The 57,671-nt window shown below is 72.5% G+C and carries 42 protein-coding genes and 1 pseudogene (1 of these 43 running past the window's edge); 22 read left to right on the top strand and 21 right to left on the bottom strand.

Going from position 1 to position 57,671, the window contains the following annotated elements; all coding sequences use genetic code 11:
• The first annotated feature begins 73 nt into the window (after positions 1 to 73).
• A complete protein-coding gene (gene holA / locus ACZ45Q_RS07650) occupies positions 74 to 1,063 on the top strand; it encodes a DNA polymerase III subunit delta (RefSeq protein WP_468256378.1) in 990 nt (329 codons plus the stop codon).
• 59 nt (positions 1,064 to 1,122) lie between these two features.
• Complete coding sequence (locus ACZ45Q_RS07645) at positions 1,123 to 1,518, top strand: nuclear transport factor 2 family protein (protein WP_468256375.1); 396 nt, start codon at positions 1,123 to 1,125, stop codon at positions 1,516 to 1,518.
• A gap of 256 nt (positions 1,519 to 1,774) precedes the next feature.
• Here the strand turns inward: ACZ45Q_RS07645 and rpsT are convergent, their stop codons facing one another.
• A complete protein-coding gene (gene rpsT, locus ACZ45Q_RS07640) occupies positions 1,775 to 2,041 on the bottom strand; it encodes a 30S ribosomal protein S20 (RefSeq protein ID WP_468256372.1) in 267 nt (88 codons plus the stop codon).
• A 269-nt stretch (positions 2,042 to 2,310) separates the two neighbouring features.
• Here rpsT and lepA point away from each other — a divergent pair, with 269 nt between their 5' ends.
• From lepA to hemW, 4 genes are all read left to right on the top strand, one after another.
• Positions 2,311 to 4,179, top strand: coding sequence for a translation elongation factor 4 (lepA, locus tag ACZ45Q_RS07635; protein ID WP_468256369.1), 1,869 nt, complete (start codon positions 2,311 to 2,313; stop codon positions 4,177 to 4,179).
• A gap of 270 nt (positions 4,180 to 4,449) precedes the next feature.
• Positions 4,450 to 6,327 (top strand): AMP-dependent synthetase/ligase, encoded by a 1,878-nt coding sequence (locus ACZ45Q_RS07630; RefSeq protein ID WP_468256367.1) that lies wholly within the window; start codon positions 4,450 to 4,452, stop codon positions 6,325 to 6,327.
• A gap of 206 nt (positions 6,328 to 6,533) precedes the next feature.
• Positions 6,534 to 8,591, top strand: coding sequence for a SpoIIE family protein phosphatase (locus ACZ45Q_RS07625; RefSeq protein ID WP_468256364.1), 2,058 nt, complete (start codon positions 6,534 to 6,536; stop codon positions 8,589 to 8,591).
• Between the two features lie 95 nt (positions 8,592 to 8,686).
• Positions 8,687 to 9,919, top strand: coding sequence for a radical SAM family heme chaperone HemW (gene hemW / locus ACZ45Q_RS07620; protein WP_468256362.1), 1,233 nt, complete (start codon positions 8,687 to 8,689; stop codon positions 9,917 to 9,919).
• 225 nt (positions 9,920 to 10,144) lie between these two features.
• On the opposite strand, the gene ACZ45Q_RS07615 is transcribed toward hemW, so the two are convergent.
• Positions 10,145 to 10,942, bottom strand: coding sequence for a DUF3097 domain-containing protein (locus ACZ45Q_RS07615; protein WP_468256359.1), 798 nt, complete (start codon positions 10,940 to 10,942; stop codon positions 10,145 to 10,147).
• Positions 10,943 to 10,976: 34 nt separating this feature from the next.
• A complete protein-coding gene (locus ACZ45Q_RS07610) occupies positions 10,977 to 11,708 on the bottom strand; it encodes an MBL fold metallo-hydrolase (protein ID WP_468256356.1) in 732 nt (243 codons plus the stop codon).
• A 164-nt stretch (positions 11,709 to 11,872) separates the two neighbouring features.
• On the opposite strand from ACZ45Q_RS07610, the gene hrcA reads away from it, so the two are divergent.
• The 9 genes from hrcA to ACZ45Q_RS07565 all read left to right on the top strand — a co-directional run bounded on the left by hrcA (position 11,873) and on the right by ACZ45Q_RS07565 (position 22,470).
• Positions 11,873 to 12,889, top strand: a complete 1,017-nt coding sequence (hrcA, locus tag ACZ45Q_RS07605) for a heat-inducible transcriptional repressor HrcA (RefSeq protein WP_468256353.1) — start codon at positions 11,873 to 11,875, stop codon at positions 12,887 to 12,889.
• A complete protein-coding gene (gene dnaJ / locus ACZ45Q_RS07600) occupies positions 12,890 to 14,029 on the top strand; it encodes a molecular chaperone DnaJ (RefSeq protein WP_468256351.1) in 1,140 nt (379 codons plus the stop codon).
• Between the two features lie 350 nt (positions 14,030 to 14,379).
• Entirely contained in the window at positions 14,380 to 15,465 is a 1,086-nt protein-coding gene (locus ACZ45Q_RS07595; protein ID WP_468256349.1) for a nitronate monooxygenase, read from the top strand.
• Complete coding sequence (locus tag ACZ45Q_RS07590; protein WP_468256347.1) at positions 15,462 to 16,202, top strand: 16S rRNA (uracil(1498)-N(3))-methyltransferase; 741 nt, start codon at positions 15,462 to 15,464, stop codon at positions 16,200 to 16,202. The genes ACZ45Q_RS07595 and ACZ45Q_RS07590 overlap by 4 nt, the downstream gene beginning before the upstream one ends.
• A gap of 103 nt (positions 16,203 to 16,305) precedes the next feature.
• Entirely contained in the window at positions 16,306 to 16,824 is a 519-nt protein-coding gene (locus ACZ45Q_RS07585) for a hypothetical protein (RefSeq protein WP_468256344.1), read from the top strand.
• Positions 16,825 to 16,879: 55 nt separating this feature from the next.
• Positions 16,880 to 20,077 carry a S41 family peptidase gene (locus ACZ45Q_RS07580; RefSeq protein WP_468256342.1) on the top strand — a complete coding sequence of 1,066 codons (3,198 nt, stop codon included), beginning with the start codon at positions 16,880 to 16,882 and terminating at the stop codon, positions 20,075 to 20,077.
• A 111-nt stretch (positions 20,078 to 20,188) separates the two neighbouring features.
• Complete coding sequence (locus ACZ45Q_RS07575) at positions 20,189 to 20,542, top strand: histidine triad nucleotide-binding protein (RefSeq protein WP_468256340.1); 354 nt, start codon at positions 20,189 to 20,191, stop codon at positions 20,540 to 20,542.
• Positions 20,543 to 20,548: 6 nt separating this feature from the next.
• Positions 20,549 to 21,454 carry a ribonuclease Z gene (locus ACZ45Q_RS07570; RefSeq protein WP_468256338.1) on the top strand — a complete coding sequence of 302 codons (906 nt, stop codon included), beginning with the start codon at positions 20,549 to 20,551 and terminating at the stop codon, positions 21,452 to 21,454.
• A gap of 20 nt (positions 21,455 to 21,474) precedes the next feature.
• Positions 21,475 to 22,470, top strand: coding sequence for an adenosine deaminase (locus tag ACZ45Q_RS07565; protein WP_468256336.1), 996 nt, complete (start codon positions 21,475 to 21,477; stop codon positions 22,468 to 22,470).
• A gap of 7 nt (positions 22,471 to 22,477) precedes the next feature.
• Here ACZ45Q_RS07565 and ACZ45Q_RS07560 read toward each other — a convergent pair whose 3' ends face one another.
• A complete protein-coding gene (locus ACZ45Q_RS07560; RefSeq protein ID WP_468256334.1) occupies positions 22,478 to 23,851 on the bottom strand; it encodes an MFS transporter in 1,374 nt (457 codons plus the stop codon).
• Positions 23,852 to 24,229: 378 nt separating this feature from the next.
• Here ACZ45Q_RS07560 and ACZ45Q_RS07555 point away from each other — a divergent pair, with 378 nt between their 5' ends.
• Positions 24,230 to 25,393: a carbohydrate kinase family protein gene (locus ACZ45Q_RS07555; protein ID WP_468256332.1), complete on the top strand. Its 1,164-nt coding sequence runs from the start codon at positions 24,230 to 24,232 to the stop codon at positions 25,391 to 25,393.
• Positions 25,394 to 25,471: 78 nt separating this feature from the next.
• Here ACZ45Q_RS07555 and era read toward each other — a convergent pair whose 3' ends face one another.
• Together era and ACZ45Q_RS07545 are read right to left on the bottom strand one after the other, a co-directional pair.
• Positions 25,472 to 26,425 (bottom strand): GTPase Era, encoded by a 954-nt coding sequence (gene era, locus ACZ45Q_RS07550; protein ID WP_468256330.1) that lies wholly within the window; start codon positions 26,423 to 26,425, stop codon positions 25,472 to 25,474.
• Positions 26,426 to 26,571: 146 nt separating this feature from the next.
• Complete coding sequence (locus ACZ45Q_RS07545) at positions 26,572 to 29,739, bottom strand: FG-GAP-like repeat-containing protein (protein ID WP_468256328.1); 3,168 nt, start codon at positions 29,737 to 29,739, stop codon at positions 26,572 to 26,574.
• 515 nt (positions 29,740 to 30,254) lie between these two features.
• Here ACZ45Q_RS07545 and ACZ45Q_RS07540 point away from each other — a divergent pair.
• Both ACZ45Q_RS07540 and ACZ45Q_RS07535 read left to right on the top strand, forming a co-directional pair.
• Positions 30,255 to 38,099 (top strand): ricin-type beta-trefoil lectin domain protein, encoded by a 7,845-nt coding sequence (locus ACZ45Q_RS07540; protein WP_468256325.1) that lies wholly within the window; start codon positions 30,255 to 30,257, stop codon positions 38,097 to 38,099.
• Positions 38,100 to 38,345: 246 nt separating this feature from the next.
• Entirely contained in the window at positions 38,346 to 39,002 is a 657-nt protein-coding gene (locus tag ACZ45Q_RS07535) for a hypothetical protein (RefSeq protein WP_468256324.1), read from the top strand.
• 141 nt (positions 39,003 to 39,143) lie between these two features.
• On the opposite strand, the gene ACZ45Q_RS07530 is transcribed toward ACZ45Q_RS07535, so the two are convergent.
• From ACZ45Q_RS07530 to ACZ45Q_RS07520, 3 genes are all read right to left on the bottom strand, one after another.
• Positions 39,144 to 39,623 (bottom strand): hypothetical protein, encoded by a 480-nt coding sequence (locus tag ACZ45Q_RS07530; protein ID WP_468256321.1) that lies wholly within the window; start codon positions 39,621 to 39,623, stop codon positions 39,144 to 39,146.
• Between the two features lie 286 nt (positions 39,624 to 39,909).
• Positions 39,910 to 40,263 (bottom strand): cytidine deaminase, encoded by a 354-nt coding sequence (locus tag ACZ45Q_RS07525; protein WP_468256318.1) that lies wholly within the window; start codon positions 40,261 to 40,263, stop codon positions 39,910 to 39,912.
• Between the two features lie 125 nt (positions 40,264 to 40,388).
• Positions 40,389 to 41,267 carry a helix-turn-helix transcriptional regulator gene (locus ACZ45Q_RS07520; protein ID WP_468256497.1) on the bottom strand — a complete coding sequence of 293 codons (879 nt, stop codon included), beginning with the start codon at positions 41,265 to 41,267 and terminating at the stop codon, positions 40,389 to 40,391.
• Between the two features lie 112 nt (positions 41,268 to 41,379).
• On the opposite strand from ACZ45Q_RS07520, the gene ACZ45Q_RS07515 reads away from it, so the two are divergent.
• Complete coding sequence (locus tag ACZ45Q_RS07515; protein WP_468256314.1) at positions 41,380 to 42,852, top strand: MFS transporter; 1,473 nt, start codon at positions 41,380 to 41,382, stop codon at positions 42,850 to 42,852.
• Here the strand turns inward: ACZ45Q_RS07515 and ACZ45Q_RS07510 are convergent.
• The 8 genes from ACZ45Q_RS07510 to ACZ45Q_RS07475 all read right to left on the bottom strand — a co-directional run bounded on the left by ACZ45Q_RS07510 (position 42,814) and on the right by ACZ45Q_RS07475 (position 51,398).
• The gene (locus ACZ45Q_RS07510; RefSeq protein ID WP_468256312.1) at positions 42,814 to 43,173 is read right to left on the bottom strand and encodes an MmcQ/YjbR family DNA-binding protein; all 360 of its coding nucleotides are present in this window, start codon (positions 43,171 to 43,173) and stop codon (positions 42,814 to 42,816) included. The genes ACZ45Q_RS07515 and ACZ45Q_RS07510 overlap by 39 nt on opposite strands.
• Positions 43,170 to 44,474 carry a hemolysin family protein gene (locus ACZ45Q_RS07505; RefSeq protein ID WP_468256309.1) on the bottom strand — a complete coding sequence of 435 codons (1,305 nt, stop codon included), beginning with the start codon at positions 44,472 to 44,474 and terminating at the stop codon, positions 43,170 to 43,172. Before ACZ45Q_RS07505 ends, ACZ45Q_RS07510 begins: the two co-directional genes overlap by 4 nt.
• Complete coding sequence (gene ybeY, locus ACZ45Q_RS07500; RefSeq protein ID WP_468256306.1) at positions 44,471 to 44,968, bottom strand: rRNA maturation RNase YbeY; 498 nt, start codon at positions 44,966 to 44,968, stop codon at positions 44,471 to 44,473. The genes ACZ45Q_RS07505 and ybeY overlap by 4 nt, the downstream gene beginning before the upstream one ends.
• Positions 44,969 to 44,980: 12 nt before the next feature.
• Positions 44,981 to 47,146, bottom strand: coding sequence for a PhoH family protein (locus ACZ45Q_RS07495; RefSeq protein ID WP_468256303.1), 2,166 nt, complete (start codon positions 47,144 to 47,146; stop codon positions 44,981 to 44,983).
• A 136-nt stretch (positions 47,147 to 47,282) separates the two neighbouring features.
• Positions 47,283 to 48,638 (bottom strand): MFS transporter, encoded by a 1,356-nt coding sequence (locus tag ACZ45Q_RS07490; protein WP_468256300.1) that lies wholly within the window; start codon positions 48,636 to 48,638, stop codon positions 47,283 to 47,285.
• On the bottom strand, positions 48,635 to 49,957 hold the full coding sequence (locus tag ACZ45Q_RS07485) for a GH1 family beta-glucosidase (protein WP_468256297.1): 1,323 nt from the start codon (positions 49,955 to 49,957) through the stop codon (positions 48,635 to 48,637). The genes ACZ45Q_RS07490 and ACZ45Q_RS07485 overlap by 4 nt, the downstream gene beginning before the upstream one ends.
• Before the next feature lie 57 nt (positions 49,958 to 50,014).
• On the bottom strand, positions 50,015 to 50,281 hold the full coding sequence (locus ACZ45Q_RS07480) for a protealysin inhibitor emfourin (protein ID WP_468256294.1): 267 nt from the start codon (positions 50,279 to 50,281) through the stop codon (positions 50,015 to 50,017).
• A gap of 46 nt (positions 50,282 to 50,327) precedes the next feature.
• Positions 50,328 to 51,398, bottom strand: coding sequence for a M4 family metallopeptidase (locus tag ACZ45Q_RS07475; protein ID WP_468256292.1), 1,071 nt, complete (start codon positions 51,396 to 51,398; stop codon positions 50,328 to 50,330).
• A gap of 338 nt (positions 51,399 to 51,736) precedes the next feature.
• Here ACZ45Q_RS07475 and leuA point away from each other — a divergent pair, with 338 nt between their 5' ends.
• Together leuA and ACZ45Q_RS07465 are read left to right on the top strand one after the other, a co-directional pair.
• Positions 51,737 to 53,458, top strand: a complete 1,722-nt coding sequence (leuA, locus tag ACZ45Q_RS07470) for a 2-isopropylmalate synthase (RefSeq protein WP_468256290.1) — start codon at positions 51,737 to 51,739, stop codon at positions 53,456 to 53,458.
• 185 nt (positions 53,459 to 53,643) lie between these two features.
• Positions 53,644 to 54,339 (top strand): tellurite resistance TerB family protein, encoded by a 696-nt coding sequence (locus ACZ45Q_RS07465; protein ID WP_468256287.1) that lies wholly within the window; start codon positions 53,644 to 53,646, stop codon positions 54,337 to 54,339.
• Between the two features lie 43 nt (positions 54,340 to 54,382).
• Here the strand turns inward: ACZ45Q_RS07465 and ACZ45Q_RS07460 are convergent, their stop codons facing one another.
• A complete protein-coding gene (locus ACZ45Q_RS07460) occupies positions 54,383 to 54,994 on the bottom strand; it encodes a DJ-1/PfpI family protein (RefSeq protein WP_468256284.1) in 612 nt (203 codons plus the stop codon).
• A gap of 2 nt (positions 54,995 to 54,996) precedes the next feature.
• Complete coding sequence (locus ACZ45Q_RS07455; RefSeq protein ID WP_468256282.1) at positions 54,997 to 55,650, bottom strand: HD domain-containing protein; 654 nt, start codon at positions 55,648 to 55,650, stop codon at positions 54,997 to 54,999.
• Between the two features lie 53 nt (positions 55,651 to 55,703).
• On the opposite strand from ACZ45Q_RS07455, the pseudogene ACZ45Q_RS07450 reads away from it, so the two are divergent.
• A pseudogene (locus ACZ45Q_RS07450) lies at positions 55,704 to 56,600 on the top strand (GlxA family transcriptional regulator); the annotation flags it as partial.
• A gap of 47 nt (positions 56,601 to 56,647) precedes the next feature.
• Here ACZ45Q_RS07450 and ACZ45Q_RS07445 read toward each other — a convergent pair.
• Together ACZ45Q_RS07445 and ACZ45Q_RS07440 are read right to left on the bottom strand one after the other, a co-directional pair.
• Positions 56,648 to 56,875, bottom strand: a complete 228-nt coding sequence (locus ACZ45Q_RS07445) for a DUF397 domain-containing protein (RefSeq protein WP_468256279.1) — start codon at positions 56,873 to 56,875, stop codon at positions 56,648 to 56,650.
• Positions 56,857 to 57,671, bottom strand: the 3' portion of a protein-coding gene (locus ACZ45Q_RS07440; RefSeq protein ID WP_468256495.1) for a helix-turn-helix domain-containing protein. Its footprint extends 19 nt past the window's final position; 815 of the gene's 834 nt are visible here — the last part of the coding sequence; the start codon falls outside the window, past its right edge; its stop codon occupies positions 56,857 to 56,859. The genes ACZ45Q_RS07445 and ACZ45Q_RS07440 overlap by 19 nt, the downstream gene beginning before the upstream one ends.

The following is a 57,671-nucleotide window of genomic DNA, read 5'->3' as shown; positions in this document are numbered from 1 at the left end:
GCCCGAGCCCAGGCCCCCGGCCCCCCCGGCACCGCCGCCCCCACTGTCAGTGCCCCGTGCCATCCTTGTCGCAATGGCCAGGAAGACTGCGAACGACGACCCTCTCGCCCCGGTGACACTCGCCGTGGGCCAGGAGGACCTCCTGCTCGACCGTGCCGTGCAGGAGGTGGTGGCCGCCGCCAGGGCCGCCGACGCCGACACGGACGTACGCGACCTCACCCCGGACCAGTTGCAGCCCGGCACCCTCGCCGAGCTGACCAGCCCCTCGCTCTTCGCCGAGCGCAAAGTCGTGGTCGTACGCAATGCGCAGGACCTGGCCGCCGACACGGTCAAGGACGTGAAGGCCTATCTCGGCGCCCCCGCCGAGGAGATCACCCTCGTGCTGCTGCACGCGGGCGGAGCAAAGGGCAAGGGCCTGCTGGACGCCGCGCGCAAGGCGGGCGCGCGCGAGGTGGCGTGCCCGAAGATGACCAAGCCGGCGGACCGGCTGGCCTTCGTCCGGGCGGAGTTCCGCACCGCCGGGCGGTCGGCCACCCCGGAGGCCTGCCAGGCGCTGGTCGACGCGATCGGCAGCGATCTGCGGGAGCTGGCGTCCGCGGTGGCCCAGCTGTCCGCCGACGTCGAGGGCACCATCGACGAGGCGGTCGTCGGGCGGTACTACACCGGCCGGGCCGAGGCCTCCAGCTTCACGGTCGCCGACCGGGCGGTCGAGGGCCGGGCGGCGGAGGCGCTGGAGGCGCTGAGATGGTCCCTGGCCACGGGCGTGGCACCGGTGCTGATCACCAGCGCCCTCGCGCAGGGCGTGCGGGCGATCGGCAAGCTGTCGTCGGCGCGCGGCGGACGGCCCGCCGACCTCGCCCGGGAGCTGGGGATGCCGCCGTGGAAGGTCGACCGGGTGCGTCAGCAGATGCGGGGCTGGACCCCGGACGGCGTCGCGGTGGCGCTGCGGGCGGTCGCCGAGGCGGACGCCGGGGTGAAGGGCGGCGGCGACGACCCCGAGTACGCGCTGGAGAAGGCGGTCGTCACCATCGCCCGTGCGGCGCGGTCGAGGGGCAGGGCGTAGAGGAGGAGAATCGGGTTGTCAGCCGTACGTCGCCGAGCAAGGGAAAGGTGGCGAGGGCCATGGCTGAACACCCTCACGCCGCGTTGGTACGCAGAGGCTTCGAGGCCTTCTCACGCGGTGACATGGAGACCCTGCGGGAACTGATCGCGTCGGACGCCACGCACCACGTACCCGGAGAGCACCCGTTGTCGGGTGACTTCAAGGGTGTGGACGCGATCATCGAGATGTACGAGCGGCTCGGCGCGGAGACCGGCGGGACGATGCAGGGCGAACTGATCGGCACCTGCGTCGACGGCCGGGGCCACGCGGTCGGGATGATGCGTTTCACGGCCGAGCGCAACGGCAAGCGCCTCGACGACACCGGGTGCATCGTCTTCCGGATCGTCGGGGACAAGATCACCGACCTCGACGAGTGCGTCGAGGACATCGACGCCAACAACGAGTTCTGGTCGTAGCCGGGAACCGGTCCCGCGCCCGGGCGACACCACACCGACGAGAACGAGGACGGCGAGCACACCGACTGAGGAGGGCAACGCCGAAGGCCCCGCCCGCCGCCCTGGGGAAGGGCGGAAGGCGAGGCCTTCGGTTCACGCTCGTGGACCCGTGCCCGCGTGGCGAACGCAGGCCGCGCACGGGTCCGGGGTGCCGGTCGGGAGCGGATGAGAGAGGGCCCGCCCTGGGTCCTTCCGGCGATCAGACCAGATGGGTGGTTCAGCCCTTGAGAGCGGCGACCTTCTGAGCCAGCGCCGACTTCTTGTTGGCGGCCTGGTTCTTGTGGATGACGCCCTTGGAGACGGCCTTGTCGAGCTGACGCGCGGCGACGCGCTGGTACTCGACGGCCTTCTCGACGTCACCCGCGGCGACGGCCTCGCGGGTCCGGCGGATCGCGGTCTTCAGGGAGGACTTGACGGCCTTGTTGCGCAGCCGGGCCTTCTCGTTGGTCTTGATCCGCTTGATCTGGGACTTGATGTTCGCCACGAATGAGCCTTTTCAGGTTCTGGCACAAGGCCGCACGGAAGACCGCGACGATCCTGTACCGGTGATTTCCAGAGGACGTGCCTCGCGCTGAGAGGGCATGAGACACAGCCCCCCACACTACCAGCGGCCCATTCCACGGCCCAAACCCGTCTCCTCCGCGGCCCACACCCGTCTCCGGTCTCCACCCGTGGGACGATGGAAGCTACGTATCGATCCGATCCGACCCGAGACCGCAGACACTGCGGACGCCTCAAGAATCAGGACCCTGCGTGCCCGCGATCCCTAGCCATGTGCCCGAGCCGAGCCGAACCGACCCGGCTCTGATCCGCAACTTCTGCATCATCGCGCACATCGACCACGGCAAGTCCACGCTCGCCGACCGGATGCTCCAGCTGACCGGTGTGGTCGAGCAGCGGCAGATGCGCGCCCAGTACCTCGACCGCATGGACATCGAGCGAGAGCGCGGCATCACGATCAAGTCCCAGGCGGTGCGATTGCCGTGGGCGCCGACCCACGACAAGGGCGACACGCACATCCTCAACATGATCGACACCCCGGGACACGTCGACTTCACGTACGAGGTCTCGCGGTCGCTCGCCGCCTGCGAGGGGACCATCCTGCTGGTCGACGCGGCCCAGGGCATCGAGGCGCAGACCCTCGCCAACCTCTACCTGGCGATGGAGAACGACCTCACGATCATCCCCGTGCTGAACAAGATCGACCTGCCGGCCGCGCAGCCCGAGAAGTTCGCCGAGGAACTGGCCAACCTGGTCGGCTGCGAGCCGGACGACGTGCTCAAGGTCTCCGCCAAGACCGGGCTCGGCGTCGAGGCGCTGCTGGACAAGGTCGTCGCCGAGATCCCGCCCCCGGTCGGCGTCGCGGACGCCCCCGCCCGCGCGATGATCTTCGACTCCGTCTACGACTCCTACCGCGGTGTCGTGACGTACGTCCGTGTCATCGACGGCCAGCTCAACAAGCGTGAGCGCATCCGGATGATGTCCACCGGCGCCACCCACGAACTGCTGGAGATCGGCACCAACTCCCCGGAGATGCTGGCCGCCGACGGTCTCGGCGTCGGCGAGGTGGGCTACCTGATCACCGGGGTGAAGGACGTCCGCCAGTCCAAGGTCGGTGACACCGTCACCAGCCAGCAGAAGGGCGCCGAGGAGCCGCTCGGCGGCTACAAGGACCCCAAGCCGATGGTCTTCTCCGGCCTGTATCCGCTGGACGGCTCGGACTACCCCGAGCTGCGCGAGGCCCTGGACAAGCTCCAGCTCAACGACGCCGCCCTCGTCTACGAGCCCGAGACCTCCGCCGCCCTCGGCTTCGGCTTCCGCGTCGGCTTCCTGGGCCTGCTGCACCTCGACGTGATCCGCGAGCGGCTGGAGCGCGAGTTCGGGCTCGACCTGATCGCCACCGCGCCCAACGTGGTCTACCGCGTGATCATGGAGGACGGCACCGAGCACACGGTCACCAACCCGAGCGAGTTCCCCGAGGGCAAGATCAGCGAGGTGTACGAGCCGGTCGTGCGCGCCACCCTGCTGGCGCCGACGGAGTTCATCGGCTCGATCATGGAGCTGTGCCAGAACCGGCGCGGCACCCTGCTGGGCATGGACTACCTGTCCGAGGACCGGGTGGAGATCCGCTACACCCTCCCGCTCGCCGAGATCGTCTTCGACTTCTTCGACCAGCTGAAGTCCAAGACGCGCGGCTACGCCTCCCTGGACTACGAGCCCACCGGCGAGCAGACCTCCAGCCTGGTCAAGGTCGACATCCTGCTGCACGGCGACAAGGTCGACGCCTTCTCGGCGATCACCCACAAGGACCAGGCGTACGCCTACGGTGTCCGGCTCGTCGCCAAGCTCAAGGAGCTGATCCCGCGGCAGGCCTTCGAGGTCCCGGTGCAGGCCGCCATCGGCTCCCGGGTGATCGCCCGCGAGACCATCCGCGCCATCCGCAAGGACGTCCTCGCCAAGTGCTACGGCGGTGACATCTCCCGTAAGCGGAAGCTGCTGGAGAAGCAGAAGGAAGGCAAGAAGCGGATGAAGATGGTGGGTTCGGTGGAGGTTCCGCAGGAGGCCTTCATCGCGGTCCTCTCCAGCGACGAGAGCGCCGGATCGGGCAAGGGCAAGAAGTAGCCGCCCGCAAATGGGGTGTATCGGGGCCCGTCGCGCGACAGTGCGGCGGGCCCCTTCGCGTGCGCACGGCCGCTGTCTGTAGGAAGTGACAGGGTGCGGACCCTTACGTACCGGCCGACCTGCCTCTACTCTGTCCCTGCCCGATAGTTACTCATGAGTTAAACAACTGCGCGAGAGCCGAACCCGAGAGCTGAACCAGCCCCCACCTGAGACAGCCGCAACGAGCCAACCGCACGAGCCAGCCGCACCGTCGCGGGCCCGGAGGATGTCGTGAGCGACACACAGACACTGATCGAGAACCGTCCGCCCTCCGTGGCGGGCCTCTTCCTGGAGCGCGTGGCGGCCACGCCGGACGCCGAGGCGTACCGCTACCCCGTGCCGCCGGCCTCGGGCGAGGGCCCGGACGACTGGAAGTCGCTGAGCTGGGCGCAGGCCGCCGAACGCGTGTACGCGATCGCCGCCGGTCTCGTCGAGCTGGGCGTGCAGCCGGAGCAGCGGGTGGCGCTGGCCTCGGCGACCCGGATCGAGTGGATCCTGACCGACCTCGGCATCATGTGCGCGGGCGCGGCGACCACCACGATCTACCCGCAGACCAACGCCGACGAGTCGGCGTACATCCTGTCCGACTCCGAGAGCCGCGTCCTCGTCGCCGAGAACGCCGAGCAGCTCGCCAAGGCCCGGGAGAAGCGGGCGGAGCTGCCGGAACTCACCCACGTGGTGGTGATCGACCCGGCCGGCGCCGACACGTCCGAGGACTGGGTGCTGACCCTGGAGGAGTTGCAGGACCGGGGCAGGGCCCGGCTGGAGAAGGACCCCGAGGTGATCAGGGAGCGGGTCGGCGCGCTCACCAAGGACCAGCTCGCCACCCTCATCTACACCTCCGGCACCACCGGCCGCCCCAAGGGCGTCCGCCTCCCGCACGACAACTGGTCGTACATGGCGAAGGCGATCGCCGCGACCGGCCTGGTCGGAGCGGACGACGTGCAGTACCTGTGGCTGCCGCTCGCGCACGTCTTCGGCAAGGTGCTCACCTCCGGCCAGATCGAGGTCGGGCACGTCACCGCCGTCGACGGCCGGGTCGACAAGATCATCGAGAATCTGCCGGTCGTCCAGCCGACCTACATGGCGGCCGTGCCGCGCATCTTCGAGAAGGTCTACAACGGCGTCGCGGCCAAGGCGAAGGCCGGCGGCGGAGCCAAGTACAAGATCTTCCAGTGGGCGGCCGGCGTCGCCCGCGAGTACGCCAAGGTCACCCAGGACAACTTCCGCCGCACCGGCACCGCGAGCGCGCCCCTCGGACTGCGCTCCAAGCACGCCGTCGCCGACAAGCTCGTCTACGCCAAGATCCGCGAGGCCTTCGGCGGCAACCTGCGCGCCTGCGTCTCCGGCTCGGCGGCCCTCGCGCCCGACATCGGCTACTTCTTCTCCGGAGCCGGCATCCACATCCTGGAGGGCTACGGCCTCACCGAGTCCTCCGCCGCGTCCTTCGTCAACCCCGGCGAGGCCTACCGCACCGGCACCGTCGGCAAGCCGCTGCCCGGCACCGAGGTGCGCATCGCCGACGACGGCGAGATCCTGCTGCGCGGCCCCGGCATCATGGAGGGCTACCACAAGCTGCCCGAGAAGACCGCCGAGGTGCTGGAGTCCGACGGCTGGTTCCACACCGGCGACATCGGCGAGCTGTCGGCCGACGGCTATCTGCGCATCACCGACCGCAAGAAGGACCTCATCAAGACCTCGGGCGGCAAGTACATCGCGCCCGCCGAGGTCGAGGGCCAGTTCAAGGCGGTGTGCCCGTACGTCTCCAACATCCTCGTGCACGGCGCCGACCGGAACTTCTGCACCGCGCTCATCGCCCTCGACGAGGCCGCCCTCGCCGGGTGGGCCAAGGAGAACGGTCTGGAGGGCAGGCCGTACGCCGAGATCGTCGCCGCGCCGGCCACGGTCGAGATGGTCCAGGGCTACGTCGACCAGCTCAACGCCGGGCTCCAGCGCTGGCAGACGATCAAGAAGTTCCGGCTGCTGCCGCGCGACCTCGACGTGGAGCACGGCGAGATCACGCCGAGCCTGAAGCTGAAGCGGCCGGTGGTCGAGCGGGAGTACAAGCACCTGATCGACGAGATGTACGAGGGCGCGCGCGAGGCCTGAGCCGCGCGCCGGTCCGGATCGGCGCGCACGGCGCACGCGATGTCGTCGGGATCGGTCCGTTCCGGACCGGTCCCGACCGCGTCTGTAGCACGCTTGTCACCCATGGCGGCCCACTTCGGTAACTCGGTGCGTACGCCCGTGGCCGGTCTGTCACTCTGTCGGCAGCGACCGCGGCGTATTCGTACGAAATTCCCAGGGGGCCGTCCATGGGGGCCATTCCGACACAACGGGAGACCGTCTTCCGTTCCGGTGGGGTGCCCGCGCACCCAGCGACGTCCGGGCGGACGAGCGCGATCCTGCCGGGAAGCTCCCTCGCGCCGGGAGCCGCCCGCGCGCTGCTGCGGTCGGCGCGCGCCGAGTGGACCGGGCAGGGCCTGCCCGGCGTGGAGCATCTGACCGACCGCCGCCTCGAGGACGCCCTCGTCGTCGTCAGCGAACTCGTCACCAACGCCGTCGTCCACGCCGGCACGGACGTGGAGGTGACCTGTCTGCTGGAGGAGGGCGGCGCCCTGACCGTGGAGGCGTGCGACCGGCACCCCGCCCGCGCCCCGCGTACCGACGACGCGCGCTCGCCCTACGACGCGCCCGAGTACGGCCGCGGGCTGCGCCTGGTCGCCGCGCTCTGCGAGACCTGGGGGATCACCTACCACGCGGGCGCCAAGACCGTCTGGGCCCGCCTGTCCCCGCCGGCGGGCCGCCCGGCCGCCACCGGGACGGAGGGGGCGGCGGCCGGCGCACGGAGGGAGGGCCCGGGCGCCGCGTGGGCGGAGGCGGCGGGTGCGGCGTGGGGCGAGGCGGCGGGCGCCGTGTGGGAGGAGGGACCGTCCTCCGCCCCGTCCGAGGGCACCGCCGGGGCCGGGGCCGGCGGTGCGGTCGCCGCCCGGGACGGTGCGCCCGGTGCGCCGGGGTCCCGGTGTGCCGGGGCGGCGGTCGCCGAGCCGCCGGAGGCCGGCCCGGGGCCGGACCACGACCGGGAGTGGCTGGGCCGCGCGGCGCTGTCCTTCCTCGCCGAGGCCTCCGACCTGCTCGCCGGACAGCTCGACGAGGATCTCGTCACCTCCCTCACCGGCCAGCTGATCGTGCCGCGGCTCGCCGACTGGTGCGCGGTGTGGCTGGAGGACGAGTCCCTGGGCCGTTCCGCCACCGCCGCCCGCCTCGCCCGCGTCTGGCACGCCAGCGAGAGCCGCGTCGAGGAACTGCACCGGGTCCTGGAGAAGAGCCCGCCGTGCCCGTCCGACGCCGTGGACGCCGGGCCGGTCGCCCACCCCTGGCCCGGCGAGGCGCTCGGCCCGCACGAGACCCGCGGTGCCGCCCTCGCCTACCGGCTGGCCGCCGGCGGACGGCCGCTGGGCACGCTGGTCATCGGCCGGGCCGGCCCGCCCCGCTTCCCCGAGGAGATCACCGGCCTCGTGGAGGACCTCAGCCGCCGGGTGGCGCTCGCCATCGGCGCCGCCCGCCAGTACGCCCGGCAGGCCGCCATCAGCGCCGTACTCCAGCGCGGACTGCTGCCCGGCGCGGTCGCCGAGATCCCCGGGGTGCGCACCGCCCTCGTGCACGAGCCGTGCGTCAAGGGCGGCCCCAGCGGCGACTTCTACGACCTCTTCCCGGCCGGCGACGGCCGCTGGTGCTTCGCCGTCGGCGACGTCCAGGGCAAGGGCCCCGAGGCCGCCGTCGTCATCGGGCTGGCCCGGCCCTGGCTGCGGCTGCTGGCCCGCGAGGGCTACGGCGTCCCCGGCGTCCTGGACCGGCTCAACCAGCTCCTCCTGGACGACGCCACCGAGGCCGCCGACGCCGCCGCCCGTGCGCTGGTGGCCGCCGGTGCCCGCCCGGCCGTGCCCGGCGACGGCCCCCAGACCCGCTTCCTCTCCCTCCTCTACGGCGAACTGGTCCCCTTCGCCGGCGGCGTCCGCTGCACCCTCGCCTCCGCCGGTCACCCCCTGCCCCTGCTGCTGGCGCCCGACGGCATCGTCCGCACGGCGGCGCAGCCGCAGACCCTCCTCGGGGTGATAGAGGACACGGCGTACACCAGCGACACCGTCGAACTGCGCTCCGGCGACACGCTGCTGTGCGTCACGGACGGGATCACCGAGCGGCGCGACGGCTCCCGGCAGTTCGACGACGGCGACGGGCTCGCGGCGGCCCTGGCCGGGTGCGCGGGGCTGGCGGCCGAGCCGATCGCCGAGCGCATCCGGCGGCTGGTGCACGACTTCGGGGACCGGCCGCCGGACGACGATCTCGCACTGCTGGTGCTCCAGGCGGAGTAGCCGGCGCTTCGGGCGGAGCGGGCGGGGCAGGCGGGGCAGGCAGACCAGGCAGAGCGGGGAAGGAGCAACGGGGCGGGTGCGGGACAATGGAGGGCATGCCCTCCGCACTCCCCGACGGCGAACCCGTCCCGGCCGACGGTGCGCTCCCCGCCTCCGCGCTCGCCGGGGCCGCGGACCGCCCGCTCGGCTTCTACCTGCACGTCCCCTACTGCGCGACCCGCTGCGGCTACTGCGACTTCAACACCTACACCGCGACCGAGCTGCGCGGCACCGGCGGCGTGCTCGCCTCCCGCGACAACTACGCCGACACCCTGATCGACGAGATCCGACTCGCCCGCAAGGTGCTCGGCGACGACCCGCGCGCCGTCCGCACGGTGTTCGTCGGCGGCGGTACGCCCACCCTGCTGGCCGCCGGCGACCTGGTACGGATGCTGCGCGCGCTCCGGGACGAGTTCGGACTGGCGCCGGACGCCGAGATCACCACGGAGGCGAACCCGGAATCGGTCGACCCGGCCTATCTGGCGGCCCTGCGGCAGGGCGGCTTCAACCGGATCTCCTTCGGCATGCAGAGCGCCCGGCAGCACGTGCTGAAGGTGCTCGACCGCACCCACACCCCCGGGCGCCCCGAGGCGTGCGTCGCGGAGGCCCGCGCGGCCGGCTTCGACCACGTCAACCTCGACCTGATCTACGGCACGCCCGGCGAGTCCGACGACGACTGGCGGGCGTCGCTGGACGCCGCGCTCGGCGCCGGGCCCGACCACGTCTCGGCGTACGCGCTGATCGTCGAGGAGGGCACGCAGCTCGCCCGGCGCGTCCGGCGCGGCGAGATCCCGATGACCGACGACGACGTGCACGCCGACCGGTACCTGATCGCCGAGGAGCGGCTGTCGGCGGCGGGCTACGACTGGTACGAGGTGTCCAACTGGGCCACCTCGGACGCGGGACGCTGCCTGCACAACGAGCTGTACTGGCGGGGCGCCGACTGGTGGGGTGCCGGGCCGGGCGCGCACAGCCACGTGGGCGGGGTGCGGTGGTGGAACGCCAAGCACCCGGGGGCGTACGCCGCCGCGCTGGCCGGCGGGCGGTCACCGGGGGCCGGGCGGGAGGTCCTGACGGAGGAGGACCGGCGCGTGGAGCGGGTGCTGCTGGAGCTGAGGCTGCGGGAGGGGGTGCCGTTGTCGCTGCTGCGGGAGCGGGGGGTGGCCGCCTCGCGGCGGGCGCTGTCGGAGGGGCTGCTGGAGGGGGCGCCGTACGAGGAGGGGCGGGCCGTGCTGACGTTGCGGGGGCGGTTGCTGGCGGACGCGGTGGTCCGGGACCTGGTGGACTGACCTCCCCGTTTTCCTCGCCCCCGCCGCCCCTACCCGTCCCGTCCTTCTGGGGGCTGCGCCCCCAGGCCCCCGCTTCGGCCGGAACGGCCTCGTCCTCGAACGCCGGACGGGCTGGTAAGTCAGCCCCTCTGGGGGTGCCCCCTCCGGGGGAGTTTGAGGAGCGGGGGTCCGGGGGCGGAGCCCCCGGGGGACGGGAATGGGTAGGGGCGGCGGGGGCGGAGGGCGTCAGGTCGTCACGAAGTCGATCAGTTCCTCCACGCGGCCCAGCAGCTCCGGCTCCAGGTCCTTGTACGAGCGCACCCGGGACAGGATCCGCTGCCACGCCGCCCCCGTGTTCTCCGGCCAGCCCAGCGCCCGGCACACCCCCGTCTTCCAGTCCTGGCCGCGCGGCACCCGCGGCCAGCCCTCGATGCCCAGGGACGACGGCTTCACCGCCTCCCAGACGTCGATGTACGGATGGCCCACCACCAGCGCGTGCTCGCCGGTGACCGACTCCGCGATGCGCCACTCCTTCGAGCCCGGCACGAGATGGTCCACCAGGACGCCCAGACGCGCGTCGGGGCCCGGCCCGAACTCGGCGACGATCGACGGCAGGTCGTCCACGCCCTCCAGGTACTCCACCACCACGCCCTCGATGCGCAGGTCGTCGCCCCAGACCTTCTCGACCAGCTCGGCGTCGTGCCGCCCCTCGACGTAGATGCGGCCGGCGCGGGCCACGCGCGCGCGTGCGCCGGGCACGGCGACCGAGCCCGACGCCGTCCGCGCGGGGCGCACGGGACCCGAGGAGGGCCGCACCAGGGTCACCACCCGCCCCTCCAGCAGGAAGCCCCGCGGCTGGAGCGGGAACACCCGGCGCTTGCCGAACCGGTCCTCCAGCGTCACCGTGCCCGCCTCGCAGCCGGTCACCGCGCCGCAGAAACCGGTCCCCGGCTCCTCCACCACCAGTCCCGGCTCGGCCGGAACCTCCGGCACCGGCTGCGGCTTCTTCCACGGCGGGGTCAGATCGGGGGAGTACTGGCGCATTCTCCCGACGATAGGAGAATCCCGCCGGCCGTGATCAGCGCGACACGCCGTGCCGGGCGGCCAGCGCGTCCCGCTGGGCCCGCACGAACTCCGCGTCCACCACCGCCCCGTGACCGGGTACGTACAGCGCGTCGTCGCCGCCCAGGTCGAGGAGCCGGTCGAGGGCGGCCGGCCAGTGCGCCGGTACGGCGTCGGGGCCCGCCTGAGGTGCGCCGGACTCCTCGACCAGGTCGCCGCAGAAGACGACCTCCGGGTCGCCCGGCACCAGCACCGCCAGGTCGTGCGCGGTGTGCCCGGGCCCCAGGTTGGCCAGCAGGACCTGCCGGCCGCCGCCGAGGTCGAGGGTCCACTCGCCGCACACCTGATGGCGCACCGGCACCAGGGCGTCCGCCGCCTCCTCCGCCCGGCGCGCGTCCAAACCGTGGGCGACCGCGTCGGCCCGCAGCTCCTCCCGCCCGGAGACGGTGCCCAGGGCCGTGTCCACGCCCACCGCGCCGTACACCTCCGCGCCCGCGAAGGCCGCCGCGCCGAAGACGTGGTCGAAGTGGGGATGGGTCAGCGCGAGATGCGTCACACGGTGACCCGTGAGCGCCTGCGCCTCGGCGCGCAGCCGGGCGCCCTCGCCCAGACTCGCCCCGGCGTCGATCAGCAGCGCCGCGCCCCGGCCGACGACGAGCCCCGCCGTGCAGTCCCACACCGGCAGCCGGCACCGCCCGACACCGGCCGCCACCCTCTCCCACCCCAGCTCTTCCCAAGTCACCGTCATACCGCGACGCTAACGGGGACGACGGATCCGGGCACGACGGGCGCGGGCCCGGCCTTGCCCGGGGAGTACCCCACGGCCGTACACTGGCCGGGGAAGTTTGGCACTCACCCGCGCCGAGTGCCAGGAGGGGCGTCCGGGCGAAGGACTTCTGGAGGTGTTGCGCGATGCTCAGTGAACGAAGGCTTCAGGTGCTGCGCGCCATCGTCCAGGACTACGTCGGCACCGAGGAGCCCGTCGGCTCCAAGGCCCTCACCGAGCGGCACAACCTCGGCGTCTCCCCGGCCACCGTGCGCAACGACATGGCGGCCCTGGAGGAGGAGGGGTTCATCGCCCAGCCGCACACCAGCGCCGGGCGCATCCCCACCGACAAGGGCTACCGTCTCTTCGTCGACAAGCTGGCCGGCGTCAAGCCGATGACGGCCCCCGAGCGGCGCGCCATCCAGAACTTCCTGGAGGGCGCCGTCGACCTCGACGACGTGGTGGCGCGCACGGTGCGGCTGCTGGCGCAGCTGACCCGGCAGGTCGCCGTCGTCCAGTACCCGTCCCTGACCCGCTCGACCGTGCGGCACGTGGAGCTGCTCTCGCTCGCGCCCGCGCGCCTGATGCTGGTGCTGATCACGGACACCGGCCGGGTGGAGCAGCGGATGGTCGACTGCCCGGTGCCGTTCGGCGAGAGTTCGCTCGCGGACCTGCGCGCGCGGCTCAACAGCCGGGTCGCGGGCCGCCGTTTCACGGACGTGCCGACGCTGGTGGAGGACCTGCCGGACGCCTTCGACCCGGAGGACCGCGGTACGGTCTCGACGGTGCTCTCCACTCTCCTGGAGACGCTGGTCGAGGAGAACGAGGAGCGGCTGATGATCGGCGGCACCGCCAATCTCACCCGCTTCGGGCACGACTTCCCCCTCACGATCCGGCCGGTGCTGGAGGCGCTGGAGGAGCAGATGGTGCTCCTCAAGCTGCTCGGCGAGGCCAAGGATCCGGGCGTGACCGTCCGTATCGGTCATGAGAACGCCCACGAAGGACTCAACTCCACGTCCGTCGTGTCGGTGGGCTACGGTTCGGGCGGCGAGGCGGTTGCCAAGCTCGGCGTGGTCGGACCGACCCGCATGGACTACCCGGGAACGATGGGAGCGGTACGCGCAGTGGCACGGTACGTCGGACAGATCCTGGCGGAGTCGTAGGTGGCCACGGACTATTACGCCGTTCTCGGCGTGCGCCGCGACGCGTCGCAGGAAGAGATCAAGAAGGCCTTCCGGCGGCTCGCGCGCGAGCTGCACCCGGACGTCAATCCGGACCCGAAGACCCAGGAGCGGTTCAAGGAGATCAACGCCGCTTACGAGGTGCTGTCGGACCCGCAGAAGAAGCAGGTCTACGACCTCGGCGGCGACCCGCTCTCCCAGGCCGCCGGCGGTGGCGGGGCCGGTGGCTTCGGCGCGGGCGGCTTCGGCAACTTCTCCGACATCATGGACGCGTTCTTCGGCACGGCGTCGCAGCGCGGGCCGCGCTCGCGCACCCGCCGGGGCCAGGACGCCATGATCCGGATCGAGGTCGAGCTGGACGAGGCCGCGTTCGGCACGACGAAGGACATCCAGGTCGACACGGCCGTCGTCTGCACCACCTGCAACGGTGAGGGCGCGGCGCCGGGCACGAGTGCCCAGACGTGTGACATGTGCCGCGGCCGCGGTGAGGTCTCCCAGGTCACCCGGTCCTTCCTCGGCCAGGTCATGACCTCCCGGCCCTGCCCCCAGTGCCAGGGCTTCGGCACGGTGGTGCCGACGCCGTGCCCCGAGTGCGCCGGTGACGGACGCATCCGCTCGCGCCGCACGCTGACCGTGAAGATCCCGGCCGGTGTCGACAACGGCACGCGGATCCAGCTGGCCGGTGAGGGCGAGGTCGGTCCCGGCGGCGGTCCGGCCGGTGACCTGTACGTCGAGATCCACGAGCTGCCGCACCCGGTGTTCCAGCGCCGCGGTGACGACCTGCACTGCACGGTCACGATTCCCATGACCGCGGCGGCCCTCGGCACCAAGGTGCCGCTGGAGACGCTCGACGGCATGGAGGAGGTCGACATCCGGCCCGGCACGCAGTCCGGGCAGTCGATTCCGCTGCACGGCCGGGGTGTCACGCATCTGCGGGGCGGGGGCCGGGGCGACCTCATCGTGCATGTCGAGGTCACCACGCCGACGAAGCTCGATCCCGAGCAGGAGCGGCTGCTGCGGGAGCTGGCGAAGCTGCGGGGTGAGGAGCGGCCGCAGGGGCAGTTCCAGCCCGGGCAGCAGGGGTTGTTCTCGCGGTTGAAGGACGCGTTCAACGGCCGCTGAGCTCCTGCCGGACGCTCAGCCCGGTTTTTCGCCCCCGCCGCCCCTACCCTCCCCCACTCTCGGCTTCGCTCGAGCGGGGGGACCCCCATCGTCCCCTGGGGGCTGCCGCCCCCAGACCCCCGCTTCGGCCTGAACGGCCTCGTCCTCAAACGCCGGACGGGCTGGTACGTCAGCCCCTCTGGGGGTGCCCCCTCCGGGGGAGTTTGAGGAGCGGGGGTCCGGGGGCGGAGCCCCCGGGGACGGGACGGGTAGGGGCGGCGGGGGCGGAGGAAAAAGCGGGGGATGCTTCTGGCGTATGCCGACGGAAGGCCGGATTCGGACTTGTTCGGAGGTCGTGAAAACATGCCGTCATGTCCTCCGCACTGACCGATCTCTTCCCCTACCCGATCGTGCAGGCTCCCATGGCGGGCGGCGTCTCCGTGCCGCGGCTCGCCGCCGCCGTCTGCGAGGCCGGAGGGCTCGGGTTCCTGGCCGCCGGGTACAAGACCGCCGACGGGATGTACCAGGAGATCAAGCAGGTGCGGGGCCTGACCGGCCGCCCCTTCGGCGTCAACCTCTTCCTTCCGCAGCCGGAGACGTCCGACCCCGCCGCGGTCGACGTCTACGCCCACCAGCTCGCCGGAGAGGCCGGCTGGTACGAGACCGAGCTCGGCGACCGGGACAGCGGCCGGGACGACGGCTACGACACCAAGCTCGCGGTGCTGCTGGACAACCCGGTGCCGGTCGTCTCCTTCCACTTCGGCGTGCCCAGCCGCGACGTCGTCGACTCCCTGCACCGCGTCGGCACCTTCGTCCTGGTCACCGCCACCACGGCGGAGGAGGCCCGGGCCGTGGAGCGGTCCGGCGCGGACGCGGTGATCGCGCAGGGCGTGGAGGCCGGCGGCCACCAGGGCACCCACCGGGACCTGCCGGAGACCGACGGCGGCGGCATGGGCCTGCTGGCGCTGGTCGCCGAGGTCCGCGAGGCGGTGAGCCTGCCCGTCGTCGCCGCCGGCGGCATCATGCGCGGGGCGCAGATCGCCGCGGTGCTCGCGGCCGGGGCGAGCGCCGCCCAGCTCGGCACCGCCTTCCTCGCCACCCCCGAGTCCGGCGCCCACGCCCTGCACAAGCAGGCGCTGACCAACCCCCTCTTCGTCCGCACCGAGCTGACCCGCGCCTTCTCCGGCCGCCCGGCGCGCGGCCTGGTCAACCGCTTCCTGCGCGAGCACGGCCCGTACGCGCCGGCCGCCTACCCGGAGGTGCACCACCTCACCGCGCCGCTGCGGAAGGCGGCGGCGAAGGCCGACGACGCGCAGGGCATGGCGCTGTGGGCGGGGCAGGGCCACCGCATGGCACGCGAGCTGCCCGCCGGTCAGCTGGTGGAGGTCCTCGTCGCCGAACTCGCCGCCGCCGGGACAGCGTTGTCGGCGTACACCGCGGGAGGCGGGAACCGATGACGGCACCGGTGTTCGTGGTGGAGCGCCTCGAGGCGGCCGGCGGCGGCCGGTACGTGCTCGACGGCCCCGAGGGGCGGCACGCCGTCTCCGTGAAGCGGCTGCGGCCCGGCGAGAGCGTGGTCCTCACGGACGGGGCCGGGCGCTGGGCCGAGGGCGAGGTGCTGGCCGCCGAGGGCAAGGACCGGCTCCTCGTCCGGCTCGACCCGGTGACCGAGGAGCCGCCGGAAGAGCCCCGCATCACCGTCGTCCAGGCCCTCCCCAAGGGCGATCGCGGCGAACTGGCCGTCGAGACCATGACCGAGGTCGGCGTGGACGCGATCGTGCCCTGGGCGGCGTCCCGCTGCATCACCCAGTGGAAGGGCGAGCGGGGCCTGAAGGCGCTCGGCAAGTGGCGGGCGACGGCCCGCGAGGCCGGCAAGCAGTCCCGCAGGGTCCGCTTCCCCGAGGTCGCGGACCTCGCCTCCACCAAGCGGGTCGCGGCACTCCTGGCCGCCGCCGACTTCGCCGCCGTACTGCACGAGACCGGCGAGGAGCCGCTGGCCACCGCCGAACTCCCCGGCACCGGCGACATCGTGCTGGTCGTCGGGCCCGAAGGCGGGGTGTCCCCCGAGGAGTTGGCGCTCTTCGCGGACGCCGGGGCGACGCCGTACGTCCTCGGCCGCACCGTGCTGCGGACCTCCACCGCGGGCACCGCGGCTACGGCCCTGCTGCTGGGGCGCACCGGCCGCTGGGGCTGACGGGCGGTCACCGCGGGGTGGTGACCGGATGCGCGCCCGGGGTGGTGCGAAGTGGCCGTATGCGCCCTACCGTCCCGGACCCGCCGGTGGCAGGCTGCCCGGTATGGGGGCATGGAGGCGGATGCTGGGCGCCGGGATCGCCGTGCTCGCCGCAGGCGGGGCCGTCGTCGCCTGCGAGCCGGGCGGGCCGGGTTCCGCGTCCGTGGCGTACACCACCGACGAGACCGTGACGCGGGAGCTGGAGCGGCGCAAGGCCGAGGTGCGGTGGCTCAGTTGCACGGCCGACTACGGCGACGCGTCGCCCTCCGGGGCCTCCGCGCCGGCCGGCGCGGAGACCGTCGCCTCCGTCGACTGCGACGGAGAGACGAAGGACGGCAAGGAGATCACCGTCGACGGGAAGGTGACCCGGGTCGTCGACGGCAGCTGTGTGCGCGGCGAGCTGACCGCGAAGGTGGACGGCAGGCGGTGGTTCCGCGTCGACGGGCTGGGCGACTGCGACGCCACCCCCACCCCGCCCCCGGACGACCCCGGACACAACGGGCCCCGGCCCACCGTCACGGTGACGGTGACCAAGACGGTGTGGTGCCAGGAACGCCCCGGCTGCTGGCCCGAGGGCAAGTGATCCGAACTGATCCAAACCCCTGTCCGGGGCCGTCGCCGCTGCATAGGGTGAGGGCGTGACACAGTCCGCAGCGCCTGCCTACCTCCGGTTTCCGCACCCGCACGGCGAGTTGGTCGCCTTCACCGCCGAGGACGACGTCTGGCTCGCCCCGCTCGACGGCGGACGGGCCTGGCGGGTCAGTGCCGACAACGTGCCGGTGACCCAGCCCCGCATCTCGCCCGACGGCACCACCGTCGCCTGGACCTCCACCCGCGACGGAGCCCCCGAGGTGCACGTCGCGCCCGTGGACGGCGGACCCTCCACGCGCCTGACGTACTGGGGGAGCCCGAAGACCCAGGTCCGCGGCTGGACCCCGGACGGGCAGGTCCTGGCCATCAGCTCCTACGGCCAGGCCAGCCTGCGCCGCACCTGGGCCCGCGCCGTCCCGCTCGACGGGGGACCGGCCACCACACTGCCGTACGGGCCCGTCGGCGACGTCGTCCACGGGCCGCGCACCGTGCTGCTGTCCGCGCCCATGGGCCGCGAGGCCGCCTGGTGGAAGCGGTACCGGGGCGGCACGGCGGGCAAGCTGTGGATCGACCCCGAGGACGACGGGGAGTTCGTCCGGCTCCACGCCGGCCTCGACGGCAACATCGAGTACCCGATGTGGGTGGGGGACAGGCTCGCCTTCCTCTGCGACCACGAGGGCACCGGAGCGCTGTACTCCTCCCTCGCCGACGGCTCCGACCTGCGCCGGCACACCCCGCTCGGTGGTTTCTACGCCCGGCACGCCGCCACCGACGGCACCCGCGTCGTCTACTCCAGCGCCGGCGAGCTGTGGGCGCTGGACGACCTGGACGGCGCCGAGCCGCGCCGGCTCGACGTCCGGCTCGGCGGGCCGCGCGTCGACCTCCAGCCCTACCCGCTGAACGTCTCCCGCTTCTACGGTGCCGCCTCCCCCGACCACACCGCCCGCGGCAGCGCCGTCTGCGTGCGCGGCGGCGTCCACTGGGTGACCCACCGCTCCGGCCCCGCCCGCGCGCTGGCCGCGACGCCCGGCGTCCGGGCCCGGCTGCCGCGCACCTTCCGCGCCGAGGGCGAGGAGTGGGTGGTGTGGGTGACCGACGCCGAGGGCGACGACGCCCTGGAGTTCGCCCCCGCCACCGGCCCGGCGCCCGGCACGACCCCGCGCCGGCTCGCCGCCGGGCGGCTCGGCCGGGTCCTGGAACTGGCCGTGGCGCCCGACGGCGGCCGCGCCGCCGTCGCCTCCCACGACGGGCGGCTGCTGCTCGTCGAACGCGAGACCGGCGAGGTCCGCGAGGTCGACCGCAGCGAGGACGGCGACGTCTGCGGACTGGTCTTCTCGCCCGACTCGGCCTGGCTCGCCTGGTCCCACCCGGGCCCGCGCCCCCTGTGCCAGCTCAAACTGGCCAACACCACCGACCTGACGGTCACCGAGGCGACCCCGCTGCGCTTCCAGGACTACGCCCCCGCCTTCACCCTCGACGGCAAGCACCTGGCGTTCCTGTCGGCCCGCTCCTTCGACCCGGTCTACGACGAGCACGTCTTCGACCTGGCGTTCGTCGAGGGCGTCCGCCCCTACCTGATCACGCTCGCCGCGACCACCCCCTCGCCCTTCGGCCCGCAGCGGCACGGCCGCCCCTTCGAGACCCCGGACCGCGACGAGACCCCCGACAGCGAGGGCACCCCCGCCACCCGCGTCGACCTGGAGGGCCTCGCCGACCGGATCGTGCCGTTCCCCGTCGAGGCCGCCCGCTACTCCGGGCTGCGGGCCGCCAAGGACGGCGTGCTGTGGCTCAGGCACCCCGTCGCCGGTGTGCTCGGCGCCTCCCGGGCCACCCCGGACGACCCCGAACCCAAGACCGAGCTGGAGCGCTACGACCTCGCCCAGCAGCGCGTCGAGCACCTCGCCGCCGACGCCGACGACTTCGAGGTCAGCGGTGACGGCAAGCGGGTGCTGCTGTGGACCGACGGGCGGCTCAAGGTCGTTCCCAGCGATCGGCGCGCCTCGGGCGACGAGGACAGCGACACCAACATCACCGTGGACCTCACCCGGGTGCGCCAGCGGGTCGACCCGGCGGCCGAGTGGCGGCAGATGTACGAGGAGACCGGCCGCCTGATGCGGGACCACTTCTGGCGGCCGGACATGAGCGGCGTCGACTGGGAGGCCGTACGGGACCGCTACCGCCCCGTCCTCGACCGGCTCGCCACCCACGACGACCTGGTCGACCTGCTGTGGGAGGTGCAGGGCGAACTCGGCACCTCGCACGCCTACGTCATGCCGCGCGGCGGACACGGCGGCGGCGCCCGGCAGGGGCTGCTCGGCGCCGACATCTCCCGGCACGAGGACGGCACCTGGCGCGTCGACCGCGTCCTGCCCTCGGAGACCTCCGACCCCGAGGCCCGCTCCCCGCTCGCCGCGCCCGGTGTCGCCGTGCGGGCCGGGGACGCGATCGTCGCCGTCGCCGGGCAGCCCGTCGACCCGGTCACCGGGCCCGGACCGCTGCTGGTCGGCACGGCGGGCAAGCCCGTGGAACTGACCGTCCTGCCCGCCGGCGGCGGCGACCCCCGGCACCCCGTCGTGATCCCCCTCGCCGACGAGGAGGCCCTGCGCTACCACGCCTGGGTCGCCGACCGGCGCGCCTACGTCCACGAGCGCTCCGGCGGCCGGCTCGGCTACCTCCACGTCCCCGACATGCAGGCCCCCGGCTGGGCGCAGATCCACCGCGACCTGCGGGTGGAGGTCGCCCGCGAGGGGCTCGTCGTGGACGTCCGGGAGAACCGCGGCGGCCACACCTCGCAGCTCGTCGTCGAGAAGCTGGCCCGGCGGATCGTCGGCTGGGACCTGCCGCGCGGCATGCGCGCCGAGAGTTACCCCCGGGACGCGCCGCGCGGGCCGGTGGTCGCCGTCGCCAACGAGTTCTCCGGTTCGGACGGCGACATCGTCAACGCGGCGATCAAGGCGCTCGGGCTCGGCCCGGTCGTCGGCACCCGCACCTGGGGCGGCGTCGTCGGCATCGACAGCCGCTACCGGCTGGTCGACGGCACGCTCGTCACCCAGCCCAAGTACGCCTTCTGGCTCCAGGGGTACGGGTGGGGCGTGGAGAACCACGGCGTCGATCCGGACGTGGAGGTGCCGCAGCGTCCGCAGGACCACGCCGCGGGCCGCGACCCCCAGCTGGACGAGGCGGTCCGGATCGCCCTGGAGGCCCTGGAGCGGACCCCGGCGAAGACCCCGCCGAGCCTGCCGTAGAGCCCGGCCCCGGCTCCCGCCGTTCCGCCGAGGCCCGCGGCCACGGCGGGGCGGCGGCCACGGCGGGGCGGCTACGATGCCCGTAGAAGATCACCGGTGTGAGGAGGCCCCATGGCAGGGGAACCGCAGGACGACTGTCTGTTCTGCAAGATCGTCGCGGGGACGATCCCGGCGACGATCGTCCGCGAGACGGAGACCACCGTCGCCTTCCGCGACATCAACCCGCAGGCGCCCACCCACGTCCTGGTGATCCCCAAGGCGCACTACCGGGACGCCGCCGCGCTCGCCGCGGGCGCCCCGGAGCTGGCCGCGGACGTGCTGCGCGAGACGCAGGCCGTCGCCGACGACGAGAAGCTGGACAGCTACCGCATCGTCTTCAACACCGGCACCGGCGCCGGACAGACCGTGTGGCACACCCACGCCCACGTCCTCGGCGGCCGCGGCCTGGAATGGCCCCCGGGGTAAGCCGCCTTGTCCGTACGCGAACTGGTGGTCCTCGGCACCGCCAGCCAGGTCCCCACCCGGCACCGCAACCACAACGGCTACCTGCTGCGCTGGGACGGCGAGGGCATCCTGTTCGACCCCGGCGAGGGCACCCAGCGGCAGATGCTGCGCGCCGGGGTCGCCGCCCACGACCTGAACCGGATCTGTGTCACCCATTTCCACGGCGACCACAGCCTCGGCCTGGCCGGCGTCATCCAGCGCATCAACCTGGACCGGGTCCCGCACGAGATCACCGCCCACTACCCCCGCTCCGGGCAGCGCTTCTTCGACCGCCTGCGGTACGCCACCGCCTACCGGGAGACCGTCGAGCTGACCGAGGCCCCGGTCGACGCCGACGGGCCCCTCGCGGTCACCCCCGGCTACACCCTCCAGGCCCGCCGGCTCTCCCACCCCGTGGAGTCCTACGGCTACCGGCTCACCGAGCCCGACGGCCGCCGCATGCTCCCCGAGCGCCTCGCCGCGCACGGCGTCCGGGGCCCCGACGTCGGCCGGATCCAGCGCGAGGGCGAGCTGAACGGCGTGCGGCTGGAGGACGTCAGCGAGGTGCGACGCGGCCAGCGGTTCGCGTTCGTCATGGACACCCGGCTGTGCGAGGGGGTGCACGCGCTCGCCGACGGCTGCGACCTGCTCGTCATCGAGTCCACGTTCCTCGACGAGGACGAGGAACTGGCCGTCGAGCACGGCCATCTGACCGCCGGGCAGGCGGCCCGGGTGGCCAGGGACGCGGGCGTGCGGCACCTGGTCCTCACCCACTTCAGCCAGCGCTACTCGGACCCCGGGGAGTTCGAGCGGCAGGCACGGGCCGCCGGCTACGACGGCGAGCTGACCGTCGCGCACGACCTGCTGCGGGTGGCCGTTCCGAAACGTCGGTGAGACCGCCGTACGATGCACTGATGCCCCTGCCCAAAGCCGAACTGCACCTGCACATCGAAGGCACCCTGGAACCGGAGCTGGCGTTCGAGCTGGCCGCGCGCAACGGCGTCGCCCTGCCCTACGCCGACACCGACGCCCTCCGCGAGGCCTACCGCTTCACCGACCTCCAGTCCTTCCTGAACCTGTACTACGAACTGATGGCCGTCCTGCGCACCGAGCGGGACTTCACCGACCTCGCCGACGCCTACCTGGCCCGCGCCGCCGCCCAGGGCGTGCGGCACGCGGAGATCTTCTTCGACCCGCAGGCCCACCTGTCCCGGGGCGTCGGGATGAGCACCGTGGTCGAAGGACTCGGGCGGGCGCTGGACCGCGGCGAGGAGAGGCACGGCGTCTCCACCCGGCTGATCCTGTGCTTCCTGCGGGACGAGTCCGCCGAGTCGGCCCTCGAGACACTGCACCTGGCCAAGCCCCACCTCGACCGGATCACCGGTGTCGGCCTGGACTCCGCGGCGGTCGGGTACCCGCCGGCGAAGTTCCGCGAGGTCTACGAGGCCGCCGCCGCGCTCGGGCTGCGGCGGGTCGCGCACGCCGGCGAGGAGGGGCCGCCGGAGTACATCACCGAGGCCCTGGACGTCCTCGGCGTCGAACGCGTCGACCACGGCCTGCGCTGCGTGGAGGACCCGGCGCTGGTGGAGCGGCTGGTGCGCGAGCGGGTCCCGCTGACCCTGTGCCCGCTGTCCAACGTCCGGCTGCGCACCGTCGACACCCTCGCCGGCCACCCGCTGCCCGCCATGCTGGACGCCGGCCTGATGTGCACCGTCAACTCCGACGACCCCGCCTACTTCGGCGGCTACGCCGGCGACAACTTCGACGCCGTGCGCGACACCCTCGGCCTGCCGCCGGAGCGGCTGCGCGAACTGGCCCGGAACTCCTTCCTCGCCGCCTTCCTCGACGACGACGAGGAACGACGGGCGCGGTACCTCGCGGAGGTGGAGGCGTACACCTTCCCGGCGTAGCGCGGGATCAGTGCCCGGTCCCCGGTGTGGCCGCCGACTGCCGGGGCCCCGCCGTGCCGTAGGCCCGCTGCACGGGGACGGCCGGGGCGTCCACGGAGATCTCCACGACCGGTTGCTCGGGGGCACCGACCTCGGGGACCGCGCCGCCGGCCGTGCCCGTGGTGGCGGCGACCACGGCCGCCGGGTGGCCGCCGCGGCGGCGGACCGCGCCGGGCAGCAGCGGGCGCCCGCCGGTGTGCAGGGCGACCGCGGTCATCGGCACGGCGATCAGCAGCAGCCCGGCGGCCAGGACCAGGCCCATGACCGGGTAGCCGGCCTGCGCGGAGAGCGCACTGCCGGTCAGCGGCCCGGCCGCCGTGCCGAGCGCGGAGGCCGACCCGACGAGCACCGCCCACCGGCCGCGCGGGTCGAGCGAGGCGGCGAGGCCGATCAGGTACGACAGCACCACCGGGTAGCAGGTGTTCCAGGCGATCTCGCCGATCGCGAAGGCCGCCGGACCGGTCGCGGACGCGGTCAGCGCGATGCAGCCGCCGATCAGGACGGTCCCGGCGCCGATCGGCACCGCGCGCCCGAGCCGGGCCCCCAGCGCGCCGGCCGCCAGCACTCCGACCAGTCCGGCGCCGAGGGCCGCCGCGAAGACGGCACCGAGGGCGGCGTCACCGAGGCCGGCCTGGGTCAGCCCTATCCGGCCGCTGACGCCCCACAGGGAGTTCTGCGCCAGCGACCAGAGGACCATCGCGCCGGCCAGCACCAGGCCGGAGCGGCGGCGGGGGAGCGGGGCGGCGGCCTCGGCGGCCCGCGATGCCACGGAAGCCGTGGCGCGGCCTGCCCCGGCGGCCGTGGCCCGCTCACCGCCCGGCAGCCGGCCGGTGAGCGGACACACCGCGAGCGCGGTCAGCGCGATGGCGGCCAGCGGCAGCCCGTGCGCCCGGCCCAGGTGCGGCACCGTCAGATACACGGCGCCGGCCAGCGCGGACACGGTCAGCAGACCGAGCGTGGAGGCCCGGTGCGGGTCCTTCTGCGCGGCGATCCCGGTCGCGGCGACCGTGGTGGCGGTGCCGGAGCCGAACCCGCCCACCACCGCGCCGGCGACGACGACCGGGACGTCGGTGGTGAGGGCGGCGGTGCCGTAGCCGAGGGCGGCCAGGACGAGGCCGAGACGGGCCAGCGAGCGCGCGCCGAGGCGCTCGACGCGGGAGGCGAGCAGGAAGCCCGCCGTCGCCGAACTCAGCAGCAGGGCACTGCCGACGGCCCCGGCCTGGGTGGCCGTCAGGGGCAGCCCGGTGTCGAGCCTGCCGACGGTGGTGGGCAGCAGATACGGGGCGAGGTACCCGGCCGTGAAGAGGGCGACGAGGGGCCAGGAGGTGGTGCGGGCGAACACGGGCGTTCCCTGGGCATGCGAAAGGAAGGGGTATCGAGGGGGAGGAGCGACGACCGTCGACGGACAGGAACGCGCGGGCAATTTGTATCAAGCACTCAGTCGCGCGAGCGAAGCGAAAGAGTGTGATGTGGACCACTTTTGCGTTTGGGGTCCGAGAGGTGGGGTAGCAGAGTGCGTCACCCCTGGTGGGAAGGCGACTCACCGGTCGTTTCCCGGCCGGCGACGGACCGGCCCCGCACCGGGGCGCACAGGCCGTGGCGCCGGGGCGCACAGGCCGTGCCGCTCCGCCGGCCCGGCGCCGATGCCGTCCGGGTTGTCGGTGCCGTGGTGCACACTGGCTGGATCCGCACCACGTCAGTCCGTGTCAGGGAGCGCACCGTGACAGCGTTCACCGTGTCCACCGCGTCCGCGTCCGCGGTCACCGGCAGGCCCGCCCACCGCGCCGACGGGCAGTCGCACCACCACTCCCACGTCGACCCCCTGGCCGCCGTGCGCGCACCGGGTGACCCGTCCTGCGACGTGTACCTCACGGGCACCGTCTTCCTCGACATCGTCTTCACCGGGCTCGACTCCGCCCCGGTGCGCGGTACGGAGTCCTGGGCGCGCGGCATGGGGTCGAGCCCGGGCGGTGTGGCCAACATGGCGACCGCCCTGGCCCGCCTCGGCCTGCACACCTCGCTCGCCGCGGCCTTCGGCGACGACCACTACGGCGACTACTGCCGGGACGCCCTGGAGCAGGGCGAGGGCATCGACCTGGCCTTCTCCCGCACCGTGCCCGGCTGGCACTCACCGGTGACGGTCTCCATGGCGTACGAGGGGGAGCGCACCATGGTCTCCCACGGGCACGAGCCGCCCCCGGAGGAACCGGCCCCCGACTGCCCGCCCCGGGCGCGCGCCGCCATCGCCTCGCTCACCCCCGGCCACCGCGCCGCCTGGATCGCGCAGGCCGCCGCGAAGGGCACCCGCGTCTTCGCCGACGTCGGCTGGGACGACACCGGTGCCTGGGACCTGGCGGGCCTGCCGGACCTCGCGCACTGCGAGGCCTTCCTGCCGAACGCCGAGGAGGCCATGCGCTACACCGGCACCGACTGCCCGCGCGCCGCCGCCCACGCCCTGACCCGGCACGTGCCGCTCGCCGTGGTCACCCTCGGCTCGGAGGGCGCCTACGCGGTGGACCGGCGCACGGGGGAGACCGCCGAGGTCCCGGCCATCGAGGTCGAGGCGCTGGACCCGACGGGCGCCGGTGACGTCTTCGTCGCCGGGTTCGTCACCGGCACGCTGGCCGGCTGGCCGCTGGCCGACCGGCTGGCCTTCGCGGGACTGACCGCCGCCCTGTCCGTCCAGGAGTTCGGCGGCTCGCTGTCGGCGCCGGGCTGGTGCGAGGTCGCGACGTGGTGGCGCAGGGTGCAGTCGGTCGAGGGCCAGGACCCGGCGGCGCTGCGCCGCTACGCGTTCCTCGCCGGTCTGGTCCCCGACGAGCCGGTCCGGCCCTGGCCGCTGCGCAGGGCGGTCCCGACCATCGGCTTCCGCCGCCCGGCGTGAGCCACGGCCAGGCGATGCCCGTCGGCGGCCGGCTCGGCGGAGCCGGTTCGGCGGGGACCTGCTTGGCGGGGGGCCGGCTCAGAAACCGAGCCGGCGCAGCTGCTTGGGGTCGCGCTGCCAGTCCTTGGCGACCTTCACGTGCAGGTCCAGGAAGACGGGCGTGCCCAGCAGGGCCTCGATCTGCTTGCGGGACTTGATGCCGACGTCCTTCAGGCGCTTGCCCTTGGGACCGATGATGATCCCCTTCTGGCTGGGGCGCTCGATGAAGACGTTGGCGTGGATGTCGAGCAGTGGCTTGTCGGCGGGGCGATCCTCGCGCGGCAGCATCTCCTCGACGACCACCGCGATGGAGTGCGGCAGCTCGTCCCGTACGCCCTCCAGCGCGGCCTCGCGGATCAGCTCGGCGACCATGACCTGCTCGGGCTCGTCGGTGAGATCGCCCTCCGGGTAGAGCGCGGGGCCCTCGGGCAGCAGCGGGATCAGCAGGTCGGCGAGGAGGTCCACCTGCTTGTTCGCGGTGGCCGACACCGGCACGATCTCGGCCCAGGTGATCCCCAGCTCCTTGCCGAGCTGGTCGACGGCGATGAGCTGCTCGGCCAGGGCCTTGGAGTCGACCAGGTCGGTCTTGGTGACGACGGCGACCTTCGGGGTCTTCCTGATCCCGGCCAGCTCCTTGGCGATGAACCGGTCGCCGGGGCCGATCTTCTCGTTGGCCGGCAGACAGAAGCCGATCACGTCGACCTCGGCCCACGTGGTGCGCACCACGTCGTTGAGCCGCTCGCCGAGCAGCGTGCGCGGCTTGTGCAGGCCCGGGGTGTCCACCAGGATCAGCTGGGAGTCCGGCCGGTGCACGATGCCGCGCACGGTGTGCCGGGTGGTCTGCGGCCGGTTCGAGGTGATCGCCACCTTCTGCCCGACCAGAGCGTTCGTGAGGGTGGACTTGCCCGCGTTGGGGCGGCCCACGAAGCAGGCGAAACCGGCCCTGTGGACAGCCTCGGCCGGCTCTTCGGATGACTGGGTACGAACGCTCATGGCGCCCATTCTCCCTGATCCCCGGAGCCGCGCCGTACCATCCGCGGCCCCGGCCCGCCGGACCGCCCGGGGAGCGGGACGGCGACGGGCCCCGGCCGTCCCGTGGGGGAGCGGCCGGGGCCCGTCGCCGGCGCCGTGCGGCGAGGTCAGCCGAGGGCCTTGTGCTGCCGCCAGTCCGAACTCAGGACGATCTTGACCGGGGCATTGGTGTTCGTCCTGGACGGGTGGTAGATCCGCATCTGGCCGTCCGCGGCGAACCGGGCCCAGATGTCCGGGATGCCGTCACCGCTGACGTCCGGGATGCCGATCGCCGTCGAGACGTTGGCCTCGGTCCAGCTCGTGCCGTAGGCCACGTCGCCGTTGAGCGAGTTGGCGGCCAGCTTGAGCGAGACCAGGTCGACGCTGCCGCCGACGGGGCCGGGCTTGCCGTGGCGGACGTACATGTTGCCGTTGTCCAGGTTCCGCCACAGCAGGTCGGGCGTCTTGTCGCCGTTGATGTCGGCGACGTTGACGATGTCGCGGCGGGCCCAGGCGTCGCCGTTCATCAGGGTGGCCGTCTTGAAGGTGGCCCCGGAGTACCCGGACAGCGTCCAGAATGCCGGACCGGCCCGCAGGACCAGGTCGTCGTGCCCGTCACCGGTGATGTCGCCCACGGCCCGGATCTGCGTCCAGGTCGAGGGTGCCGGGGTGCCCGACGGCAGCCGGATCTCCAGCCGCTCGCCGACGTCGAAACTGCCGTAGCCGTCGCCGGGGTAGAGCCAGAACCTGCCGTCCGGGGTGACGGCGAACAGGTCGGTGGCGCCGTCACCGGGATAGGCGTCCTGGAAGTGGGTGATCAGCGCCGCCTTGCCCGTGGCCGGGTCGTACCAGTGATCGGCCGGGTGCAGCTTCTTGTCCGAGGTGTAGGCGCCGCCCAGACAGCTGTACAGCTCGCCCCCGGGCGCCCCGACGCAGTTGAACAGGTTGCCGTGCTGGTTCAGCACCAGCAGGTCGGGGATGCCGTCGCCGCCCGTGTCCCAGGGGCCGTCGGCCTTGTCCCGCGGCGGGACGTAGAAGTTGTAGTCCGAGCGGACGCTCTTGTTGCCGTAGGAGTCGAGGGCGTAGACGTTCAGCCAGTTGGGGCCCGCGTGCGGCGGCTTCAGGGCGGTCACGGTGGCCTCGCCGGAGGCGTTCGCGGTGACGTAGACCCAGTCCAGACCCTCGATCGCGTACTGGAACCTGGCCGCCCCCGGCGAGCGGAAGGTCACCGCGCCGGTCGAGCCGAACTTGACCTTCGCCCAGGTCTGGCCGTCGGAGGTGGCCTCCGGGAACGCCTCGCTCTCGATCTCGGGCTGCGGCGGCGCGGAGGCGTCCACGGTGATCCGGCAGGGTTCGGTGCCCGGCGGGAAGTTGGTGGAGACCAGACCGCCGGAGTCCTCGGCGCGCACGTCCCACGAGTAGGTGGTCTTGTCCTCCAGCGGGAACGTGGTGGGGATGGTCACCCTGGCGGTGCCGGCCGAGTCGGGGGTGGCCAGGGTGCCGGCCGGCACGGTGCCGCCGGTCTTCCAGAACCGGAAGCGGAGCTTGCTGAGGTTGCCGTCGGGGTCCTTGGCGTTGGCCGACAGGGTGATGTTGGTCTTGCCGACGGTGACGCCGGCGCCCGGTCCGACCGCGCAGCTGCCGCCGGGCGAGGACTTGCCCCCGGTCGGCTCGTACGGCTTGCGGTTGTAGACCACTTCCAGCGTCGCCGAGGTCGCCCGGAACTTCCTCCAGGTCTGGGTGTCGGACTCGCTCGTGGCGCGCATGCCGAAGGTGATGTTCGACCAGCCGCTGTCCGCGCCCTTCTGGGCGGCCGTCTTCACGTTGAACGCCTCGTAGGCGTCCGGGCAGGAGCTGGAGGACCAGCCGTGCGCGAACGACTGCGCGTCCAGCTTGGTGGCCCAGCTCGGCTGCTTGTTCCACGTCGTACCGGAGGAGATCGCCCCGGTCAGCCAGAACTGGAACTCGCGCTTGGTGCAGGACCAGGAGTGGTTGTTGAGCACCTTGAAGGTGGCGGAGGAGACCGTCGCACCCTTCAGCGAGCTGCTGTAGTTCATGCGCCAGAAGGAGCGGGCGGTGCCGTTGGTGTCGTCCTCGTGGCCGACCCGGGCGTCGGAGGTGCCGGAGCTGAAGTTGGTGCCGTTCCAGAAGCTGCTGTTCGGGTACGGCTTGTACGCCACCGTCCAGGCCAGCCAGCCGCCGTTGAGGGTCGGGTCGACGAACACCGGGAAGCGGGCGTCCTCGTCGGTGAGCAGGCCCAGTTCGCCGAGGTTCAGGTCCAGCCGGGCCTGCCCGGTCCGCTCGCCCTCCAGCCGGAGCGGCAGCGCGTCCTGGCGGGCGCCCGGCTCGATGCCGCTCAGGCCGGACAGCTTCAGCACGTCGGCCGGCGTCTCGACCGAGGTGCGCGGCTCGTCCCTGGGCCGCTCGGGGTCACGGCCGGCGGAGTCCCAGGCGAAGGGGGTGGGGACGGAGCCCAGCTCCTTGCCGTCGCGGTCCAGGACCAGGACGCGGCTGCCGCTCTCGTCGTACGTGAACACCGCCGTGTCCGAGCGCAGCCCGTACGCGACCTTCGCCAGTGCCTCGCCGCGCGCCGCCCGCCGGTCCTTGACGATCAGCAACTGCGCGAAGCCGCCCTCCTCGCGGGCGACCAGCAGCAGGTCGACGCCGGGCAGCACCTCCGGGTACAGGGCCCGGGGACCGTCCAGCACCGGTTCGGGCAGCGGGCCCGGCCAGGTGTAGGCGACGGTGTGGCCGTCGATGTCCAGCTCGGCCAGCACCGTGTCCCGCTCGTCGGCGTCCGCGGCCAGCGGGGCGCGGGCGTAGGAGCGGTCCGCGCGGTCCTTCCGGCCGGGGGTGCCGCTGGAGAACCGCACCGGCATCGGGGGGTTGGCCGGGCGGACGCCGAGGCCCCCGGCGTCCTCGGTGCGCCGCAGCCGGTTGTCGATCGGCGCCCACGCCCCGTCGGGGTTCTTCGCCCGCTGGGGCAGCGCGCTGATCCGGGTGCGCAACTGTCCGTCGGGCTGGGCCCAGGTCTGCGAGGTGGCGGTGGTCGCCGTGTCGACGAGGACCCGCTTGCCGGTGCGCCGGGCCTCGGCGGCGGCGGCGGCCTCGTCGCGGGGGCCGGTCGCGGTCTGCCGGGCGTCGCTCGCCTTACGGGCCTGCGGTGGTGACGCGTCGTCGGGCAGCCACCACGGCATCAGCGCGGCGGTCAGTGCGGCCAGGACGAGGCCGAGGGTGAGGGTCAGCCTGGTGCGCGTGCGCACGAAGGGGCTGAGAAGGCGAGGCGGCGCGGGCACGGCGGCGGTCACTCCCGTGTGGACCAGGCGGATGGGGACAGCACGGACAGCCCCGGACTGCTGGTCACGGGGCATGGGCGCGCACACGATCACACGATTCGCACAGGGCGTCCACGCATGAAGGATTTATGAAGTTGTGATGGTCGGCCAGTGGGCGTTCCGTGACCACCGGTAGGTGTCGCTTCTACGGCTTTTGATCACCTGTTGTGCGGTGATGGCGTCGGCTTTTCGCCATAGATCGCGTCAGTCATGAGAAAGCCGCTTCTGCCGGCTGATGCACCGTGACGCGGCTCACTCCACGGCGGTCTGACGGCCCCTGACTGATCTTGAAGTCTGTGGCGCTCATGACAGAGGGTGCGGGCACATTCGTATCGCCGGGGTGGGAGTCGACGCGCATGCGTGCTCAAGGTCCGCTGTCCTGGCCGGCGTGGAGACGCCCGGCCCCGACAGAGTCACAACGACGGCGTCGTCGGCACGGCCGCACGGCGACCGTCCTGCTGCTGTCCTCGACGCTGATGGTGACCAGCCTCAGCGCCCAGGCCTGGGCGGTGCCCGGACCCGGCATGAGCCGCGAGGAGTCCGTCGACCTCCCCGAGCTGCCGAAGAGCACCCCCGTCGACGGGGACGAGGAAGCCGAGAAGAACCTCACGACGGCCCCCGAGGTCCCCGTCGACCCCTACGCGCCGACCGCCGTGACCCCCTGGACCGACGGCAGCGGCACCGCGACCCTGGCCCCGGACGCCGAGGCCGGCACCACGGTCCCGGTCTCCAACGGACTGCCCGTCGCGGTGGGCGTGCCCGCCGGCACCGACCCCGCCGCGATCGCCGGCGAGTGGAAGGTGGACCTGGCCGCGCCGGCCGCCTCCCAGGACGCCGGCGTCTCCGGCCTGATCATGCAGGTCACCCCGCCGGCCACCGCCGACCCGGCCGCCCACGTCGCGCTCGCCGTCGACACCACCTCCTTCGCCGACCTCTACGGTCCGCAGGCCGCCGACCGCTTCGGCCTGGTGCTGCTGCCCGACTGCGTGCTGACCTCCCCCGACAGCGGTGACTGCGCCGCCGACGGCGGAGTCCAGACCATGTCCGGCAAGGCCGACGACGACAAGGCCGAACGGCTGCCCAGCACCGTGGAAGAGGTGCCGGCGAGCAAGGCGCCCACCAAGGCCAAGGCGCCGAAGAACGCCTCCCGGCACAAGATCCTCACGGGCTCGGTGCCGGTCGCGAACCTGCTCGGCGAGGAAGCGCCCGCCGAGCCGGACGCCGACAAGACCCCCGACAAGACCCCCGAGCCGTCCGGTGCCTCCGCCCGCACCGCCTCGGCCCGCGCCGCCTCCGCCACCCCCGCGAGCACCGACGCCCTCCAGGCCGTCGACGCCTCCGGCCCGCAGGTCGTCGGCGCCCTGGACACCGGCGCCTCGGCCGCCGGCGACTTCACCGCCACCCCGCTGCTGTCCTCCGGCTCCTGGTCGGCCGGCGCCTCCTCGGGCGCCTTCACCTACGGCTACCAGGTCCAGGTCCCCGAGACCGCGGGCGGCCTGATGCCCAAGGTCGCCCTCGGCTACTCCTCGCAGTCGGTCGACGGGCGCACCTCCGCCACCAACAACCAGGCCTCCTGGATCGGCGACGGCTGGGACTACAACCCGGGCTCCATCACCCGCACCTACGCCAACTGCCGCGAGGACTCCAAGAAGGCCGGCTCGAACAACGCCAAGCACCGCACCGCGGACCTGTGCTGGGGCTCGGACAACGCCACCCTCTCCCTCGGCGGCACGACCACCGAGCTGGTCTGGGACGAGGACAAGGGCACCTGGTTCACCGCCAACGGCGACGGCTCGAAGATCGAGCGGATCAAGGGCACGGCCACCGGCAACGGCGCCAAGGACGGCGAGTACTGGGTCGTCACCACCACCGACGGCACCCGCTACCACTTCGGCCTGCACAAGCTCCCGGGCTGGACCGACGGACAGCCGGTCACCGACTCGGTGCTCACCGTGCCGGTGTACGGCAACCACGCGGGCGAGGACTGCTACAAGTCCGGTGACTGGGCGGGCTCCTGGTGCACCCAGGCCTGGCGCTGGAACCTCGACTACGTCGAGGACATCCACGGCAACGCCATGTCCCTGTGGTGGAAGACCGAGCAGAACCACTACGCCCGCAACTTCAACTTCAAGGCACCGGTCGTCTACGACCGCGGCGGCTACCTGTCCCGGATCGACTACGGGCAGCGCAAGGACAGCATCTTCACCGCCACCGCCCCGGCCCGCGTGAACTTCACCGTCGCCGAACGCTGCCTGGACGAGGGCACGCTGACCTGCTCCGAGGCGAACTTCACCGACAAGGACCCCGGCAAGTACCGCATCTGGTACGACACCCCGGCGGACCTGAGGTGCGAGGCCGGGAAGAAGTGCTGGAACGCCGGCCCCTCCTTCTGGACCCGCAAGCGACTGGTGCAGATCCAGACGTCCGCCCAGCGGCGCACCGACACCGACGCCCGCCAGGTGGTGGACCGCTACAGCCTCAAGCAGAGCTTCCCGGTCCTGAAGACCGGCCCGAACACCGCCCTGTGGCTGGAGTCCATCCAGCGCACCGGCTACGCCCGCAACGGCTCCACCGACGACAGCGTCACCCTGAACGCGGTGCGCTTCGAGTCCAACGCCGAGGACATGCCCAACCGGGTCGTGCGGCCCAACGACGCGCGCCCCGGCTTCTCCCGGCTGCGCATCGCGCGCGTCATCAACGAGTACGGCGGCGAGACCGTCGTCACCTACAAGCCGGCCGCCGGCGACTGCGCCACCGGCAGCGGACTGCCCGGCAAGAGCGACACCGCCGCGCTGAAGTCCAACACCCGCCTGTGCTACCCGCAGTTCTGGCATCCCGACCCCGAGGTCGAGGACATCGACTGGTTCCACAAGTACGTCGTGGACTCCATCGAGGAACTCCCCAACGTCGACGGCGCCTTCGCCACCCGCACCGCCTACGCCTACAAGAACGCCGGCTGGAAGCTCGCCGACGGCGAGTTCACCAAGAAGTCCACCCGCACCTACTCCCGCTTCGCCGGGTTCGAGCAGACCACGGTCATCACGGGCGCCGACGAGCCCACCATCGGCAGCAAGAGGTCCAAGTCCGTCACCCGCTACTTCCGCGGCATGGGCGACACCGTCCCGGTGACCGACATCACCGGCGCCGAGATCGCCAAGGACCGCGAGCCCTTCGCCGGACGCATCGCCGAGGAACTCACCTACACCAGCGCCTCCGACGCCGACACCGACTGGCTCTCCCGCAGCGTCACCGTCCCCGCCGCCACCGAACTGGGCAAGCGCCACCGCGACGACGGCCTGGACCCGCTGCGCGCCTGGCGCGTCACCGAGCCCAGGGAAGTGGCGTACACCAAGTCCTCCGGCACCGGTGACGACGACCGCACCCAGCGCGTCGTCGAGACGAAGACCACCTACGAGTCCACGCACGGCCTGCCCACCCAGGTCGAGTCGCTCGGCGACACCGGCAAGACCGGTGACGAGTCCTGCACCAAGCTGGAGTACCTGCACCACACCGGCAAGAACATCATCGGCCTGACCAAGCAGGCCCTGATCTCGCCGACCACCTGCGCCAACGCCGACTTCACCGACCTGTCCACGCTGAGCGGCGCCACCCGCACCGCCTACGACGGCCAGGGCTACGGCACCGCGCTGCCCTCCACCACGCGGGCACTGGCCACCGAGACCTGGTCGCTCAACGGCGCCGGCACCGGCTTCCAGTCCAACGGCACCAGCGCCTTCGACGCCGTCGGCCGCGTCGTGAAGCAGACCGACCCGGACGGCAACTCCGGCACGATCACCTACACCCCGTCCACCGGCCAGGTGTTCACGGTCACCGAGACCAACGCCGCCGGCCACACCCAGCAGCAGGAGCTGGAGCCGGGCCGTTCCACGACCCTGAGGACCACGGACGCCAACGGCCACGTCAGCGAGGCGAAGTACGACCCGCTGGGCCGCCTGGTCGAGGCGTGGGCCCCGGGCCGCACCCCGTCCGGCTCGGCCGTCCCGGACTTCCGGGCCGTCTACACCATCCCGGCGTACGACCCGGACAACGCCAACCGCAAGCCCCCGTACGTCACCACCCACGCCCGCGGCCACAACGACAGCGTCGAGACCTCCGTCACCCTCTACGACGGCCTCGGCCGCGAGCGGCAGACGCAGGAGGAGGCCGACGGCGGCGGCCACCTGATCACCGACACGCTGTACAACAGCTCCGGCGAGGTCTGGCAGACCAACAACGCCTACCTCACCCACGAGGCGAAGGCGGGCGAGCTGTTCACCCCGCTCGCCGACACGGCCGTCCCCAACATCACCCGCTACACCTACGACGGTCTGGGCCGCGTGGTGCAGGAGACGCCGGTCCTGAAGGTCAAGGACCCGGTGACGGGCGAGGCCACCTCCGAGCCGGTCACCGCCCGCGCCGTCCGCTACGAGTACGGCGCCGACTGGTCCAAGGTGATCCAGCCCTCCGGTGCCTCCTCCTACCGCGTCTACACCGATGCGCTCGGCCGCACCTCCCGGGTGGACACCTTCAACCCGCAGGCGCCCGACGGCTTCACGTCGATGCGCTACACCTACGACCCGCGCGGTCAGCTGGTGAAGGCGGTCAACTCCGCCGATCAGGACCACCCCTGGACCTGGACCTACGACCACCGCGGCCGGCAGACCAGCGCCACCGACCCGGACACGGGCACCACGCGGACCACGTTCGACCACCGCGACCGCCCGCTGACGACCACCAACGCCCGGGGCATCACCGTCTGGAACGGCTACGACGTCCTGTCCCGGCCGACCGAGCAGCGCCTCGACAGCTCCACCGGCAAGCTGCTGGCCGACTTCGGCTACGACTCCGCCCCCGGCGGCAAGGGGCTGCCCGCCACCGCCACCCGGCACACCGACGGACAGGCCTACACCCAGCGGATCAACGGCTACACCAAGGACTACCAGCCGACCTCGACCACGCTGACCCTGCCGCAGACGCTCGCCGACACCTGGGGCCTGCCGACCTCGTACACGTACGGCTACACCTACGGCGACACCGGCGCGCTGAAGGAGGCGACCCTGCCGGCCGTCGGCCGGTTCGACGCCGAGAAGCTCGTCGTCCGCTACAACAAGGACGGCAAGCCGCTGTCGATCTCCGGCAAGGACTGGTACGGCGCGGAGACCGTCTACGACCCCTACGGCCAGGTGCTGCGCTCGACGCTGGGCGCCCAGCCGTACCGGGTCTGGACGCAGAGCTCGTACGACGAGTCCAGCGGTGAGCTGAAGGAGCAGTCGGTCTACCGCGAGCAGGCGGGCGACCAGAGCCTGGTCGCCGGGCACTTGGTCTCCAAGCGGTCGTACACCTACGACCCCGCGGGCAACGTCACCTCGATCCGTGAGCACTCCGACGGCATCGCCGAGCGCCAGTGCTTCACCTACGACCCGCTCGGCCAGCTGAAGACGGCCTGGACCGCCAAGGACCAGACCGCCTGCGGCGGCCCGAAGAACGGCGACGGCACGCTCGACGTGGCCGCCGGCAAGGACGGCACCGGCTACTGGCAGGAGTACGAGTACGACCTGCTCGGCAACCGGACCAAGCTCACCGAGAAGAACCTCGCCGGCGACACCGCCAAGGACGCCACGACCACCTACGCCTACGGCAAGGCCGACGGCACCCAGCCGCACACGCTGACCAAGGTGTCGAAGACCTACACCACGCCGCAGGGCGCCCAGGTGAAGGCCGAGGCCGAGCGACTGTACGAGCTGACGGGCGAGACCAAGTCCGTCACCTCCGTCGAGAACGGGGACAAGCAGGAGCTGACCTGGACCCACGACGGCCAGGTCGACCGGATCAAGGGCCAGGGCACGGGCGGCAAGACCCCGTACGTCGGCCTGGCCGACAAGTGCCTCGACCTCAAGGGCGGCTTGACGACGGCCGGCCAGCCGGTCCAGCTGTACTCCTGCAACGGCTCGCCGGCGCAGAGCTGGACGTTCAAGGCCACACCGGGGTCGGCCGACCCCGACCGCGGAACGCTGCGGGTCTACGACGAGTGGTGTGTGGCGCCGGCGGCGAACACCTCGGGTTCGGCGCTCCAGGTCCGCAAGTGCGACGGCTCCGCGGGCCAGGAACTCCAGCGGGCCACGACCGGCCTGAAGCACGTGGCCTCGGGCCTGTGCCTGGCGGTCAAGGACGGCAGCTCGGCGAACTCGACGCCGATCGTCCTCGCCACCTGCTCGGGCACCCTGGCCGCGCAGCAGTGGGCCCCGCAGAACGACACCCGGCACATCTACGGTCCCGGCGGTTCTCGCCTGCTGACGATCAAGGGCAAGGAGGCCACCCTCCACCTGGGCGAGGCCGAGGTCACCGTCCAGCGCGGCGGCGTCCTGGTCAGCACCCAGCGCACCTACACCGCCCCGGGCGGCGCGGTCATGCGCTACGCCTACGGCAACGGCGGCGAGACCCTGGTCGCGCTCGCCGGCGACCACCAGGGCAGCAGCTACGCGGAGGTCGCCCTCAGGGACGGCATGGAGGTCAGGGTCCGCAAGCAGGACCCGTTCGGCAACCAGCGCGGTGCGGGCACGGCCGGCGTCAACTTCCAGAGCCACACCGGCTTCCTGGGCGCGACGCGTGACGACGCCTCCGGCTACCAGCCGCTGGGCGCCCGGCTCTACGACCCGGTGGTCGGACGCTTCCTGTCCGCCGACCCGGTGCTGGACCTGAACGACCTGCTCCAGTCCAACGGGTACGCCTACGCGCACAACAACCCCGTGACGATGTCCGACCCGACGGGGCTGGCCATCACCCTGACCGCCTCCGAGCGGGCCGCGGCCCTCGCGGGTGCGGGCCTGTCCCCGGCGCAGGTCGCCCAGGCGCAGGCCACCATGGGCAAGTCGCTGTCCTCGGTGATCCTCTCGGCGGCCTGGGGCGCGCTGAAGGACTTCATCGGCATCAACGACGCCCTGGCCTGCTTCGGCGGCGACATGTGGTCCTGCGGCAGCCTGATCGTCGGGGCGATCCCGTGGACCAAGCTGGGCAAGATCCCGTCGGTGCTGAAGGCGGTCAGCCGGACCATCGACGCCATCCAGGCCTTCCGCAAGGCGAAGAAGGCGGCGGAGGCCGTCCTGCGCGCCGCGAAGGCGGCCGAGGCCGCGGCGCTGAAGGCCAAGAAGGCGGCGATCGAGAAGGCGAAGAAGGAAGCCGCCCAACGCGCCAAGAAGAAGGCGGCGGAACAGGCCAAGAGAACCTCCGACAAGGCGGTCGCCCAGACCAAGAAGACCGGCAACCCGGTCCAGAAGCAGGCCCAGGCCAAGTCGGCCCCGAAGACGTCGTCGGTGAGCAACGGCTCCAAGGGCGGTTCCAAGGGCGGCGGCTCCAAGCCGGGCGGCAACTCCGGCGGCTCGGCCCGCACCAAGGGCGGCGGCAGCAGCGGAAGCGGCGGCTCGGGCAAGGCCGACGGAGGAGGCGGCGGGTCCTGCCCGATCAACAACAGCTTCGTTCCGGGCACCCGCGTCCTGATGGCCGACGGCACCACGAAGCCGATCGAGCAGGTCAAGGCCGGCGACAAGGTCGTCGCCACCGACCCGAGGACCGGCGAGCGCCGCGTCGAGACGGTCACCGCCGAGATCACGGGCGAGGGCCTGAAGCACCTGGTCAAGGTCACGATCGACACGGACGGCCCGAAGGGCACGAAGACGTCCGAGGTCACCGCCACCGACGGCCACCCCTTCTGGGTCCCGTCCCTCGGCAAGTGGCTCGACGCCACGGACCTGAAGCCCGGCCAGTGGCTCCAGACCAGCGCGGGCACGTACGTCCAGATCACCGCGGTCAAGCGCTGGACGAGCCCCGGGGCGACGGTCCACAACCTGACGGTCGGGGACGTCCACACGTACTTCGTGGTGGCGGGCGCTGCCCCGGTTCTCGTCCACAACTGCACTGAGCCACAGGCCAAGCGGGCGAGTGAGATCAATGAGTCCGAACCGAGTCAGGCGGACTTCGACATCCACACGACGGCAGTCTTGGACGTCGATGTTCCGGGAGCCGGCATCACGAGGCTCGTGGCAGGAAATGGTGAAGGCGGGCTGACTCCCGCCCAGATCACCGCCCTTGCCCCGGGCGAGGTCCACATCGACCCCGGGATGGTGCCGGGAGACCTGCATGCCGAACAGCGCGTCATTTTCGGTGCGATGCTGCTGAAAGCCAGGCCGATTCAGGGCGGAGCCTCACGCAACATTTGTCGCGCGGTCTGCGGTGTGCTCATTTTCGCGAGTGGGGGAGCACCGTTCGGGGAGGTCCGGCCGGGCAACGGAAAGAAGACCCACAGAGTCCGTAGTATGCGCTGGTAGCCGCTGGCGCCTCATCCCGTGAACAGTGGAAACGGCCCGAAGAGTCATGTGTCGGGTCGTTTCCGCCGTTGCCCGGGCAATCGGGGATCGTGTAATGAGGGTCTGCAAAATTATGGTGTCAGGCAGAAGGAAGACTGGCTTATGGGTGGGAACTCTGACCATGGCGGCGCGGATGCGCTGGCACACGCTCGTGTCGGCGATGTCGTTTCGCTCCGGTGCTCCCCTCGCGAGACTGTGGTCGCGGACGTGTCCGACCGGTACGTATCGGTGCGGTGGCCGTGGAACGAGGTGGACCCGGATTCGATGATCCAGTGGAACGGACTGCGTTCCATTCCGCGGACACCGGATACGCCGGACTGGGACAGTGAACCGTTCCAAGTCGTATCGCCTCACGGTGCGATCGAACCGCAAGGGGTGTGCGAGGTCGGCATTCCTGGTGTGGCTGCCTACGTGGTCGCGGTCGATGAGTTCCCCGAGCCTTTGGACGTCGGATGGCTTCCTCGGCCGCGCGTCTATGTCTCGCTCGTGGCGCAAGGAGTCCGGATCTCCCCCGCCGCCGAGGAGATCGGTTTCACCTTGGACCCGGACGGAGCCGAACCGATCGAGGCGGAATTGATCTACCGGCCCTATGCTTTCTTGCAGGACGGTGATGAGGTGGTCGATTACGCCGGGCGCGTCTGGGCCTTCTCGGCGCCGTGGTGCTGGACGGCGTTCGACGACGGGCCGGGTGATGCTCCGGTGTGGCCTTTGAGTCTGATCTGCCGTGGGGGCGAGGCCGATCCGCAAGGGGCCGACAGCGTGGCGCGGGCCACGAGTTCCGGAACCCACGGCGACGAGCTCGCCCGATGGCTGGAGCACGCCGGACTCGACGAAGCACCGCAGCTGCCGCTGGCCGAGGACTGAGGAACCGAGGACCTACGAGCCGGCAGAATCCCCCCTTCTTTCGCTCATCGCTGCCAGGGTGAGCCTCGTCAGAAGTCTCCGACGAGGCTCCGCTGCACGTGACGCGGACCGTCCGGACGCGTCCGGCGGGCTGCCCCGGCGTCAGTCGAACACGAACGGCCCCGGTGCCTGCGGCCCCGTCGCCGTGCAGGTGAGGTCGATGAAGCCGAAGACGGTCATCTGCAGTGAGCCGCCGTAGGACTCCAGCGTGTCGCCGGGGGACACGGTGCCGGTGAGCGGGCCGATGGTGACCGGGTCGCCGGCCGCCATCGCCGGGTTCTCCGTGCCGGTGAACTCGACGGTGCCGCCACCCGCCTTGACCAGGGTCAGCTTCGAGACGACGGAGTCCTCGCCCAGCGCGACCGGCGCGGTGATCGCGTCGGAGGTGAGGGTGAGGGTGGCGGTGGTGCCGTCCTGGGTCGCCGTGAGGGTGCTCTCCCCGCTGCCGAGGCCGCCGCAGTCGGCGTCGATGGTCGCCGTCTGGGGGGTGACGGCGAGGGCGGTGGGGGCGAAGGCGAGTCCGGTGGCCGCGAGGGCCCCGGCCACCAGCGCCGCACCTGTTCCGATTCGCTTGCCTCTCATGGGTCCGGCTCCCTTCCCGTGGGGGGAATACCTGTGGGGGATGGTCGGGAGGTGCGTGTGTCACGGACCGCCCGCCACCCGGGCCCGGGCACAGGGGCGCCGGGGCGCGGGGAGCGGTGATACCTGACGGTCCGTCGGACGTCCGGGTCCTATTGACTCGCGAGTAACCTTGCCCGGCAAGGGCGATATCCAGCCTTCAACAACCGGTCTCGGGGCCGGTCCCGAGCGGTTCTCCTCGGCGGCCGGCCCGCCGCACCGGCTTCCGCCCCGTGAGCGGCGCGAGCGGTCAGCCCGCCGTCACCGTCCCCCGGACCGTCCCGTCCGGCCCCGCCACCAGTACCGGCGTCTGCGGGCCGCCCAGGTCCCGTACCGCCGCGCGGTCCTCGTCGGATGCCGTGTCGGACTCCGTCACCACCGCCGCCGCCTCCAGGGACCGGGCGCCGGAGGCCACCGCCATCGCGACCGCCGTCTGGAGGGCGCTGAGCTTCAGGGAGTCCAGGGCGACCGTGCCGGCGACGTAGGTGCGGCCCGTCTCGTCGCGGACGGCGGCGCCCTCGGGGACGCCGTTGCGGGCGCGGGCCGAGCGGGCCAGGGTGACGATCTTGCGGTCCTCGGGGGAGAGGTCGGTGGTGTCGGTCATGGACGCAGCATACGTAGGCGTACGCGGCACCGACCGCCCGGTCACCCCGCCGCCGGGTACAGGGTCCGGTTCCGTCCGTCCCGTCACCTCGCCGCCGGGTACGGGGTCCCGTTCCGGCCGCCCCGTCACCCCGCCACCGGGTACATCGCGCCGCGCCGTCCCTCCGGTGAGGCCAGCCAGCGAAGCTTCGCCGCGCTGTTCGCCTCGTCCAGGGGGGTGTGCAGGACGATGAGGAGGTCCGGGCGCGCCGGTACCTGAAGTGCCGTCGACTCCAGGCACAGCAGGCCGACCAGCGGATGGTCCAGCTCCTTGCGGAGCTGCCCGGCGTCCTCGATGTCCCGCCGGTCCCACAGCCGCCGGAAGTCGCCACTCGCCGCCGACACCCGCTCCAGCACCTCCCCGAACCCCTCGTCGTCGGGCGCCGCGGCGTACGCGGCGCGGAACTGGGCGACGACCGTCCGGGCGTTCCGCTCCCAGCTCTGCGAACGCACCCGGTACATCGGGTCGGTGAAGAAGTCCACGAGGCAGTTCTGCGTCGTGCCCGGCCGCATCCCCAGCACGGTCGCCGCCGCCTCGTTGTGCAGCACGAAGTTGTAGTACCGGTCCATGACGTGCGCCGGATACGGCATCCACGTGTCGATCAGCCGCCGCAGCCCGTCGCACATGTCCCGCTTCTCCGGCGCCACCTCGGCCGCGGGCGGATTGAGCCCGGCGAGGACGTACAGATGGCGGCGCTCGGCGTTGCTGAGCCGCAGCACCCGCGCCACGGCGTCCAGCACCTGCGGCGAGACGGAGATGTCCCGGCCCTGCTCCAGCCACTGGTACCAGGACGCCCCCACCCCGGCGAGCACGGCGACCTCCTCGCGGCGCAGCCCCGGCGTCCGGCGCCGGCCCCCGCCACCCGGCAGCCCGACGTCGGCGGGCGAGACCCTTGCCCGGCGGCTCATCAGGAACTCCCGCAGTTCCGCCCGGCGGCCGGTCCTCCGGCCCGCCCCCGCCTCCATCACGTCCTGCACACGTCCCCCCGATGTCTCACGGCGCACCTCCCTGGTGGTGCCACCACCAGGACAACTGGCCGCTCCCCACGGCTATTCCGGCGCCCGCAGGCTCGTGACCATGGCGATCGACACCGACCTCCCCGTACCCAAGCCGCCCGCTCCCCGGCTCACCCACCGCGACAAGCTGGTCCTGTTCGTCCTGTGCGCAGCCCAGTTCATGGTCGCGCTGGACTTCTCCGTCCTGAACGTCGCCCTTCCCGTGCTCGGCACCGACCTGGGCATGAGCCCCTCCGCCCTGCAATGGGCGGTGACCGCGTTCGCGCTGCCCTCCGGCGGCTTCCTGCTGCTCTTCGGCCGGATCGGCGACCTCTACGGCCGCCGCCGGCTGTTCCTGGCCGGCCTCGCCGTCTTCGGCGCGGCCTCCGTGCTGGCCACCTTCGCCTGGGACCCGGCGTCCTTCCTCGCCGGACGCGCCCTCCAGGGCCTCGGCGCGGCCGTCATCGTGCCGACCGGCATGTCGCTGCTGACCACGACCTTCCCCGAGGGCCCGGCCCGCGACCGCGCCCTCGGCATCTCCGGCACGCTGCTCTCCCTCGGCTTCACCGTCGGCATGGTGGCCGGCGGTGTCCTGACCGACCTGCTCGGCTGGCGCTCCACCATGGGCCTGCTCGCCCTGTTCGCGTTCCTCGTGCTGCCGCTCGCCCCCGGCCTGCTGCCCGAATCCCGGACCCCGGACCGGCCCCGCCTGGACGCCCCCGGCGCGGTCACCGTCACCGGCGGCCTGCTCGCGCTGATCTACGCCCTGACGACGGCCGCCGAGCACGGATTCGGCCGTACCGACGTCCTCGTCACCCTCGTCGCCGGCGTCCTGCTGCTGACCGCCTTCGTGGTCGTCGAGTCCCGCACCGCGGCCCCGCTGGTCTCCCTGCGCATGCTGCGCCGCCGCACCGTCGCCTGGGGCAACCTCGGCGGGCTGGTCACCTTCTCGATGATGTCGACGGTGGTCTTCGTGCTGACCCTGTACCTCCAGCAGGTCCTGGGCCTGTCGGCGTTCGAGACCGGTCTCGTCTTCGGTGTGCAGGGCGTGCTGTCGGTGGTCGCCGGCGCGTACGTGCCACGGGTCGTCGGCCGGATCGGCGCCCGCCGCACGCTGGCCGCCTCCCTCGCCGGTCAGGGACTGCTGGGCACCGCCCTGCTCGGGCTCGGCGAGGGCGGCTGGTCGGTCTGGCTCGCCACGGCCGCCGTCTCGCTGGCCAGCATGTGCCACCTCGGCGCGATCATCTCCTACGGCATCACCGTCACCTCCGGCGTCCCCGACGGCGAGCAGGGCCTGGCCACCGGCCTGGTCACCTCCACCCAGCAGGTCGGCATCACGGTCGGCATCCCGCTGCTCGGCGTGCTGGCCACCACGTCCACGGACCTGATGACCGGCGTGCACACGGTGCTGGCGCTGGACGCGGCGATCGTGCTGGCGGCGGCGGTGCTGGTGGCGCTGGGCCTGCGCACGGCCCGGCGGGACGACGGACCGGGTTCCGTGGGCCCCCGGGACGGCTCAGGGTCGGTCGAGGCGGAGCCGGTCGGCTCGCGGTAGCCCCGCCACCACCAGGTCGTAGGAGTCCTCCACCAGCTCCCGGACCAGCCGGTCCGGGAGCTGCCCGTCCACGGTCACCGTGTTCCAGTGGCGCTTGTTCATGTGCCAGCCGGGCACGATCAGGCCCTCGTGCTCGCGGCGCAGCCGGACCGCCTCGTCCGGGTCGCACTTGAGGTTGACCGTGAGCGGGCGCGCGTCCAGGGCCGACAGCGCGAACATCCTCCCCAGCACCTTGAAGACCGAGGTCTCCGGGCCGAACGGAAAGTCCTCCACCGCCGCGTTGAACGACAGGCAGAACGCGCGCAGCTCCCGCGGGGTCACTCCGGCCCGGCCTCCTCGGACGCGTGTGCCGGGGCCACCGGCTCCGCCAGCACCGTCACGATCTTGTTGCGGCGGCCCGCGGCGGCCTCCGCCGTCAGCCGCAGCTCCCGCCCGTCGGGCAGTTCCACGACGGAGGAGGCCCCGGCGATCGGCACCCGGCCCAGCGCCTTGGCGAGCAGACCGCCCACCGTCTCCACGTCCTCGTCGTCGAACGCCTCCAGCCCGTACAGCTCGCCCAGGTCGCCGATGTCGAGGCGGGCGGTGACCCGGAACCGGTCCTCGCCCAGGTCCTGGACCGGCGGCAGTTCCCGGTCGTACTCGTCGGTGATCTCGCCGACGATCTCCTCCAGGATGTCCTCGATGGTGACGATGCCGGCCGTGCCGCCGTACTCGTCGATCACCACGGCGACGTGGTTGCGCTGCTTCTGCATCTCGCGCAGCAGGTCACCGGCGTTCTTGGTGTCGGGCACGAAGAACGCCGGCCGCATCGCCGTGGACACCAGTTCGCTCTCCGCGTCCCGGCTGATGTGCGTCTTGCGGGCCAGGTCCTTCAGGTACACGATCCCGACGACGTCGTCCTCGCTGTCCCCGGTGACCGGGATCCGGGAGAAACCGGAGCGCAGGGCGAGGGTCAGGGCCTGCCGGATGGTCTTGTACCGCTCGATGGAGACCAGGTCGGTGCGGGGCACCATGACCTCCCGCACGAGCGTGTCGCCCAGCTCGAACACCGAGTGCACCATGCGGCGCTCGTCGGCCTCGATCAGCGACTCCTTCTCCGCCAGGTCCACCAGGGCCCGCAGCTCCGCCTCCGAGGCGAACGGACCGCGCCGGAAGCCCTTGCCGGGGGTGAGCGCGTTGCCGATGAGGATCAGCAGCGAAGGGATCGGGCCCATGATCCGGTCCAGCGGCACCAGCACGTACGCCGCCGCCGTCGCCGTGTTCAGCGGATGCTGGCGGCCGATGGTGCGCGGGGAGACCCCGACGGCGACGTACGACACCAGCACCATGACCGCGATGGCGATCAGCAGGGCCTCGGTGGTGCTCGGGAACTCCTGGAGGCAGGCGTAGGTGACCATGGCCGCGGCGGCCATCTCGCAGGCGACGCGGACCAGCAGCGCCACGTTCAGATAGCGGGTCGGGTCGGCGGCGACCTTGGCCAGCCGGGCGCTGCCGCGCCGCCCGTTCCGGACGGCCTCCTCCGCCCGGAAGGCGGAGACCCGCGCCAGGCCCGCCTCCGCGCAGGCGGCGAGCCAGGCGACGACGACCAGGGCGACGGCGCCGGTGAGGAGCGGGAGGCTCATGAGACGGTCGGGGCCGGGGACGGGCCGGTCAGGCCCCTCTCCGCACGCCAGCCGTCCACGATGGCCGCCTGGAGACCGAACATCTCGGCCTTCTCGTCCGCTTCCTCGTGGTCGTAGCCGAGCAGGTGCAGCACACCGTGGACGGTGAGCAGCTGAAGCTCCTCGTCCATGCTGTGCTGCGTCGCGGCTTCCCGGCCCTGCTTCTCGGCGACCTCCGGGCAGAGCACGATGTCGCCGAGCAGGCCCTGCGGCGGCTCGTCGTCGTCCTTGGACGGCGGGCGCAGCTCGTCCATCGGGAAGGACATGACGTCGGTGGGGCCGGGCAGGTCCATCCACTGGATGTGCAGCTGCTCCATGGCGTCGGCGTCCACGACGATCACCGAGAGCTCGGAGAGCGGGTGGATGCGCATCCGAGCCAGCGCGTAGCGGGCGATGTCGAGGATCGCCTGCTCGTCCACCTCGGTGCCGGACTCGTTGTTGACGTCGATCGACATGGTCGTGCTGGTCTACTTCCCCTTGGAACGCTTGGCGCCGGAGGACTTGCCGTGGGCCTTGTGGCCGGGCTCGCCGTCCTCGGTGCCGTGCTTGCTGTCGTACTTCTCGTAGGCGTCGACGATACGGCCCACCAGCCGGTGCCGTACGACGTCGTGGGACGACAGCCGGGAGAAGTGGACGTCCTCCACCCCTTCCAGGATCTCCTGCACCTGGCGCAGGCCCGACTTCTGCCCGCCGGGCAGGTCGACCTGCGTCACATCACCCGTGATCACGATCTTCGAGTCGAAACCGAGCCGGGTGAGGAACATCTTCATCTGCTCGGGGCTGGTGTTCTGCGCCTCGTCCAGGATGATGAACGCGTCGTTGAGGGTGTTGTGCGTCAGCAGGTAGTCCTGTGTGACATACAGCGAGTCCTCGGCCGCCACCTGGATGCAGACGGTCTCCTCCCTGCCCGCGGGTTCGATGCTGTCGATGAACCGCATCGGGCGTCCGCCGCCCCCTGCCGCGTGGTACCTGTCGCGTTTACGGGCCAGACGGAAGGGTTCGATGCCTTCGGGAAGGCGGATGTCGATGATGTGGGCGTCGCTGCGGTAGGCGACATCTCGACCGTTCGCCCGGCCTGGAGTACGGCCCTCGGCAGCGCGCCGTCGTGTGTAGGCCACCCCACCGAGCGACTGGACCAACGCGATGACGTCGTCGCGCAGGAGAATCGACGTCGTCGTGTACTGGATGCGGCAGGTACGGTCAGCCTGCGTGACCGGGCCTCCGTCGGAGTCGAGCAGTCCCTGCAGCACGGCCAGGCGGACGTCGGCGGAGTTGTTCAGGTAGTCGTCGGGCACGAACTTGGAGTGCGACCGTGTGCGCAGGAGGTCCAGCTCGCGCAGTACGTGCGTGACCGGGTTCTCGAGGGTGACCACGTCACCGGGCGCCTTGATCCGGTTGAGGACATAGTCGGGTCCGCCCCGGTGCCGTGCCTCGACGCCTGGCAGCGCAGCCTCCAGCGCGCTGACCAGCTCGGGGTCCTCCGTGGAAAAGGAGGGAGTGGTGGAGCCGGTCAGACAGCCGTCACCGAGCAGCAGCCCCAGTGCGTACGGGTCCATGGGGACCTTGCGCTCGGGAAGTTCCACCGGCGCCGTGAGGAGCGGCAGCTCGTACCTGCGTGCGTGCGCCGCACGCAAGTTGCCGATCATGTCCTGGGTCTCCAGAACCCGCCACGGCTTGTCGCGGCGCTTGTCCGAGGCGGTACGAACCGTCCACAGATGCTCGCCGCAGCACAGGGTCCAGGCGCCGTCCTGGGCCGTGACACGGTAGACGTCCTTCTCGCCCTGTGGGTAGACGCCCAGCACGGGTGTCGGCTCGCCGTTGGAACCGATGACCAGGTCACCGACCTGGAGGTCACCGATGGGTCGCCAGCCGTCCGGGGTGAGGACGTTGGTGAAGACCGGCTGCGCGCGTCCGCGCATGTAGGCCAGCGGGGCGACCTCGATCGTGCCCGCCGCCATCAGCCGGGGGATGGAGTCCGGGTCGATCATGTCGTGCAGCGCGTCGTACAGCGGGCGCAGGTACGGGTCGATCTTCTCGTAGAGCGTGCCGGGCAGGAAGCCCAGGCGCTCGCCGGCCTCGACCGCCGGGCGGGTCAGGATGATGCGGTTGACCTGCTTGGACTGAAGGGCCTGTACCGCCTTGGCCATCGCCAGGTAGGTCTTGCCGGTGCCCGCGGGGCCGATGCCGAAGACGACCGTGTGCTGGTCGATCGCGTCGACGTACCGCTTCTGGTTGAGCGTCTTGGGGCGGATCGTGCGGCCGCGCGAGGAGAGGATGTTCTGGGTGAGCACCTGGGCCGGGGTCTCCTGGCCGTCGCTCTCGCCGTTCTCGCTCGCCTTGAGCATGGCGATCGAGCGTTCCACTGCGTCCTCCGTCATCGGCTGTCCGGTGCGGAGCACCAGCATCATCTCGTCGAACACGCGCTGGATGAGGGCGACCTCGTGGGAGGCGCCGACCGCGCTGATCTCATTGCCCCGGACATGGATGTCGGCCGCCGGGAAGGCCTTCTCGATCACGCGCAGGAGGGAGTCGCCGGACCCCAGGACGGTCACCATGGGGTGCTGGGCGGGGACGGTGATCTGTGCTCTCGCCTGCCCCTGCGCGGGGGTGTGAGCTGAGGGTGTCTGAGTCATGGGCCGGCGCTTGAGGCCTGCATGTCCTCCTCTGCGGCGTATGCCGCGTGACTGGCGTGGTCTGACGTGTTCCAGCGTACGACCTGGCGCCGACAGCGCCGAGAGCTTTTCCCCGGACCGCTTTCCGGGGTGCCTCTCAGGCCACGCTCCGGATCCGCCCCACCAGCACCGCCCCCGCCAGCCCGATCACCGCCGCCAGCAGATACAGCACGCGGTAGCCGCCGAGGTGGGTCACGACCGGAGCGGCCAGGACGGGGGCCGCGACCTGGGGCAGCGCGTTGGCCACGTTGATCACGCCGAGGTCCTTGCCGCGGTCCAGCGCCTTCGGCAGCACGTCCGTCATCAGGGCGAAGTCCACCGAGGTGAACACCCCGAAGCCGACGCCCAGCACCGCCGCCGCGACGATCGCGCCGGGCCAGGTCTGCCAGAGGGCCAGCAGCGCCGTCGCCGCCGCCATCAGCAGGCCCGCACCGGTCACGAACGGCTTGCGCCGCCCCACCCGGTCCGACCAGACGCCGCCCACGACGACCGTGGCCAGCAGCGTCGCCCCGTTCACCGCCGTCAGGACCAGCACGCCCGTCTCCGGATCGCCGTGGTGGAGGCGGTCGCGGAGGTAGTACAGCAGGTACAGCAGCACCAGCGCGTTGCTGAGGTTGATCAGGAACCGGGTCAGCCAGGCCCAGCCCAGGTCCGGATGGCGGCGCGGGCTCAGCCAGAACCCCGCCAGGAAGCGCCGCCCGTCCCACGGCGGCCGGTGCGCCGCCGGCAGCCGCGGATCGCGCGACCGCAGCACGTACGGCACCACGCCCAGCACCACGAACACCGCGCAGGCCGCGTACCCGGCCGCGATGCCGCCGGCCGCCGTCGCCAGCCCCGTCCCGCCGACCACGCCCAGCAGCTGTGCCGCCCCCAGCCAGCCGCCCACCGAGCCCCGCTGGAGCCGTGGCACCCGGTCCGGGACCGCCGCCGTCACCGCCGCGAACGCCGCGTTCAGCGTGAGCTGCACCAGGCACCAGCCCACCGCCATCGTCACCGGCCCGCCGGCCCCCGCGAGCAGCAGCAGCGACAGCGCGCCGCCCGCCGCGCCCGCCGCGATCCACGGCCTGCGGCGGCCGGAGCGGGCGGTCGTGCGGTCGGACAGCGCGCCGAAGAACGGGTTGGCCAGCAGCGACACGGCCGCGCCCACGCCCGTCACCCAGGCCAGCAACGTCTCTTTGGACATGCCGCTGCCCGGTGCGAAGTCCTCCGCCTGGGAGGCGAGCAGGATCTGCAACGGCCCGTACCAGCCGATCCAGATCGCGCCGTTGGCCAGCGACAGCGCCGCGGTCCAGCCCCGGCCGACCCGGACCGACGGCTCGGCGAGGGCGGCGGGCCGCGGCTGCCCGTGGGCGGGCCCGTGGGCGGGCTCGTGGGCGGACGTGCGGGCGGGCTCGTGCGCGGACGCGTCGCCGGGCTCGGGGCCGTGGCCGTCCGGGTCGCGGGCCGTCGTCATCTCTGCGCCCGCAGCACGTCCCGGAACCAGCCGTAGGAGGCCTTCGGCGTCCGCTCCAGCGTGGCGTAGTCCACGTGGACGAGCCCGAAGCGGCGCGCGTACCCCTCCGCCCACTCGAAGTTGTCCAGCAGCGACCACACGAAGTAACCGCGGACGTCCACCCCGGCCGTCAGCGCCTCGTGCAGGGCCCGCAGATGGCCGTCGAGATAGGCGATGCGGTCCCGGTCGTCCAGGCCCTCGTAGCTGCACCCGTTCTCGGTGATCACCACCGGCGGGAGCCGGTCGCCGTAGCGGTCCCGGAAGCCGGTGAGCAGCTCGGTCAGGCCCGCCGGCACGACCGGCCAGCCGAAGTCCGTCACCGGGTACCCGTCGATCCCGTGCACCGAGAAGGGCAGTTCCGCCGGCAGCGGCACCCCGCCGGACTCGCCCGGCGTCCCGTCCGGGGCGCCCACGCGGGCCGGCGCGTAGTAGTTGACGCCGTAGAAGTCCAGGGGTGCGCCGATCGCCTCCAGGTCGGCGTCCGCGCCGGCCGGCATCAGCTCCCCGACGCCCTCCGGGTACCGGCCCAGCAGCAGTGGCTCGGCGAACATCCGGTTCAGCAGCACGTCGTAGAAGTCCGCCGCCGCCCGGTCCGCCGGGTCCTCGGAGGCCGGCCACACCGGCCCGTGCGAGTTGGCGATCCCGATGTCCCCGGCGCCCGCCGCGCGCAGCGCCCGTACCGCCAGGCCGTGGGCCAGCAGCTGGTGGTGGGCGACCGGCAGCGCGTCGAACAGCAGCCGCTCGCCGGGCGCGTGCACGCCCAGCGCGTGGCCGAGCAGGGTGTGCTCGGCGGGCTCGTTGAGCGTGATCCACTTGTGCACCCGGTCGCCGAGCCGGCCGGCCACGACCGCCGCGTACTCCGCGAAGCGCGCCGCGGTGTCCCGCTCGCGCCAGTCCAGCCCGGCCGGCAGGTCCCAGTGGAAGAGGGTCGGCACGGGGCGGACGCCCGCCGCGCACAGCTCGTCCACCAACCGGTCGTAGAAGTCGAGGCCGCCGGGGGAGTTCACCCGCGGCCAGGAGACCGAGAAGCGGTACGCGTCCACGCCGAGGCCGGCGAGCAGCGCCACGTCCTCGCGGTAGCGGTGGTAGTGGTCGCAGGCCACGTCCGCCGTCGAGCCGTCCTTCACCCGCCCCGGCTCCGCGGTGAACGCGTCCCACACCGAGGGCGCGCGCAGCCCGGCCGCGCCCTCGATCTGGTGGGCGGAGGTCGACACGCCCCACAGGAAGCCGTCCGGGAACCGGGGGAGCGGGGCCGTCGCCGTACCGGGGTCAGTCGCCATGGGCGGATCATCCGTACCCCCGGTAACCGAAGTCAACGGCCCTGCACCGACGAGGAGTTACGCACCCTCCTTCAGCACCCGCGAGATCAGCCGCCGCTGCTCCTCCGTGAGCCGGGGGTCGGCGGCGTAGACCGTCCGGCCGTCCACGGTGATCCGGTAGCTGAACCCGTCCGGCACCCCGGCCGGCGGCGTGCCCCGCCCGGCGGCCACCGCCCGCTCGGCCAGGGCGTGCCACTCCGCCGCGTCCGGGCGGCCCGCGGTGTCCACCTCCGCGTGCCGCTCGATGCCCGCGAAGCCTCCTGTGCGCCTCACCTGAATCCGCATGGGTCGTGTCTAGCGCCAAACCCCGGCCCGCGCACCCCGGTCCCGGCTACAGCAGCCGCACCCCGACCTGTTCCCAGGCCTTGCGCACCGCCTCCAGCTCCTCCGCGTCGCCGTACCGCTCCCGGGCGGCCTTCACGGTCAGCGTGGCGAAGTCCGTGAACAGCGCGTCCTGCCTCAGCTCGCCGCCGGTCAGCACGTCGTACCAGACCTGCCCGGCCCGCTCCCAGGCGTGCCCGCCCAGGGCCGTGGCGGCCAGGTAGAAGGCGTGGTTGGGGATGCCGGAGTTGATGTGCACACCGCCGTTGTCGCGGCCGGTGCGCACGTAGTCGTCCATCGTGGCCGGCTGCGGGTCCTTGCCGAGCACGTCGTCGTCGTACGCCGACCCCGGCTCCTTCATGGAGCGCAGGGCCACGCCCGTCACCCGCGGCGCGAGCAGCCCGGCGCCGATCAGCCAGTCGGCCTCGGCGGCGGTCTGGCCGAGCGCGTACTGCTTGATGAGGGCACCGAAGACGTCCGAGACGGACTCGTTGAGGGCACCGGGCTGGCCGAAGTAGGTCAGGTTGGCCGTGTACTGGGTGACGCCGTGGGCCAGCTCGTGGCCGATGACGTCGATCGGGATGGTGAAGTCCAGGAAGATCTCGCCGTCCCCGTCGCCGAACACCATCTGCTCGCCGTTCCAGAACGCGTTGTTGTACTCCCGGTCGTAGTGCACCGTCGCGGTCAGCGGCAGCCCGCCGCCGTCGACGGAGTCGCGGCCGTACGCCGACAGCAGCAGCTCGAAGGTGGCGCCCAGTCCGGCGTAGGCGCGGTTGACGGTGGCGTCCTTGCCCGGCTCGTCGCCCTCGCCGCGCACCTTCCTGCCGGGCAGGTCGGTGCCGTGCCGGGCGTCGTGGATCGCGCGGCGTGGCCGGGCGGGCCCGGTGCCGGCGGGCGGCGCGGCGGTGGGGGCGCCGATGACCGTGGTCAGACGGCGGTGGGTGCGCTCGAAGGCGTCGCGCTGGAGGGTGCGGCGCGCCGGGCCGGCGACGACCGGGTCCTCGGCCTGCGCGAGCCGGTCCAGGACGTGGGGTGGGACGATCGTGCAGAAGACGGGCTCGAAGCCCCCGTTGGTGGTCATGCCCGGCACACTTGCACTGCGTGTTCACGCTGTCACCCCCCGCCACCATGATCGGTGAAATGCCGTTCCGGTGGGGGCTGCTGAGCGGCGGGAAGTGGTATGCGGCACTCTTTGTCCCGGTTTTCTCTCCGGTCCCGCATACTGATACGGACCCGCGCATCCGGCGTGGCTCGGCTAGGCTGCGGAGCACCATGCGTTTCGGGCTGCTTCTCCTTAGCTGCCGCGGCGAGGGCCTGTAGTCGAGGCCGACCCCCTCCCCGCGGAGCTCGGCGTTGCCGTCGGCCGTCCATCCGGATACCCGCGGTGATCCGCGGACACCCAGAGGAGCCCACGCCACCATGGCGAACCGCCAGCAGCCCAGTCCCATGCCGATCAGCAAGTACCGCGGCTACGAGCAGGTCGACCTCCCCGACCGCACCTGGCCCGACCAGCGGATCACCAAGGCCCCCCGCTGGCTCTCCACCGACCTGCGCGACGGCAACCAGGCCCTGATCGACCCGATGTCGCCCGCCCGCAAGCGCGCGATGTTCGACCTGCTGGTCGCGATGGGCTACAAGGAGATCGAGATCGGTTTCCCGGCCTCCGGCCAGACCGACTACGACTTCGTACGCTCCATCATCGAAGAGCCCGGCGCCATCCCGGACGACGTGACGATCTCCGTGCTGACCCAGGCCCGCGAGGACCTCATCGAGCGCACGGTGGAGTCCCTGAAGGGCGCCAAGCGCGCCACCGTCCACCTGTACAACGCCACCGCGCCGGTCTTCCGCCGGGTCGTCTTCCGCGGCTCCAGGGACGACATCAAGCAGATCGCCGTCGACGGCACCCGGCTGGTCATGGAGTACGCCGAGAAGCTGCTGGGCGACGAGACCGAGTTCGGCTACCAGTACTCGCCGGAGATCTTCACCGACACCGAGCTGGACTTCGCCCTGGAGGTCTGCGAGGCGGTGATGGACGTCTACCAGCCCGGCCCGGGCCGCGAGATCATCCTCAACCTGCCCGCCACCGTGGAGCGTTCCACGCCGTCCACGCACGCCGACCGCTTCGAGTGGATGGGCCGCCACCTCTCCCGCCGCGAGCACGTCTGCCTGTCCGTCCACCCGCACAACGACCGCGGCACGGCCGTCGCCGCCGCCGAGCTGGCGCTGATGGCCGGCGCCGACCGCGTCGAGGGCTGCCTGTTCGGACAGGGCGAGCGCACCGGCAACGTCGACCTGGTCACGCTGGGCATGAACCTGTTCTCGCAGGGCGTCGACCCGCAGATCGACTTCTCCCGCATCGACGAGATCCGTCGCACATGGGAGTACTGCAACCAGATGGAGGTCCACCCGCGCCACCCGTACGTGGGCGACCTGGTCTACACGTCCTTCTCCGGCTCCCACCAGGACGCCATCAAGAAGGGCTTCGACGCCATGGAGGCCGATGCCAGGGCCAAGGGCGTCACCGTCGACGACATCGAGTGGGCGGTGCCCTACCTGCCGATCGACCCCAAGGACGTCGGCCGGTCCTACGAGGCCGTCATCCGTGTCAACTCGCAGTCCGGCAAGGGCGGTGTCGCCTACGTCCTGAAGAACGACCACAAGCTGGAACTGCCCCGCCGGATGCAGATCGAGTTCTCGAAGATCATCCAGGCCAAGACGGACGCCGACGGCGGCGAGATCACGCCGCAGGACATCTGGGCCGTCTTCCAGGACGAGTACCTGCCCAACCCCGACAACCCCTGGGGCCGCATCCAGGTCAGGAACGGCCAGTCCACGACCGACCGGGACGGCGTGGACACCCTCACCGTGGAGGCCGAGGTCGACGGCGTGGAGACCACGCTGGTCGGCACCGGCAACGGACCGATCTCGGCCTTCTTCCACGCGCTCCAGGGCATCGGCGTCGACGCCCGGCTGCTGGACTACCAGGAGCACACCATGAGCGAGGGCGCCTCCGCGCAGGCCGCCTCGTACATCGAGTGCGCCATCGGCGACAAGGTGCTGTGGGGGATCGGAATCGACGCGAACACCACGCGCGCATCGCTGAAGGCGGTCGTCTCCGCCGTCAACCGCGCGGCTCGCTGACCAGCCGAATCGGTGGTTTCGGGCCCCGCTCGCCGCGGACCGGCGGGCGGGGCTCCCGTCGTATACCGGCCAGATGCCCGTGCAGGTCACGGAAAGGTCTCGTACGGGGTACTGACTCCGCGTCGGCGATGTGGCTAACATCACGCCAGCGCGGCGATGCTGCCGTGCGGTTACGGAGGTGCGACGTGCTGCCTGGACGGGGACGAAACGGCCGAGCTGCCCTGCTGCCGCGCATCGCGGGCACGCGCACCGCATGGACACCGGTCGGCGACGGCGAGTTCTTCTGCCCCGGCTGCGGGGGCGACCGCAACTACCAGCGGCTGGCCGGACGCCGCCGCTTCACGGTGCTCGGGCTGCCCGTGCTGCCGCGCGGCGAGACCTGCGCGGTGATCGAATGCGCCGCCTGCCGCCGCCACTTCGGCACCGACGTCCTCGACCACCCGACCACCACCCGCTTCTCCGCGATGCTCCGCGACGCCGTCCACACCGTCGCCCTCGCCGTCCTCGCCGCCGGCGGCACCACCTCCCGCACGGCCCTGGAGACGGCGGTCTCGGCGGTCCGCGCGGCCGGCTTCGACGACTGCACCGAGGAGCAGCTCGACACCCTCGTCGAGGCGCTGGCCGCGGACACCGGCCGGTTCCACGGCGAACCCTGCGTGCCCGGCCTCGCCATAGAGCTGCACGAGGCACTCGACCCGCTGGCCCCGCACCTCGCCCCCGCCGGACGCGAATCGATCCTGCTCCAGGCCGCCCGCATCGCCCTCGCCGACGGCCCCTACACCCCCGCCGAGCGGGACACCCTGGCCACCGTGGGCGCCGCCCTGACGATCTGCTCCACCGACGTCACCCGCCTGATGGCGGCGGCCCGCACCCCCTCCTGACACCCCCCCGCCACTCGCGGTCGGCCCTCTGCGCCCGGTGCGGTCACGGCCGGGGCGGGGGCTCGTCCGCCAGGTACGGCGGCGCCGGGTCGTACTGGAGGGCGCGGCGTACGGCGCGGGCGTGCTCGCGTCCGTGCAGACGGCCGACCAGCCACAGGGTGCTGTCGATGCCGGCGGAGACGCCCTGGCTGGTGAGCAGGTTGCCGTCGACGACATAGCGGGCGTCCCGTACGACGGTGACGTCCCCGCGCCGTTCCAGCGCGTCCTCGTAGTCCCGGTGCGTGGCCACCCGGCGGGCGCGGGCCGGGCCGGCGGCATGCAGCAGGAAGGCCCCGGTGCAGACCCCGGCGACCCAGTCGGCGCGGGCCGCCGTGCCGGCGAGCCAGCCGGTGACCCGCTCGTTGTGCGGCTCGACCTCCCGGGCGCCGCTGCCGCCCGGTACGAGGACGACGTCCAGCGGCGGATGGTCGTCGAGAGTGCGGTCCGGCAGCACCCGCATGCCCTGGGAGCACCTAACGGGCCCGGAGCGCTCGGCGAGGAGCAGGACGTCGTCCACGCCGCCGCGGAGACCGGAGGAGGTGGTGAACACCTCCCAGGGGCCGGCGAAGTCGAGTTCCTGTGCGGTGTCGAACAGCAGGATTCCGTAGGTGGTCATGGTCAGTTGCCCCAGCGGGCGCCGTCGGCCATGGTCTCCATCCGGGTCCTGTGCGGGGGCGTGGACCTCTCCCGCAGCAGTTCGGCGGCGATGGAGAAGGGCGGCGCCTTCTCCGGGCGGCGCCGCGCCTGGGCGACGATCTCGTCGGTCAGGGTGGTGGCCATCGACAGCCGCGGGTACCGGGCGTGGATGGCGGCCCCGGTGGCGTCGTCGACGCAGTCGGTGCCGAAACCGAAGTCCATGCCGGTCCCTTGGTGCACCAGGGCGCACAGCGTGCCGCGGCGCTCGGCGACGCCCGGCGTCGTGTGCAGGGCGATGGCCTCCCACACCGCGTCGACGTCGGGCCCGGGCACGCCCTGCGCGGTGAGGAACTCCGCGGCCGTGTCGGCGCCGTCCACCTCGAACCGCTGGTGGCGGTCGCCCGCCTCGGTCAGGCCGACGTCGTGCAGGACGCACGCGAGGAACAGCAGTTCCGGGTCGTAGTCGCGCCCCGCCTTCGCGCCCTCGTGGTCGGCGCGGAGGCGGGCGAACAGGGCTGCGCGGACGCTGTGGTTGGCGGTCGCGGCGGACTCCGTCTCCCGCACCAGGGCCAGCGCCCGGCGGGCGACGGGAGTGTCGGGCAGCGGCGGGACGCCGGTGGTCATCACGTCGTTCATGGCTTCGATGATCGGCCGGGGCGAACACCCGGGACAGTGGCAGACTTGCCTGTATGCGCGAGGAAGCTGCCACCACGCCCGTGGCTCCGCACCGCGTGGCGGTCCTGACCCTGGACGGTGTCCTCCCCCTGGACCTGGGCATCCCGGCCCAGGTCTTCACCGGCGCTCCCGGCTTCCCCTACGAGCTGACCCTGTGCGGGCGGACCAGGCGGCCGGTCGAGACCGCCGCGGGGTTCGCCGTGACGGTGGCGGCCGGACTGGACGCGGTGGCCGGGGCGGACACCGTGGTGGTCCCCGGCTACACGCCGCACGCGCGGGAGGTGCCGGCGGACGTGCTCGCCGCCCTCGCCGAGGCCCACGCCCGGGGCCGGCGGCTGGTGTCCATCTGCACCGGGGCGTTCGCCCTGGCGGCGGCCGGCATCCTGGACGGCCGCACGGCCACCACCCACTGGAGGTACGCCGACGAACTGGCCGCCCGGTACCCGAGGGTGTCGGTGGACCCCAGGGTGCTCTACGTGGACGAGGGGCAGGTGCTGACCTCGGCGGGCGTCGCGGCGGGCATCGACCTCTGCCTGCACCTGGTGCGCCGTGACCTCGGGGCGCGGACGGCGAACCAGGTCGCCCGCGCCCTCGTGTCCGCTCCGCACCGCGACGGCGGGCAGGCGCAGTACATCAGCCGCCCGCTGGCCCCGGAGCCGGACGGCACCACCCTCGCGGCCACCCGGGCGTGGGCCCTGTCCCGGCTGGCGGAACCGCTGACGGTGCCGAGGCTCGCCGCGCACGCGCACCTGGCGCCGCGGACCTTCGCCCGGCGGTTCGTCGCCGAGACCGGCACGACGCCCCTGCGGTGGCTGCTCTCCGCCCGGCTCGACCGCGCCCGGGAACTGCTGGAGAGCACCGGGCTCCCCGTCGACCAGGTGGCCGACCGGTGCGGGCTCGGCAGCCCCTCGAACCTACGGCTGCACTTCCGGCGCACGCTGGGGACGACCCCGACCGCCTACCGGGCGGCGTTCGCCCGCACCCACGAGCCGCGGCCGGCGGCGTCCACGAACTCCGTCCAGGCCGCGCCCCCGACGACGACCACGGGCCCGCCGGCCACCTTGCTGTCCCGGACGGGAACGACGCCGGGGACTCCGTCGGCGACCTCGACGCAGGCCTCGCCTCCGTTGCCGCCGCTGTAGCTGCTCCTGCGCCAGCGGGCGTTCGTCAGGTCGTAGTCGCGCATCGTCTGAGGTCCTCCGCCGCCGATTCGATCAGGGCCAGGGACGCCTCCGGCGACAACGCGGCAGCCCTGATCAGATCGTAGGACGCCCGGGCCCGCTTCACTACAGCCGGTCCGTCCAGCAGGCTTCCCGAAAGCACCCCTTCTGTATAGACGGTCGGCGGGGCGTCCTCGAACTCCATGAGCCACATCATCTTGCCCATGTCAGGGTGTGCTCCCGCCGCGAAGGGCAGCACCTGCAACACCATCCTGCGCTGCCGTGCCAGCCGTGCGATGTGGTCCAGCTGATGCGCCATGACCGCGGGTCCGCCGACCGGGACGCGCAGGACCGTCTCGTGGAGGACCGCCCAGTACACGGGCCGTGTGGCGTCCTCGAGAAGCCGGGTCCGGTCCATGCGGCCCTTCAGCAGCTCCTGGATGTGCTCATCGGCGGCGAGCGGCTTGTTGGCGAGGAACACCGCCTGTGCGTAGTCCCGCGTCTGGAGAATCCCCGGAACCACCGAGGGAGCGAACTCGCAGATCTCCGTCGCCAACCGCTCCAGCTCCGCCGCATGCGCGAAGTACTCCGTGTACGGCTGCTCCTTGATGAGTTTCCGCCAAAGCCGCTCGAAAATACCGTCGGTTTGCAGTGTCTCGTCAATCCGCTGGGCCACGTCCAACTGCGGCTTGCGAATAGCCTGTTCGAACTGGCCGATGTAACCGCCGGACACGAACACCCGCGCCCCCAGCTCGACCTGCGTGATCCCCGCGTCCTCGCGGCGCCGCTTCAGTTCCGCGCCGAAAAACTCCCAGGCCGCCT

It is taken from the genome of Streptomyces sp. NPDC031049, assembly GCF_055571015.1.
The sequence above is the reverse complement of the archived record's forward strand: the minus strand, read 5'-3'. Positions and strand labels throughout refer to the sequence as shown.

Bases quoted from the DNA above. Each gene is read 5' to 3' on its own strand.
- ACZ45Q_RS07475 (WP_468256292.1), bottom strand. From the start codon at position 51,398: ATGACCACCAACGGGGGCTTCGAGCCCGTCTTCTGCACGATCGTCCCA.
- holA (WP_468256378.1), top strand. From the start codon at position 74: ATGGCCAGGAAGACTGCGAACGACGACCCTCTCGCCCCGGTGACACTC.
- ACZ45Q_RS07490 (WP_468256300.1), bottom strand. From the start codon at position 48,638: ATGACGACGGCCCGCGACCCGGACGGCCACGGCCCCGAGCCCGGCGAC.
- ACZ45Q_RS07455 (WP_468256282.1), bottom strand. From the start codon at position 55,650: ATGAACGACGTGATGACCACCGGCGTCCCGCCGCTGCCCGACACTCCC.
- ACZ45Q_RS07625 (WP_468256364.1), top strand. From the start codon at position 6,534: ATGGGGGCCATTCCGACACAACGGGAGACCGTCTTCCGTTCCGGTGGG.
- ACZ45Q_RS07645 (WP_468256375.1), top strand. From the start codon at position 1,123: ATGGCTGAACACCCTCACGCCGCGTTGGTACGCAGAGGCTTCGAGGCC.
- ACZ45Q_RS07540 (WP_468256325.1), top strand. From the start codon at position 30,255: ATGGTGACCAGCCTCAGCGCCCAGGCCTGGGCGGTGCCCGGACCCGGC.
- ACZ45Q_RS07590 (WP_468256347.1), top strand. From the start codon at position 15,462: ATGACGGCACCGGTGTTCGTGGTGGAGCGCCTCGAGGCGGCCGGCGGC.
- ACZ45Q_RS07530 (WP_468256321.1), bottom strand. From the start codon at position 39,623: ATGAGAGGCAAGCGAATCGGAACAGGTGCGGCGCTGGTGGCCGGGGCC.
- ACZ45Q_RS07445 (WP_468256279.1), bottom strand. From the start codon at position 56,875: ATGCGCGACTACGACCTGACGAACGCCCGCTGGCGCAGGAGCAGCTAC.
- hrcA (WP_468256353.1), top strand. From the start codon at position 11,873: ATGCTCAGTGAACGAAGGCTTCAGGTGCTGCGCGCCATCGTCCAGGAC.
- leuA (WP_468256290.1), top strand. From the start codon at position 51,737: ATGGCGAACCGCCAGCAGCCCAGTCCCATGCCGATCAGCAAGTACCGC.
- ACZ45Q_RS07485 (WP_468256297.1), bottom strand. From the start codon at position 49,957: ATGGCGACTGACCCCGGTACGGCGACGGCCCCGCTCCCCCGGTTCCCG.
- ACZ45Q_RS07495 (WP_468256303.1), bottom strand. From the start codon at position 47,146: ATGACTCAGACACCCTCAGCTCACACCCCCGCGCAGGGGCAGGCGAGA.
- hemW (WP_468256362.1), top strand. From the start codon at position 8,687: ATGCCCTCCGCACTCCCCGACGGCGAACCCGTCCCGGCCGACGGTGCG.
- ACZ45Q_RS07610 (WP_468256356.1), bottom strand. From the start codon at position 11,708: ATGACGGTGACTTGGGAAGAGCTGGGGTGGGAGAGGGTGGCGGCCGGT.
- ACZ45Q_RS07515 (WP_468256314.1), top strand. From the start codon at position 41,380: ATGGCGATCGACACCGACCTCCCCGTACCCAAGCCGCCCGCTCCCCGG.
- ACZ45Q_RS07460 (WP_468256284.1), bottom strand. From the start codon at position 54,994: ATGACCACCTACGGAATCCTGCTGTTCGACACCGCACAGGAACTCGAC.
- ybeY (WP_468256306.1), bottom strand. From the start codon at position 44,968: ATGTCGATCGACGTCAACAACGAGTCCGGCACCGAGGTGGACGAGCAG.
- ACZ45Q_RS07615 (WP_468256359.1), bottom strand. From the start codon at position 10,942: ATGCGCCAGTACTCCCCCGATCTGACCCCGCCGTGGAAGAAGCCGCAG.
- ACZ45Q_RS07595 (WP_468256349.1), top strand. From the start codon at position 14,380: ATGTCCTCCGCACTGACCGATCTCTTCCCCTACCCGATCGTGCAGGCT.
- ACZ45Q_RS07525 (WP_468256318.1), bottom strand. From the start codon at position 40,263: ATGACCGACACCACCGACCTCTCCCCCGAGGACCGCAAGATCGTCACC.
- era (WP_468256330.1), bottom strand. From the start codon at position 26,425: ATGAGCGTTCGTACCCAGTCATCCGAAGAGCCGGCCGAGGCTGTCCAC.
- ACZ45Q_RS07575 (WP_468256340.1), top strand. From the start codon at position 20,189: ATGGCAGGGGAACCGCAGGACGACTGTCTGTTCTGCAAGATCGTCGCG.
- ACZ45Q_RS07520 (WP_468256497.1), bottom strand. From the start codon at position 41,267: ATGGAGGCGGGGGCGGGCCGGAGGACCGGCCGCCGGGCGGAACTGCGG.
- ACZ45Q_RS07565 (WP_468256336.1), top strand. From the start codon at position 21,475: ATGCCCCTGCCCAAAGCCGAACTGCACCTGCACATCGAAGGCACCCTG.
- ACZ45Q_RS07480 (WP_468256294.1), bottom strand. From the start codon at position 50,281: ATGCGGATTCAGGTGAGGCGCACAGGAGGCTTCGCGGGCATCGAGCGG.
- ACZ45Q_RS07585 (WP_468256344.1), top strand. From the start codon at position 16,306: ATGGGGGCATGGAGGCGGATGCTGGGCGCCGGGATCGCCGTGCTCGCC.
- ACZ45Q_RS07505 (WP_468256309.1), bottom strand. From the start codon at position 44,474: ATGAGCCTCCCGCTCCTCACCGGCGCCGTCGCCCTGGTCGTCGTCGCC.